General features: G+C 45.2%; 45 protein-coding genes and 1 other annotated feature (1 of these 46 only partly in view). Of the genes, 28 read left to right on the top strand and 17 right to left on the bottom strand.

The window, feature by feature from the left end:
• From murD to lpxC, 8 genes are all read left to right on the top strand, one after another.
• On the top strand, positions 1 to 651 hold the 3' portion of the coding sequence (murD, locus tag R7070_RS12845; RefSeq protein WP_053306876.1) for a UDP-N-acetylmuramoyl-L-alanine--D-glutamate ligase. Its footprint begins 663 nt before the window's first position; the window shows 651 of its 1,314 coding nt (coding positions 664-1,314); its start codon lies beyond the left edge, outside the window; its stop codon occupies positions 649 to 651.
• A gap of 18 nt (positions 652 to 669) precedes the next feature.
• The gene (gene ftsW, locus R7070_RS12850; RefSeq protein ID WP_005372933.1) at positions 670 to 1,866 is read left to right on the top strand and encodes a cell division protein FtsW; all 1,197 of its coding nucleotides are present in this window, start codon (positions 670 to 672) and stop codon (positions 1,864 to 1,866) included.
• A complete protein-coding gene (gene murG, locus R7070_RS12855) occupies positions 1,853 to 2,920 on the top strand; it encodes an undecaprenyldiphospho-muramoylpentapeptide beta-N-acetylglucosaminyltransferase (protein WP_047102003.1) in 1,068 nt (355 codons plus the stop codon). The genes ftsW and murG overlap by 14 nt, the downstream gene beginning before the upstream one ends.
• Positions 2,921 to 2,943: 23 nt before the next feature.
• Positions 2,944 to 4,401, top strand: a complete 1,458-nt coding sequence (gene murC / locus R7070_RS12860) for a UDP-N-acetylmuramate--L-alanine ligase (RefSeq protein WP_064353623.1) — start codon at positions 2,944 to 2,946, stop codon at positions 4,399 to 4,401.
• 192 nt (positions 4,402 to 4,593) lie between these two features.
• The gene (locus tag R7070_RS12865; protein WP_005387393.1) at positions 4,594 to 5,376 is read left to right on the top strand and encodes a cell division protein FtsQ/DivIB; all 783 of its coding nucleotides are present in this window, start codon (positions 4,594 to 4,596) and stop codon (positions 5,374 to 5,376) included.
• Entirely contained in the window at positions 5,369 to 6,631 is a 1,263-nt protein-coding gene (ftsA, locus tag R7070_RS12870) for a cell division protein FtsA (protein ID WP_005372946.1), read from the top strand. The genes R7070_RS12865 and ftsA overlap by 8 nt, the downstream gene beginning before the upstream one ends.
• Positions 6,632 to 6,661: 30 nt before the next feature.
• On the top strand, positions 6,662 to 7,900 hold the full coding sequence (gene ftsZ / locus R7070_RS12875; protein ID WP_005387391.1) for a cell division protein FtsZ: 1,239 nt from the start codon (positions 6,662 to 6,664) through the stop codon (positions 7,898 to 7,900).
• Positions 7,901 to 8,001: 101 nt separating this feature from the next.
• The gene (gene lpxC / locus R7070_RS12880; protein WP_047102006.1) at positions 8,002 to 8,919 is read left to right on the top strand and encodes a UDP-3-O-acyl-N-acetylglucosamine deacetylase; all 918 of its coding nucleotides are present in this window, start codon (positions 8,002 to 8,004) and stop codon (positions 8,917 to 8,919) included.
• A gap of 113 nt (positions 8,920 to 9,032) precedes the next feature.
• Here the strand turns inward: lpxC and R7070_RS12885 are convergent, their stop codons facing one another.
• Complete coding sequence (locus R7070_RS12885; RefSeq protein WP_005381869.1) at positions 9,033 to 9,491, bottom strand: DUF721 domain-containing protein; 459 nt, start codon at positions 9,489 to 9,491, stop codon at positions 9,033 to 9,035.
• 407 nt (positions 9,492 to 9,898) lie between these two features.
• Here R7070_RS12885 and secA point away from each other — a divergent pair, with 407 nt between their 5' ends.
• From secA to carB, 5 genes are all read left to right on the top strand, one after another.
• A complete protein-coding gene (gene secA, locus R7070_RS12890; protein WP_256900289.1) occupies positions 9,899 to 12,628 on the top strand; it encodes a preprotein translocase subunit SecA in 2,730 nt (909 codons plus the stop codon).
• 155 nt (positions 12,629 to 12,783) lie between these two features.
• Positions 12,784 to 13,182: an 8-oxo-dGTP diphosphatase MutT gene (gene mutT, locus R7070_RS12895; RefSeq protein WP_005381867.1), complete on the top strand. Its 399-nt coding sequence runs from the start codon at positions 12,784 to 12,786 to the stop codon at positions 13,180 to 13,182.
• A 110-nt stretch (positions 13,183 to 13,292) separates the two neighbouring features.
• Complete coding sequence (gene dapB, locus R7070_RS12900; RefSeq protein WP_318141227.1) at positions 13,293 to 14,102, top strand: 4-hydroxy-tetrahydrodipicolinate reductase; 810 nt, start codon at positions 13,293 to 13,295, stop codon at positions 14,100 to 14,102.
• Positions 14,103 to 14,583: 481 nt separating this feature from the next.
• Positions 14,584 to 15,723 carry a glutamine-hydrolyzing carbamoyl-phosphate synthase small subunit gene (gene carA / locus R7070_RS12905; protein ID WP_017821483.1) on the top strand — a complete coding sequence of 380 codons (1,140 nt, stop codon included), beginning with the start codon at positions 14,584 to 14,586 and terminating at the stop codon, positions 15,721 to 15,723.
• Between the two features lie 16 nt (positions 15,724 to 15,739).
• A complete protein-coding gene (gene carB, locus R7070_RS12910; protein WP_005381854.1) occupies positions 15,740 to 18,973 on the top strand; it encodes a carbamoyl-phosphate synthase large subunit in 3,234 nt (1,077 codons plus the stop codon).
• A 75-nt stretch (positions 18,974 to 19,048) separates the two neighbouring features.
• On the opposite strand, the gene R7070_RS12915 is transcribed toward carB, so the two are convergent.
• Both R7070_RS12915 and R7070_RS12920 read right to left on the bottom strand, forming a co-directional pair.
• Positions 19,049 to 19,468, bottom strand: a complete 420-nt coding sequence (locus R7070_RS12915; protein ID WP_169644219.1) for a hypothetical protein — start codon at positions 19,466 to 19,468, stop codon at positions 19,049 to 19,051.
• Positions 19,458 to 20,372 carry a hypothetical protein gene (locus R7070_RS12920; protein WP_053306879.1) on the bottom strand — a complete coding sequence of 305 codons (915 nt, stop codon included), beginning with the start codon at positions 20,370 to 20,372 and terminating at the stop codon, positions 19,458 to 19,460. The genes R7070_RS12915 and R7070_RS12920 overlap by 11 nt, the downstream gene beginning before the upstream one ends.
• A 249-nt stretch (positions 20,373 to 20,621) precedes the next feature.
• On the opposite strand from R7070_RS12920, the gene R7070_RS12925 reads away from it, so the two are divergent.
• Entirely contained in the window at positions 20,622 to 21,401 is a 780-nt protein-coding gene (locus R7070_RS12925; protein WP_005381847.1) for a TSUP family transporter, read from the top strand.
• Here R7070_RS12925 and R7070_RS12930 read toward each other — a convergent pair.
• The 10 genes from R7070_RS12930 to gltB (R7070_RS12975) all read right to left on the bottom strand — a co-directional run bounded on the left by R7070_RS12930 (position 21,343) and on the right by gltB (R7070_RS12975) (position 38,445).
• Positions 21,343 to 22,197: a LysR family transcriptional regulator gene (locus R7070_RS12930; protein ID WP_005381845.1), complete on the bottom strand. Its 855-nt coding sequence runs from the start codon at positions 22,195 to 22,197 to the stop codon at positions 21,343 to 21,345. The genes R7070_RS12925 and R7070_RS12930 overlap by 59 nt on opposite strands.
• A gap of 128 nt (positions 22,198 to 22,325) precedes the next feature.
• The gene (locus R7070_RS12935; protein ID WP_256900288.1) at positions 22,326 to 22,946 is read right to left on the bottom strand and encodes a TRIC cation channel family protein; all 621 of its coding nucleotides are present in this window, start codon (positions 22,944 to 22,946) and stop codon (positions 22,326 to 22,328) included.
• A gap of 69 nt (positions 22,947 to 23,015) precedes the next feature.
• On the bottom strand, positions 23,016 to 23,837 hold the full coding sequence (gene btuF / locus R7070_RS12940; protein WP_005381841.1) for a vitamin B12 ABC transporter substrate-binding protein BtuF: 822 nt from the start codon (positions 23,835 to 23,837) through the stop codon (positions 23,016 to 23,018).
• Entirely contained in the window at positions 23,837 to 24,790 is a 954-nt protein-coding gene (locus tag R7070_RS12945; protein ID WP_005381839.1) for a cobalamin biosynthesis family protein, read from the bottom strand. The genes btuF and R7070_RS12945 overlap by 1 nt, the downstream gene beginning before the upstream one ends.
• 11 nt (positions 24,791 to 24,801) lie before the next feature.
• Positions 24,802 to 25,497, bottom strand: coding sequence for a 5'-methylthioadenosine/S-adenosylhomocysteine nucleosidase (mtnN, locus tag R7070_RS12950; protein WP_005381837.1), 696 nt, complete (start codon positions 25,495 to 25,497; stop codon positions 24,802 to 24,804).
• 63 nt (positions 25,498 to 25,560) lie between these two features.
• Positions 25,561 to 25,989 carry a DUF1499 domain-containing protein gene (locus tag R7070_RS12955; protein WP_025768418.1) on the bottom strand — a complete coding sequence of 143 codons (429 nt, stop codon included), beginning with the start codon at positions 25,987 to 25,989 and terminating at the stop codon, positions 25,561 to 25,563.
• 91 nt (positions 25,990 to 26,080) lie between these two features.
• Positions 26,081 to 27,493, bottom strand: coding sequence for an FAD-dependent oxidoreductase (locus R7070_RS12960; RefSeq protein ID WP_005381833.1), 1,413 nt, complete (start codon positions 27,491 to 27,493; stop codon positions 26,081 to 26,083).
• A 20-nt stretch (positions 27,494 to 27,513) separates the two neighbouring features.
• Positions 27,514 to 31,977, bottom strand: coding sequence for a glutamate synthase large subunit (gene gltB / locus R7070_RS12965; RefSeq protein ID WP_053306880.1), 4,464 nt, complete (start codon positions 31,975 to 31,977; stop codon positions 27,514 to 27,516).
• 448 nt (positions 31,978 to 32,425) lie between these two features.
• Positions 32,426 to 33,895: a glutamate synthase subunit beta gene (locus tag R7070_RS12970; protein ID WP_104975856.1), complete on the bottom strand. Its 1,470-nt coding sequence runs from the start codon at positions 33,893 to 33,895 to the stop codon at positions 32,426 to 32,428.
• The gene (gene gltB / locus R7070_RS12975; RefSeq protein WP_256900286.1) at positions 33,895 to 38,445 is read right to left on the bottom strand and encodes a glutamate synthase large subunit; all 4,551 of its coding nucleotides are present in this window, start codon (positions 38,443 to 38,445) and stop codon (positions 33,895 to 33,897) included. The genes R7070_RS12970 and gltB (R7070_RS12975) overlap by 1 nt, the downstream gene beginning before the upstream one ends.
• Before the next feature lie 551 nt (positions 38,446 to 38,996).
• Here gltB (R7070_RS12975) and R7070_RS12980 point away from each other — a divergent pair.
• From R7070_RS12980 to R7070_RS12995, 4 genes are all read left to right on the top strand, one after another.
• Positions 38,997 to 39,956 carry a TIGR01212 family radical SAM protein gene (locus R7070_RS12980; protein WP_256900285.1) on the top strand — a complete coding sequence of 320 codons (960 nt, stop codon included), beginning with the start codon at positions 38,997 to 38,999 and terminating at the stop codon, positions 39,954 to 39,956.
• A 35-nt stretch (positions 39,957 to 39,991) separates the two neighbouring features.
• Positions 39,992 to 41,737 carry a GGDEF domain-containing protein gene (locus R7070_RS12985; protein WP_025768422.1) on the top strand — a complete coding sequence of 582 codons (1,746 nt, stop codon included), beginning with the start codon at positions 39,992 to 39,994 and terminating at the stop codon, positions 41,735 to 41,737.
• Between the two features lie 237 nt (positions 41,738 to 41,974).
• Entirely contained in the window at positions 41,975 to 44,329 is a 2,355-nt protein-coding gene (arcB, locus tag R7070_RS12990) for an aerobic respiration two-component sensor histidine kinase ArcB (protein WP_005381826.1), read from the top strand.
• 1 nt (position 44,330) lies between these two features.
• Positions 44,331 to 44,780, top strand: coding sequence for a hypothetical protein (locus R7070_RS12995; RefSeq protein WP_005381825.1), 450 nt, complete (start codon positions 44,331 to 44,333; stop codon positions 44,778 to 44,780).
• An 85-nt stretch (positions 44,781 to 44,865) separates the two neighbouring features.
• Here R7070_RS12995 and arcA read toward each other — a convergent pair whose 3' ends face one another.
• Positions 44,866 to 45,582, bottom strand: coding sequence for a two-component system response regulator ArcA (arcA, locus tag R7070_RS13000; RefSeq protein WP_005381824.1), 717 nt, complete (start codon positions 45,580 to 45,582; stop codon positions 44,866 to 44,868).
• Between the two features lie 361 nt (positions 45,583 to 45,943).
• Here arcA and R7070_RS13005 point away from each other — a divergent pair, with 361 nt between their 5' ends.
• Together R7070_RS13005 and R7070_RS13010 are read left to right on the top strand one after the other, a co-directional pair.
• On the top strand, positions 45,944 to 46,351 hold the full coding sequence (locus R7070_RS13005) for a DUF3293 domain-containing protein (RefSeq protein ID WP_005381823.1): 408 nt from the start codon (positions 45,944 to 45,946) through the stop codon (positions 46,349 to 46,351).
• Positions 46,352 to 46,415: 64 nt separating this feature from the next.
• Entirely contained in the window at positions 46,416 to 46,898 is a 483-nt protein-coding gene (locus R7070_RS13010; RefSeq protein WP_005381822.1) for a putative 4-hydroxy-4-methyl-2-oxoglutarate aldolase, read from the top strand.
• Here the strand turns inward: R7070_RS13010 and R7070_RS13015 are convergent.
• On the bottom strand, positions 46,895 to 47,365 hold the full coding sequence (locus R7070_RS13015; RefSeq protein WP_017821468.1) for a hypothetical protein: 471 nt from the start codon (positions 47,363 to 47,365) through the stop codon (positions 46,895 to 46,897). The genes R7070_RS13010 and R7070_RS13015 overlap by 4 nt on opposite strands.
• A gap of 423 nt (positions 47,366 to 47,788) precedes the next feature.
• Here R7070_RS13015 and thrL point away from each other — a divergent pair, with 423 nt between their 5' ends.
• From thrL to R7070_RS13040, 5 genes are all read left to right on the top strand, one after another.
• Positions 47,789 to 47,866 carry a thr operon leader peptide gene (gene thrL / locus R7070_RS13020; RefSeq protein WP_074192076.1) on the top strand — a complete coding sequence of 26 codons (78 nt, stop codon included), beginning with the start codon at positions 47,789 to 47,791 and terminating at the stop codon, positions 47,864 to 47,866.
• Positions 47,802 to 47,921 (top strand) — a sequence feature (Thr leader region). (Overlaps the previous gene by 65 nt.)
• Positions 47,922 to 47,974: 53 nt before the next feature.
• Entirely contained in the window at positions 47,975 to 50,434 is a 2,460-nt protein-coding gene (thrA, locus tag R7070_RS13025; RefSeq protein WP_017821509.1) for a bifunctional aspartate kinase/homoserine dehydrogenase I, read from the top strand.
• Between the two features lie 20 nt (positions 50,435 to 50,454).
• On the top strand, positions 50,455 to 51,411 hold the full coding sequence (gene thrB, locus R7070_RS13030) for a homoserine kinase (protein ID WP_017635074.1): 957 nt from the start codon (positions 50,455 to 50,457) through the stop codon (positions 51,409 to 51,411).
• On the top strand, positions 51,408 to 52,688 hold the full coding sequence (thrC, locus tag R7070_RS13035) for a threonine synthase (RefSeq protein ID WP_005381818.1): 1,281 nt from the start codon (positions 51,408 to 51,410) through the stop codon (positions 52,686 to 52,688). The genes thrB and thrC overlap by 4 nt, the downstream gene beginning before the upstream one ends.
• Positions 52,689 to 52,827: 139 nt before the next feature.
• The gene (locus R7070_RS13040) at positions 52,828 to 53,487 is read left to right on the top strand and encodes an NADPH-dependent FMN reductase (protein WP_213904804.1); all 660 of its coding nucleotides are present in this window, start codon (positions 52,828 to 52,830) and stop codon (positions 53,485 to 53,487) included.
• A 111-nt stretch (positions 53,488 to 53,598) separates the two neighbouring features.
• On the opposite strand, the gene grcA is transcribed toward R7070_RS13040, so the two are convergent.
• Positions 53,599 to 53,976 (bottom strand): autonomous glycyl radical cofactor GrcA, encoded by a 378-nt coding sequence (gene grcA, locus R7070_RS13045; RefSeq protein ID WP_005381814.1) that lies wholly within the window; start codon positions 53,974 to 53,976, stop codon positions 53,599 to 53,601.
• A gap of 326 nt (positions 53,977 to 54,302) precedes the next feature.
• On the opposite strand from grcA, the gene nfo reads away from it, so the two are divergent.
• From nfo to R7070_RS13060, 3 genes are all read left to right on the top strand, one after another.
• Positions 54,303 to 55,187 carry a deoxyribonuclease IV gene (nfo, locus tag R7070_RS13050; RefSeq protein WP_017821508.1) on the top strand — a complete coding sequence of 295 codons (885 nt, stop codon included), beginning with the start codon at positions 54,303 to 54,305 and terminating at the stop codon, positions 55,185 to 55,187.
• 289 nt (positions 55,188 to 55,476) lie between these two features.
• Positions 55,477 to 56,157: a uracil-DNA glycosylase gene (ung, locus tag R7070_RS13055; protein ID WP_042521850.1), complete on the top strand. Its 681-nt coding sequence runs from the start codon at positions 55,477 to 55,479 to the stop codon at positions 56,155 to 56,157.
• 113 nt (positions 56,158 to 56,270) lie between these two features.
• Entirely contained in the window at positions 56,271 to 56,822 is a 552-nt protein-coding gene (locus R7070_RS13060) for a hemerythrin domain-containing protein (RefSeq protein WP_005381807.1), read from the top strand.
• Positions 56,823 to 57,058: 236 nt separating this feature from the next.
• Here R7070_RS13060 and R7070_RS13065 read toward each other — a convergent pair whose 3' ends face one another.
• On the bottom strand, positions 57,059 to 57,244 hold the full coding sequence (locus tag R7070_RS13065; RefSeq protein ID WP_005381805.1) for a DUF3545 family protein: 186 nt from the start codon (positions 57,242 to 57,244) through the stop codon (positions 57,059 to 57,061).
• Positions 57,245 to 57,671 lie beyond the last annotated feature (427 nt).

Genomic DNA, 57,671 nt, shown 5'->3' on the forward strand with positions numbered 1-57,671 from the left:
CCTGACGCAGAGATGCCATTGGTGACATTTGGCAGCGACAATCAGGACTTTGGTCTCGAGGTGGATGGCAACCGTACTTGGCTGCTCGATCACGGTCAACGAGTTGTCGCAAGTGATGAGCTTAAGTTGGTTGGTAAGCACAACTTATCTAACGCTCTGGTTGCTTTAGCGCTATTAAAAGCTGCGGACGTAAACTATCACAAAGCATTGAATGCACTTAAAAATTACACAGGACTGACACACCGATGCCAGGTGGTTGCGGATAATCAAGGCGTCAAATGGGTGAATGACTCTAAAGCAACTAATATTGCCAGCACTATGGCTGCGCTATCTGGTTTGGAATCGACAGGCAAGCTCTACTTACTCGTTGGTGGTGTTGGCAAAGGTGCTGACTTCTCGCCATTAAAACCGATCTTCGCGACGCTTAACTTGCAACTGTGTTGCTTTGGCGCTGATGGCGATGAATTTATGCCACTGCATGAATCTGCAATACGTTTCGACACTATGGAAGATGTGATTCAACAAGTATCTTCGCAGTTAAAACCAGGTGATATGGTGATGCTGTCTCCTGCATGTGCTAGCTTTGATCAATTCGACAACTTTATGGCAAGAGGTGATGCTTTCGCTGCTCTTGCTCAGAAATATGCATAATTAAAGGTTACACACTTCGTGGGTTTAGGTAACGTTAAACGCAGTATTGGCAATTGGCTCAAGCATCCAGCCCCAGAGGCGATGTTTGATCGTCAGTTAGTGTGGATTGCACTGGGTTTGATGTTGACTGGTTTGGTCATGGTAACCTCTGCATCATTTCCAATCAGCTCTCGATTAACGGAACAGCCGTTCCACTTTATGTTTCGTCATGCGACGTTTCTCGTGCTGGCGTTAGGGACCTCCGCTGTTATTTTGCAAGTGCCTTTGCAAGAGTGGTTTAAGAAGAGCCATTACTTACTTTGGGCTTCTTTCGCACTGTTGATCATCGTGCTTTTGGCGGGTAAGTCGGTTAATGGTGCGTCTCGTTGGATTCCCCTCGGGCTGTTTAACCTTCAGCCAGCGGAGGTCGCGAAGCTATCGCTGTTTATCTTCATGTCTGGTTACTTAGTTCGAAAGCAAGACGAAGTACGACAAACGTTCTTTGGTGGCTTTATGAAGCCAATCATGGTGTTTGCCTTCTTCGCAGTATTACTACTTGGTCAGCCAGACTTGGGGACGGTGGTCGTGATGCTGGTCACGCTGTTTGGCATGCTTTTTATCGCAGGTGCAAAACTAACCCAGTTTCTCGCCTTGATGGTGGCAGGTATCGGTGCTGTCGTTGGTTTGATTCTCGTCGAGCCATACCGTATGCGACGTGTAACCTCCTTCCTTGACCCGTGGGAAGACCCGTTTGGTAGTGGCTATCAGTTGACTCAGTCTTTGATGGCGTTTGGTCGTGGTGAATGGTTCGGACAAGGTCTCGGTAATTCAATTCAAAAACTGGAATATCTACCGGAAGCGCATACCGACTTTGTGTTTGCCGTACTTGCTGAAGAGCTTGGTTTCGTAGGCGTAGTGCTGGTCTTAATGCTGATTTTTAGCTTGGTGCTAAAAGCGGTTTACATCGGCAAGCGTGCATTTGAAGAAGGCGAAATGTTCGGAGGTTATCTGGCTTTCGGAATTGGTATTTGGTTTGCGTTTCAAACCTTGGTTAATGTTGGAGCTGCCGCCGGTATTGTTCCAACTAAAGGTTTAACACTTCCACTCATCAGTTATGGTGGTTCTAGTCTAATAATTATGTCCGTCGCAGTGTCCATACTACTGCGTATCGATTACGAATGCCGCTTGAAACGCGAGCAACAACAATCAGAACAACAAGCTAATGAAACAAAATAAACGTTTGATGGTGATGGCTGGTGGTACTGGCGGTCACGTATTCCCAGGTTTGGCGGTAGCAAAACAGCTTCAAGAGCAAGGTTGGGAGATCCGTTGGTTAGGTACGGCGGATCGAATGGAAGCGGATTTGGTGCCAAAACATGGCATTGAAATCGACTTTATCAAAGTGAAAGGGTTACGAGGTCAAGGCGTTAAACGTCTTCTTGCAGCACCATTTCAAATTATCAATGCCATTATGCAGGCTCGTGCTCACATGAAACGCTGGCAGCCAGACGCAGTGCTTGGTATGGGCGGTTATGTTAGCGGCCCGGGCGGTATTGCCGCTTGGATGAGTGGCATTCCTGTTGTTCTGCATGAACAAAATGCAGTAGCAGGTTTAACGAACCAATGGTTATCGAAAATCGCTAAGAAGGTTTTTCAGGCTTTCCCAGGCGCTTTTCCAAATGCCGAAGTGGTTGGGAACCCAGTTCGTGAAGATGTGACTCAATTAGCAGCGCCAATTGAGCGCATGCAAGAGCGCCAAGGTCCAATTCGCATTTTGGTGATGGGTGGCAGCCAAGGCGCACGTATTCTTAACCAAACTCTGCCAGAAGTGATGTCGAAATTGGGCGAAGATTACTATGTTCGTCATCAAGCGGGCAAAGGTGCCGCCGAAGAAGTGAATGCAGCATACCAAGCTAATGGTGTGGTAAATGCAGAAGTAATGGAATTCATTGATGACGTTGCAGAAGCTTACGCATGGGCTGACCTTTTAGTTTGTCGCTCTGGAGCGTTAACCGTTTCTGAAGTCTCGGCGGCAGGTGTAGGCGCTATTTTTGTTCCATTCATGCACAAAGACCGCCAGCAAGCACTTAATGCAGACCACTTGGTGGATTGCGGCGCGGCGAAAATGATTGAACAACCAGATTTAACCGTTGAGTCTCTGACTCAGCAGATCCAACAATTGGATCGCCAAGCTTTACTTACAATGGCTGAGCAAGCGCGTGGCGCTGCAAAATTGAATGCTGACCGAGTTGTCGCACAAGCCATTGTCGCTTTGACCGAAAAGCGTTAACCGAATTATTGAGAATAGAATTGATGACAATCCAACATACACAAGACTTAGCTCAGATTCGCGCAATGGTGCCAGAGATGCGCCGCGTGAAATCCATCCACTTCATCGGTATTGGTGGTGCGGGCATGAGCGGCATTGCAGAAGTGCTGTTGAACGAAGGCTACCAAATCACAGGTTCTGATCTATCAGAGAACGCTGTGACAGAGCGTTTGGTATCAAAAGGTGCGACGGTATTTATTGGTCATCAAGCCAGTAATGTAGAAAAAGCAAGTGTGGTTGTTGTGTCAACGGCGATCAACGAAGAAAACCCAGAAGTGATGGCGGCACGTGAATTACGCATCCCTATTGTACGCCGCGCAGAGATGTTGGCTGAATTGATGCGATTCCGTCACGGTATTGCCGTTGCGGGTACACACGGTAAAACCACGACGACCGCTCTTGTCACTCAAATCTATTCTGAAGCCGGTCTTGATCCAACGTTTGTGAATGGCGGTTTGGTGAAAAGCGCAGGTACAAATGCGCGTCTAGGCTCGAGTCGTATTCTAATTGCAGAGGCAGATGAAAGTGACGCGTCATTCCTGCACTTGCAACCAATGGTGAGCATTGTTACCAATATCGAAGCCGATCATATGGATACCTATGGTGGTGACTTTGAAACCTTAAAGCAAACCTTCATCGATTTCCTTCATAATCTACCGTTTTACGGCCAAGCAATTGTTTGCATTGATGATCCTGTGGTTCGAGAGTTAATCCCACGTATTAGTCGTCAAGTGATCACTTACGGTTTTTCTGAAGATGCCGACGTACGTATTGAAGATTATCGTCAAGAGGGGCAGCAAGGCAAATTTACGGTAGTACGTAAAGGGCGAGCTAACTTAGATATCACGCTGAATATTCCAGGTCGTCACAATGCATTGAATGCGTCTGCTGCGATTGCGGTTGCTACTGAAGATGACATTGAAGACGATGCGATCCTAAAGGCAATGGCTGGTACGCAAGGTACGGGAAGACGTTTTGATCACCTTGGCGAGTTTGATACTGGCAACGGCCATGCAATGCTTGTTGATGATTACGGCCATCATCCAACAGAAGTGGATGTAACCATTAATGCAGCACGCAGTGGTTGGCAAGACAAGCGTTTGGTGATGATTTTCCAACCGCACCGTTATAGCCGTACTCGTGATTTATACGATGATTTCGCGAATGTGCTTGAACAGGTGGATGTATTGATCATGCTGGATGTTTACGCAGCGGGTGAAAAGCAGATTGCAGGTGCTGATGGGCGCGCTTTATGTCGCACAATTCGCAGCCGAGGCAAGGTAGATCCGATTTTTGTTCCAGAAATCGAGCAATTACCTTCAGTTTTAGCTAACGTTATACAAGACGGCGACCTAATCTTAACGCAAGGTGCGGGTGATATTGGTAAAGTGGCGAAACAGCTGGCAGGTCTTAAATTGAATATAAACAAGATGCTTGGCTGACACATATTGTTGATGCGAAGGACAGATAAAGACTCAGATCTCGATTTTGCGTCAATATCATTGTGATTTATTGCTATCAGTGTTTGATAGTTTACAAGAGCTCAGTATAATCCCAAGGTTAAAGTCAAGACTTTTACCTCTGCGTAATTATATGGGTAAAAAGTACACGACAAAAGTCAGGAAACGAAGACGTTGTTGAATATTGCACTGAATGACGAGCGACCAAACACGGGTAACAACCGTGGTCGCCAAGAAAAAATCTTGGGTGCGTTATTTTTCGTTGTGGTTGTGACTTTAATTAGTTCTGTTTTGTACGCGGCGATCAGTTGGATGTGGGATGACCAAAGGTTACCTCTCTCCAAAATAGTACTTCAGGGGAAACTGGAGTATGTCCAAGCTGACGATGTGCAGGCTGCATTTAGTCGAATTGATCACATCGGTACATTTATGTCTCAGGATATTGATGTATTACAGCAAAGTGTCGAAGCTCTGCCATGGGTAGCGCATGCCGCAATCCGAAAGCAGTGGCCGGATACAGTAAAAGTTTTTTTGACGGAGCATCAACCAGAAGCCATTTGGAATGGCAACGAACTGTTAGATAAAAACGGGTTCGTTTTTGATGGAGATGTTGCTCTGTTGCAAGAAGAAAAAGTGAAGCTGTACGGACCCAAAGATAGCGGACCGGAAGTCTTACAGACTTACCGTGATTTGAGTCCTAAGTTTCAGCAATTGGGTTTAGCGATATCGTCTCTGGTATTAAACGAGCGACGAGCTTGGCAAATCATCCTTGATAACGGTATTCGATTAGAGCTCGGAAAAGAGTCTCTTCTTGAGCGTATAGAGCGCTTTTTTAAGCTCTATAACAAGCTTGGCAGTGACACGCAAAGAATCAGTTATATCGATCTTAGGTACGATACAGGAGCCGCAGTTGGTTGGTTTCCTGAACAAGAGTTAGAAGAGAGTACAGATGACTAAGGCCGCTGATGACAACATTATTGTTGGTCTTGATATAGGCACTGCAACCGTATCGGCTCTAGTGGGTGAGGTTTTACCAGACGGTCAAATTAATATTATTGGCGCAGGTAGTAGCCCCTCACGCGGCATGGATAAAGGTGGCGTGAATGATTTGGAGTCGGTTGTAAAATCAGTACAACGTGCAATTGATCAAGCTGAATTAATGGCAGAGTGCCAGATCAGCCGAGTCTTCATTTCGTTGTCTGGTAAGCATATCGCAAGCCGAATTGAAAAAGGTATGGGCACGATTTCTGATGAAGAGGTGTCTCAAGAAGACATGGATCGCGCTATCCATACCGCAAAATCGATTAAAATCGGTGATGAACAGCGAATTCTTCATGTGATCCCGCAGGAGTTCACCATTGATTACCAAGAAGGAATCAAAAATCCGCTTGGTTTATCTGGGGTAAGAATGGAAGTGAGTGTCCACCTTATCTCATGCCATAATGACATGGCACGCAATATTATTAAGGCGGTAGAACGCTGCGGCCTTAAAGTAGAACAACTCGTATTTTCTGGGCTTGCTGCTAGTAATGCAGTAATCACCGAGGATGAAAGAGAGCTTGGAGTTTGTGTGGTTGATATTGGCGCCGGCACGATGGATGTGGCCATCTGGACTGGCGGTGCGTTACGTCACACAGAAGTATTTTCGTACGCAGGAAATGCTGTAACCAGTGATATTGCTTTTGCTTTTGGTACGCCAGTGAGCGATGCTGAAGAAATAAAAGTCAAATATGGCTGTGCTTTGAGTGAACTGGTCAGTAAGGATGACACGGTTAATGTACCAAGCGTAGGTGGACGACCATCACGTAGCCTGCAACGTCAAACGTTGTCAGAAGTGATTGAGCCACGCTACTCTGAGCTTATGGGACTGGTTAACCAAACTATCGACTCTGTACAAGCAAAATTGCGCGAAGAGGGTATCAAGCACCATCTGGCTGCGGGAGTTGTACTCACCGGCGGTGCTGCGCAAATGGACGGAGTGGTAGAATGTGCGGAACGCGTATTCCGCAATCAAGTAAGGGTCGGCAAACCGCTCGAAGTCAGCGGATTAACTGACTATGTAAAAGAGCCGTACCATTCTACGGCAGTTGGATTACTTCATTACGCAAGAGACATGCAGTCTAGCGACGATAGCGATTATAATGAACCTAAACGCTCATCTGTAACTGGCTTTTTCGATAAATTGCGTAACTGGATACAAAAAGAGTTTTAACCTGAGTTGCAGGATAAACGGAGACAACACATGTTTGAACCGATGATGGAAATGTCTGACGATGCAGTAATCAAGGTCGTTGGGGTTGGTGGCGGCGGTGGTAACGCCGTTGAACACATGGTGCGTGAATCCATCGAAGGTGTGGAATTCATCAGCGTCAACACTGATGCGCAAGCACTTCGTAAGACAAGCGTTGGCAATGTTATTCAGATCGGTGGTGATATCACTAAAGGTCTGGGTGCAGGTGCTAATCCACAGGTTGGCCGTGACGCAGCTCTCGAAGACAGAGATCGAATTAAAGATTCCCTGACTGGCGCCGATATGGTGTTTATCGCAGCTGGTATGGGTGGCGGTACCGGTACTGGTGCAGCGCCTGTTATTGCTGAAGTGGCTAAAGAGCTTGGCATTCTAACAGTAGCGGTAGTAACTAAACCGTTTAGTTTTGAAGGTAAAAAGCGTTTGGCATTTGCTGAGCAAGGTATCGATGAGCTCTCTAAGCATGTTGACTCTTTGATCACGATTCCAAACGAAAAGCTACTTAAAGTACTTGGTCGTGGTGTAACACTACTAGAAGCTTTTGCAAGCGCTAACGATGTTCTTAAGAATGCCGTTCAAGGTATTGCTGAGCTAATTACTCGCCCTGGCATGATCAACGTCGACTTTGCGGACGTAAGAACTGTAATGTCTGAAATGGGTCACGCAATGATGGGTAGCGGCATCGCCAAAGGTGAAGACCGAGCTGAAGAAGCGGCTGAAATGGCAATTTCTAGCCCACTTCTGGAAGACATCGATCTAGCGGGCGCTCGTGGTGTTCTTGTCAATATTACTGCTGGTCTGGATATGCGTCTTGACGAGTTTGAGACGGTTGGTAATACAGTGAAGGCATTCGCTTCTGACAATGCGACTGTTGTTATCGGTACTTCTCTAGACCCTGATATGACTGACGAAATCCGCGTAACAGTTGTAGCGACAGGTATTGGTAATGAGAAAAAGCCAGATATCACGCTAGTTGCGGGTGGTAAAGCGAAAGTGGCACCGACGCCGCAAGCTCAACCACAGCAACAAGCAGCGGCAACGCAAGCTGAAGAAAAACCGGCACAGACCTTGCAAAATAATCAAGTGCAAGAGAAGCCACAGGTAACTCCTCAGCCGACAAACACTGCTTCTTCTTCTCCAGCTTCGTCGAGTCAAAGTTCTGCGGCTCCAAAGCAAGAAAAGGAAAGTGGTTATTTAGATATACCGGCATTTTTGCGTCGTCAGGCTGATTAATCTTTAACCCATAAATTTGACATGGCTCAAAATTATGGTAGCATTCACGGTCGACGTTACAGACGGCCGTGTTTTGTAGCAAATTTTTGAGAGGCAAGCAGATGATCAGACAACGTACTCTGAAAGAAATAGTGAAAACAACTGGTGTGGGTCTCCACTCTGGTCGTAAAGTCACACTTACTCTGCGCCCGGCTGCTGCAAATACAGGTATCATTTACCGTCGTACAGATGTAAATCCACCTGTAGATTTTCCAGCTGATCCAGCTTCGGTTCGTGACACCATGCTTTGTACTGCATTGGTAAACGATGAAGGTGTGCGTATTTCAACTGTTGAGCACTTGAATGCGGCACTTGCTGGTATGGGCATCGATAACATTGTTGTCGAAGTAGACGCACCTGAAATTCCGATCATGGATGGTAGTGCAAGCCCATTTGTATACTTGCTACAACAAGCAGGTATCGAAACGCAAAATGCGCCAAAACGCTTCATCCGTATCAAAAAGCCAGTTCGTTTTGACGATGGTGATAAATGGGCAGAATTTGTACCATTTAACGGCTTCCGTATGGACTTCGAAATTGAGTTTAATCACCCAGCGATTGAATCAGACGAGCAACGTTTGCTGTTTGATTTCTCGTCAAAAGGCTTTGTTCGTGAGATTTCTCGAGCACGTACGTTTGGCTTTATGCGTGATATCGAATATCTACAATCTCAAAACCTAGTTTTGGGTGGTAGTTTTGACAATGCTATCGTTTTGGATGATTACCGTATTCTTAATGAAGAAGGTCTACGCTTTGAAAATGAGTTTGTGACTCACAAAGTGTTGGATGCGATTGGTGACCTTTACATGTGTGGCCACCCAATCATTGGTGAATTCCGTGCCTTTAAATCTGGCCACGGTTTAAATAACCAACTGTTACGTGCTGTTCTTGCAGATCAGGAAGCGTGGGAGTGGACTACATTCGAAGAAGAAGTCGGCTCACCAGTAGCATTCGCAGAACCAAATATGGTGCTTGCGTAAATACTTGGCATTAGAATTAATAAAAAACCAGGCTTATGCCTGGTTTTTTGCTATTTGGCTTTAATCTTCGACTTATCAATAACATTCAAGCTTTCAGCATATTGAAATAACGTTCACTTACGATCTTCCTTTTCTGCCATATCGGCTAATCGTTTTAAACGCTCTTGAATTTTAGGTGGCGCCATGTCGGCAATCGTCATTAATGACTTTGCTGCAGATTCTGTTAGTGGTGGACGCTTAGGTCTGTCGTCTTGTTGAAAGCGGTTTCTATATAGTGAAGGATTGATCCTCACTTCAACGCTCATCAGCTTGGCAAAGCCTTGAGTACGAAGTTTATTTAGGATCATGAGGCGATCGTAATCGATCTTCATTTTGATCGCGGCACTAGAGACATCGATCAATAGATGGCCGTTACGAACATTCGCTACTCGGCAATGATCGGCCGTCCCCATGGGTAAGACCTCTTGCAAAGCTTGGTTAAGCTGTAAGATTTCTCCAGCATGTTCTTGAATCTGCTTGAACTGTGACTCAGCAATAACATCTTCAGTCGAGGTTGGACGGTGATCACGCATAGGTAAAATCTAATTTTGTTGAGATATAGCTATTCTAGAGCAGCTTTCTATCAAGGTATAGTTTACATTAACGTCTTTAGCTTCAGTTTTACAATGTAGCAAGGTAAAAAGCAAAGTTTGCTCTGGATGGATTACACATATTGCGGTATGCAATATCGGCTAATCAGTCACCACTTTAAGTAAAAACTTCAGAGTGCTTCAAACAAATACGTCTATTTATGGTTGTATCGATTAAAAATCCTTACACTAAGCCACATTGTTTCAAAACTTAGCCTTGAAATATGGATGTTTGAACTCAATATCTTTGATAAATGATTTATCTCAGTATTCTTAGTTCCAAACTGGCAGAGACTGAAGGCATTATGAGTAGATCGGGAACGGTCTGAATAAAGAGAGATTCACGAAAAATGATAACTAAGCTACTGACAAAAGTGATTGGCAGTCGCAACGACCGAACACTGCGCCGCCTTAGAAAAATTGTAAAAGAAATTAATAACTTTGAGCCAACATTCGAAGCTCTAAGTGACGAAGAGTTAAAAGCAAAGACGGTTGAATTCCGTGAGCGCCTAGAGAAGGGTGAAACTCTTGATAAACTACTTCCAGAAGCTTTTGCTACGGTTCGTGAAGCATCTAAGCGTGTCTACGGTATGCGCCACTTCGACGTCCAGCTTATCGGTGGTATGGTTCTAAATGCGGGTCAAATCGCTGAAATGCGTACGGGTGAAGGTAAAACGCTGACGGCAACGCTTCCTGCTTACCTAAATGCCCTGGCTGGTAAAGGCGTTCACATTGTAACAGTGAACGATTATCTAGCTAAACGTGATGCAGAGACAAACCGCCCTCTATTTGAATTTTTAGGTATGACTGTTGGCGTAAACGTGCCAAACATGCCTCCTCAAGAGAAAAAAGAAGCGTACCAAGCTGACATCTTGTACGGAACGAACAATGAATTTGGTTTTGACTACCTTCGTGACAATATGGCTTTCCGTAGCGAAGATCGCGTACAACGTGAACGCTTCTTTGCAGTTGTCGATGAGGTGGACTCAATCCTAATTGATGAAGCTCGTACCCCTTTAATCATTTCTGGTCCTGCTGAAGATAGCTCTGAGCTATACACCCGAATCAACCTTTTGATCCCGCATCTTAAAAAGCAAGACAAAGAAGACTCTGAAGAATATCGTGGTGATGGTCACTACACTGTTGATGAGAAATCAAAGCAAGTATACCTCACAGAAACGGGCCAAGAGTACGTTGAAGAACTGTTGGTGAAAAATGGTCTTATGGAAGAGGGTGACACACTTTACTCACCGACTAACATCAGCATGTTGCATCACGTGAATGCCGCTTTGCGTGCTCATGTGTTGTTTGAGCGCAACGTTGATTACATCGTTACTGACGAAGGTGAAGTAGTAATTGTTGATGAACATACTGGTCGTACAATGCCAGGTCGTCGTTGGTCTGAAGGTCTTCACCAAGCAGTAGAAGCGAAAGAAGGCGTTAAGATTCAAAACGAAAACCAAACTTTGGCTTCGATTACCTTCCAGAACTACTTCCGCTTATACGAAAAACTGTCTGGTATGACAGGTACTGCGGATACTGAAGCGTTTGAGTTCCAATCTATTTATGGCTTGGAAACGGTGGTTATCCCAACCAACAAACCAATGATTCGTAACGATATGCCGGATGTGGTGTACCGTACCGAAGCTGAGAAGTTTGCTGCAATCATTGAAGATATCAAAGAGCGCGTTGCGAAAGGTCAGCCAACATTGGTTGGTACCGTATCGATTGAAAAATCAGAACTACTCTCCAACGCCTTGAAGAAAGCGAAGATCAAACACAACGTATTGAATGCGAAATTCCATGAGAAGGAAGCGGAAATTATTGCTGAAGCGGGTATGCCGGGTGCGGTAACTATCGCGACCAACATGGCCGGTCGTGGTACGGATATTGTGCTTGGCGGTAGTTGGCAATCAAAAGTGGAAGCTTTGGAGAACCCAACTCAAGAACAAATCGATGCGATTAAAGCAGAGTGGAAAGTGGTACATGATCAAGTACTAGATGCTGGTGGTCTACACATCATTGGTACTGAGCGCCACGAATCTCGCCGTATTGATAACCAGCTACGTGGTCGTTCTGGTCGTCAAGGTGATGCGGGTTCATCGCGCTTCTACCTATCTATGGAAGACTCTTTGTTACGTATTTTCACTTCTGATCGTATGGCGAGCCTTATTCAAAGTGGTATGGAAGAAGGTGAAGCTATTGAATCGAAAATGCTTTCTCGCTCAATTGAAAAAGCACAGCGCAAAGTGGAAGGTCGTAACTTTGATATCCGTAAGCAGCTACTAGAATACGATGATGTGGCGAACGATCAGCGTAAGGTTGTCTACGAGCTGCGCGACGAATTGATGAACGTTGAAGACATCAGCGGTATGATCGAGCAAAACCGTGAAGATGTGCTAACCGCGGTTATTGATGAGTACATCCCGCCACAATCACTAGAAGATATGTGGGACGTTGAAGGTCTGCAAGAGCGCTTGAAAGCAGACTTCGATCTTGATGCGCCAGTGAAGCAATGGCTTGAAGAAGACGATAAGCTTTACGAAGAGGCGCTACGCGAGAAGATCATCAATCTAGCCGTTGAAGTGTACAAAGAGAAAGAGGAAGTGGTGGGTGCGCAAGTGCTTCGTAACTTCGAGAAATCGGTTATGCTTCAAACTCTGGATACGCTTTGGAAAGAGCACTTGGCAGCAATGGATCACTTGCGTCAGGGTATTCACTTACGCGGCTATGCGCAGAAGAACCCGAAACAGGAATACAAGCGTGAATCGTTTGAACTGTTTGAAGGTCTACTAGAAGCGCTGAAAACTGATGTGATTACTGTTCTATCTCGCGTTCGAGTTCAGCAACAAGAAGAAGTTGAACGTATGGAAGAGCAACGTCGTGCGCAAGCTGAAGAGGCCGCTCGTCGTGCTCAAGCGCAACACGCAGCAGCACAAAACCCTCTTTCTGAAGGTGAAGAATCTGAAGAAGGTTCAAGTCAGCCAATGGTACGTGATGAACGCAAAGTAGGTCGCAATGAGCCTTGCCCTTGTGGTAGTGGTAAGAAGTATAAACAGTGCCACGGCAAAATCGACTAACGTATTAGTCAGATAATTTTTTAAAGAGTCGCCTAGGCGGCTCTTTTTTTAAGCAAATTCTGTGGCTGTCGAATTTCATAAGTTTTGATAGCATCGGATAGTTTTAGAGATTCAAAGACCGTTGAAGTGTAACGGCTTGAGAGTTAGGAACCCCTATGAAAAGAATTCACATAGTCGCGGCTATTATTTTTAACCAAGACAAATCAAAAATTTTTATTACAAAGCGTCCAGACGACAAGCATAAAGGCGGGTTTTGGGAGTTTCCCGGCGGGAAAGTCGAGTCAGGAGAAAGTATTGAACATGCTCTAGCAAGAGAACTTGAAGAAGAGGTAGGAATTGAAGTTACTGAGCAAGCCCTTTTCGAGCATTTGGAATATGACTATCCAGACAAATCACTTAAGTTTGATTTTATTACGGTATCTAAGTTCAGTAATGAGCCTTACGGCCGAGAAGGTCAAGAAGGTCGCTGGGTTGAGATAAGAGAATTGGGTAACTATGCCTTTCCTGAAGCGAACGTGCCTATCTTGGTGCGTGTCGTAAAAGAGTTCGCTTAAGCCTGATGAACTTGCTTGTGGTAACCACGGTATGTTGTTAGTTTAAACAGATTAAGCGAAACGAGAGAACGAGAGCAAACCTCGTTATCCAGAGAAGGAGAGAAAGCGCAATGGTTCGTATTGCAATCGCAGGAGCAGCAGGCCGAATGGGCCGTAATTTGGTTAAAGCTTCACACCTTAACCCAGAGGCGACAGTGAGCGCGGGATCAGAACGACCTGAGTCCTCACTTGTCGGTGTCGATATCGGTGAACTTTGTGGTGAAGGCAAATTCGATGTGTTCTTAACGGATGATCTTGCTAAAGACGTCGATAATTTTGATGTAATCATCGATTTTACTGCCCCAGTAAGTACGTTGGCGAATCTTGAACTGTGTAAGAAGCATGGAAAGAGTATTGTGATTGGGACGACTGGTTTCAGTGATGCAGAGCGTGAACTGATTGACGAAGCCGCTAAGCAAGTGCCTGTTGTCATTGCTCCTAACTACTCTGTTGGTGTGAACCTAGTATTTAAGCTTCTTGAGAAAGCAGCCAAAGTGATGGGCGACTACTGTGATGTTGAGATTGTCGAAGCACATCATCGTCATAAAGTTGATGCTCCTTCTGGTACCGCTATCGGGATGGGCGAAGCCATTGCTGGTGCGATGGGCAACAAGCTGAATGATGTAGCTGTCTATGCGCGAGAAGGTATCACAGGTGAACGTACTAAAGATGAGATCGGCTTTGCTACAATTCGCGCTGGCGATATTGTCGGTGAGCACACAGCCATGTTTGCTGATATCGGGGAACGAGTGGAGATAACGCACAAAGCGACCGATCGTATGACGTTTGCTAATGGCGCCGTCAAGGCCGCTGTTTGGTTGAGTGCCAAACCAGCGGGCTTTTATACCATGACAGATGTTTTGGGATTGAATGAACTCTAAATACATAATTATTCGCCGGCGGTAGCCGGCTTTTTTATATCTATAGAATTAGTTGTAAATGAAATGATTCTAACAGAAAGTATTTTGGTGCTTACTTTTGTTGTTGTTTTGGTTGTTTTGTGGGTGTTTTGGGTTTTGATGTCTAAAAACTAATGTCTTTTTTGTTGGGTGAACGTTTGCGTGAAAAACTCATACTTTTTTGTGATCTCTAAAAAGTTCAAATTTGTAAAATTCATTAAACCTCTATGCCTCTCTATGTAATAGCATGTAAAAGTTATCTTTTTGGGCCTTACTGATTCAAAATGACCTTACTCGCTAGAAATTAATCATTTATTTTTGATTGTAGGTTGACAGGTTTCGAGTCCAACTTTAGAATACCGCCAATTTGTCTGAAATACCTATTTATGTAGATTTTATAGGTAAAGGAAGGCATGTTTGCAGTTTGATTTATTTTTTTTGCATTTTTATTCTGGAGGTTGTCTTGGGTAAATTAGCACTGTTGGTCCTAGAAGATGGGACAGTGTTCCGCGGAGTGTCCATAGGGGCAGATGGTCTTTCCGTTGGTGAAGTCGTTTTTAATACCTCGATGACGGGGTATCAAGAAATCCTCACTGATCCTTCCTATTCTCAGCAAATCGTCACTCTCACTTATCCTCATATTGGCAATACCGGAACCACTTCCGAAGATGAAGAATCCTCTTCCATTCATGCACAAGGCCTTGTGATTCGCGATCTTCCTCTAATCGCTTCTAACTTCCGTAACGAACAATCCCTCTCTGATTATCTTAAGTCTCAAAATATCGTTGGCATCGCTGATATCGATACTCGTAAGCTCACTCGTATCCTGCGTGAAAAAGGTGCTCAAAACGGCTGTATTGTTGCGGGCAACAACCTAGACGAAGCTTTGGCACTAGCGAAAGCAAAAGAATTCCCAGGCTTAAAAGGAATGGACCTTGCGAAAGAAGTTACAACAAAAGAAGCGTATCAATGGAAGCAAGGTTCGTGGACGCTTGAAGGTGGACTTCCAGAGGCGAAAGATGACAGCGAGCTGCCATACCACGTTGTCGCTTACGACTTTGGCGCAAAACGCAACATCTTACGAATGTTGGTTGACCGCGGCTGCCGCTTAACGGTTGTACCTGCAGAAACGTCAGCGGAAGAAGTTCTGGCACTAAATCCAGATGGCGTATTCTTATCGAACGGCCCTGGTGACCCAGAACCATGTACTTACGCGATTGAAGCAACCAAAGTGTTCCTAGAAAAAGGCCTGCCAATTTTTGGTATTTGTCTAGGTCACCAAATTCTGGCGCTAGCATCAGGTGCTCAAACGGTGAAAATGAAGTTTGGTCACCACGGTGCAAACCACCCAGTAAAAGATTTAGAGCGTAACGTTGTGATGATCACTTCGCAAAACCACGGCTTTGCGGCAGATGAAGCAACATTACCGGAAAACTTACGTGCTACTCACGTATCGCTATTTGATGGCTCTTTGCAAGGTATCCACCGCACAGACAAGCCAGCATTTAGCTTCCAAGGTCACCCAGAAGCGAGCCCTGGTCCACATGACGCGGCACCGCTATTTGACCACTTTATCGAACTAATCAAAAAACACAGCGCTTAATTCGGAGTAGTAGATAATGCCAAAACGTACTGACATTCAAAGTATTCTAATTCTTGGTGCTGGTCCGATTGTTATCGGTCAGGCATGTGAGTTTGACTACTCTGGCGCACAAGCGTGTAAAGCTCTTCGCGAAGAAGGTTACCGAGTTATCCTGGTTAACTCTAACCCAGCAACCATCATGACTGACCCAGAGATGGCAGATGCGACTTACATCGAGCCGATTCAGTGGGAAGTTGTACGCAAGATCATCGAGAAAGAACGTCCTGATGCAGTTCTGCCAACTATGGGTGGTCAGACAGCACTTAACTGTGCGTTAGATTTAGAGAAGCACGGCGTTCTCGCAGAGTTTGGCGTAGAGATGATTGGTGCAACGGCTGATGCAATCGACAAAGCGGAAGACCGTTCTCGTTTTGATAAAGCGATGAAGTCTATCGGCCTTGAGTGTCCTCGCGCAGATACAGCGAAGAGCATGGAAGAAGCTTACAAAGTTTTAGATATGGTTGGCTTCCCTTGTATCATCCGTCCATCGTTCACCATGGGTGGCACTGGTGGTGGTATCGCGTACAACAAAGAAGAGTTCGAAGAAATCTGTCGTCGTGGTCTGGACTTATCTCCGACCAACGAACTTCTTATCGATGAGTCGCTAATCGGTTGGAAAGAGTACGAAATGGAAGTCGTTCGTGACAAAGCGGACAACTGTATCATCGTATGTTCAATCGAGAACTTTGACCCAATGGGCATCCATACGGGTGACTCAATCACGGTTGCTCCAGCACAAACACTGACTGACAAAGAATACCAGCTTATGCGTAATGCATCGCTAGCTGTTCTGCGTGAAATCGGTGTTGAAACAGGTGGTTCAAACGTACAGTTTGGTATCAACCCGAAAGATGGTCGTATGGTCATCATCGAGATGAACCCGCGTGTATCTCGCTCTTCTGCGCTAGCATCAAAAGCAACAGGCTTCCCAATTGCGAAAATTGCCGCGAAACTGGCTGTTGGCTTTACGCTAGACGAACTACAAAACGACATCACAGGTGGTGCAACACCTGCGTCATTTGAACCAACTATCGACTACGTCGTAACTAAGATCCCTCGCTTTAACTTCGAGAAATTTGCTGGTGCAAACGATCGTCTGACAACTCAGATGAAATCGGTTGGTGAGGTAATGGCGATTGGTCGTAACCAACAAGAATCTCTTCACAAAGCACTGCGTGGCCTAGAAGTTGGCGCAACTGGTTTTGATGAGATGGTCGATCTGGAAGCGCCAGATGCACTGACTAAGATTCGTCACGAACTTAAAGAAGCAGGTGCAGAGCGTATCTGGTACATCGCCGATGCATTCCGAGCGGGTATGTCAGTCGACGGTGTGTTCAACTTGACTCAAATCGACCGCTGGTTCCTGGTTCAAATCGAAGAAATTGTAAAACTCGAAGAACAAGTCAAGGCGGGCGGCTACGCAGGTTTGACCAAAGAAGTGCTTCGTCAGATGAAACGCAAAGGCTTCTCTGATGCTCGCTTGTCTAAATTGCTTGGTGTCGCTGAAAGTGAAATTCGCCGTGCTCGTGAGCAGTTTGATATTCATCCGGTTTACAAACGTGTGGATACATGTGCAGCAGAGTTTTCTTCTGACACGGCTTACATGTACTCATCTTACGATGAAGAATGTGAAGCAAACCCAACAGACAAAGATAAGATCATGGTTCTTGGTGGCGGTCCAAACCGTATCGGCCAAGGTATCGAATTCGATTACTGTTGTGTTCATGCATCACTTGCGCTGCGTGAAGACGGTTACGAAACCATTATGGTTAACTGTAACCCAGAAACGGTATCTACTGACTACGATACGTCTGATCGTCTGTACTTCGAGCCAGTAACTCTGGAAGATGTACTGTCTATCGCTCGCGTTGAAAAACCAAAAGGTGTGATTGTTCAGTACGGTGGTCAAACGCCACTTAAACTGGCTCGTGCTCTAGAAGCGGCTGGTGTGCCAATCATTGGTACTAGCCCAGATGCTATCGACCGTGCGGAAGACCGCGAACGCTTCCAAGCCGCTGTTGACCGTTTAGGTCTACTTCAGCCAGAAAACGCGACAGTAACAACGATGGAGCAAGCGGTTGAGAAATCGAAAGAAATTGGCTTCCCATTAGTTGTTCGTCCATCTTATGTACTCGGTGGTCGTGCGATGGAAATCGTATACGACGAGCAAGACCTGCGTCGCTACTTCAACGAAGCAGTAAGCGTATCGAACGAGTCTCCAGTTCTGCTAGACCGTTTCTTGGATGATGCAACCGAAGTTGATATTGATGCTATCTGTGACGGTGAACGCGTCGTTATCGGCGGTATCATGGAGCACATCGAACAAGCGGGTGTTCACTCTGGTGACTCTGCATGTTCACTGCCTGCATACACGCTAAGTCAGGAAATTCAAGACAAGATGCGTGAGCAAGTTGAGAAGTTAGCATTCGAACTCGGTGTACGCGGTTTGATGAACACGCAGTTTGCTGTGAAAGATAACGACGTTTATCTAATTGAAGTGAACCCTCGTGCTGCTCGTACGGTACCATTCGTATCGAAAGCGACAGGCGCTCCTCTAGCGAAAATCGCTGCACGTGTAATGGCGGGTCAATCTCTAGAGTCACAAGGCTTTACTAAAGAGATTATCCCTCCTTACTACTCAGTGAAAGAAGTGGTTCTGCCGTTCAACAAATTCCCTGGGGTTGACCCTCTATTGGGCCCTGAAATGCGCTCAACAGGTGAAGTAATGGGTGTGGGTGCAACGTTCGCAGAAGCTTACGCGAAAGCAGAGCTAGGTTGTGGTGCGGTTTATCCTGAAGGTGGTCGTGCGCTACTGTCTGTACGTGAAGGTGATAAAGAGCGTGTTGTTGACCTAGCTTCTAAGTTAGTGAAACTGGGTTACCAGTTGGATGCGACACACGGTACTGCTGTAATTCTGGGCGAAGCGGGTATTAACCCACGTTTGGTAAACAAAGTACACGAAGGTCGTCCACACATTCTTGACCGCATCAAGAACAACGAATACACCTACATCGTAAACACGGCTGCTGGTCGTCAAGCGATTGAAGATTCGAAAGTTCTACGACGTGGTGCACTGGCAGAAAAAGTGAACTACACAACGACACTGAATGCAGCGTTCGCAACATGTATGTCTCATACTGCAGACGCAAAAGCGTCAGTAACTTCGGTTCAAGAGTTACACGCTAAAGTGAAAGCGAGTCTAGACGCGTAACAGATAAAAATCAGTAAGCTCATTAATCAGGGCTTACATGACAACCTCATTGCCCGCTCATTTGAGCGGGCTTTTTTATATCGAGGTTTTTCTAAAATGAAGAGCATTAAAGTGTGCTAGGAACGATTGGTATGCTTCGCTTTTGAAGATCATTAAGCTAATGATGGCAAGCAATGTACCCAAAGATGAAGAAATAGTACTACCACTTGCTGCAACAAAATTAATGCTGCAAGTGAGAATGATAAAAGAGATAGTAAGTAAGTTTATTTTTGCAGCAATACTTAATCCTTTGCTTATTGTCAGAATGTTTGGAATGCATACAACAACAACCGTAATAGCTCCCAATGTAAGAAGGTAAGTATCTAGAGCAATGTGTTGAGTGAAAGAAAACCAGTCATTCCAAATGCTCAAGCTAATAGCCAGACCAATAGTCAATGCCAAGTATAAACATATACTTAGTGAGATGTTTGCTATGCTAATTGATTTAGTATTCAACTTTCAATTCCTCATAGATTCCAATTGCAAGATTTCTTAACTCTCCCGAATAACCACTTCCTACTATGCTAATTGAGCCTCCAATTGCATCTAGAAGCTGATGAGAAATGGATGCGGATATTGTTGCTTGCGAATACCTCTTAGGAACTTCTCCTGACAACATTAGCTGTTTACGAGCTTTATTCGAAATACTCGGAAGGTTTTTACGGATGATTTCTTTAGTTAATCTTGTTCTCTCTTGTCTGTTTAAGCCTTTTAGAATCTCGGGAACGCCTTTCTTAGTGGTTTGCTTAAGAGATTGAACCATTTTTATCGTTTGATATCCGCTAGCACCCGCTCCAGCTAAGGATATGTAATCTAAAGCTTTAGTTGTATTTTGATACCACTCATTACTGTCTATATCCGATAATTTATCTGGTGATTTAGATACCATACGGGTTCTTGCTACTCCAATAGCACATTGGGCTGTGGCAGCAACAGTAGCGGCGTGTGAGATATAGGACATAGTTACGCCCACAGGACCACTTACTGGTATTGTTAGCCCCGAACCAACTACTCCAATCCAGCCAATTGCTGCACCAATACAGCTAATGCTCGCTGATAGAAGCTCTTGATTGAATCTTGATTTTGATTCTTCCTGTTTTATTTTTTTTGCAAATTCTTGAGATGATTGTAATTTTATCGGTTCTCGTAGAATGATAAAGGTAGGATTGATATGGCATGTGGATTTAAAGTCTCTTAAGCGTACAACGGTGAATTTGTTATCAATATAAATTACACCCGCACCGCTAGTCTCTGGTTTAGCGTCAATAACGTTGAATAGCTGATTAACATTCACTATCTGTTCGATTTTTAAGCGTAATTGCTGTTCTTTTATTGATGGTCGAGTCAGTAAGGCTTCCATTATTTTCGTTTTTTATCAGATTAAATATTTCCTATTAAGACAGCATTTTCTTTTTCTATCAAAATATTAAGAGGCTCTTGAGGTGAGGCTCTATATTTGGATGTAATTGATATTTTTAATGTATCATTCTCTAGATTTATTGACTGATGAAAATTAGGAATAGATTGGTGTCTTGACTTTCCATTGGTAGTTTTGTGAATAAGTGCTACCGTTTCTTCCTCTTTGATACCTCTTCAAAAAGGAAGTGTAGTGGAAATCACGGTTGAGATTTTGTTGGCCTTATTTTTGGTTGCGACTGCCGCAGGCTTTATTGATGCGATGGCTGGTGGGGGGGGGCTCATTACGCTCCCTGCGCTTTTGGCTGCGGGGTTGAGTCCGACTCAAGCTCTAGCAACCAATAAGTTACAAAGTTCGTTTGGCAGTTTCTCTGCTAGCTGGTATTTCGTGCGTAACGGTATTGTCAGCTTAAAGGAAATGCGTTTTGCGATACTCTGCACTTTTATAGGCGCTGCAATCGGTGCCGAGGCTGTGCAGTTTATTGATGCTAGCGTACTCACCAGTTTGATCCCTGTTCTTTTGATAGCCATTTCCCTCTATTTTTTACTCGCGCCAAGTACGCGAAAAATCGATGGAGAACCAAAGTTATCTGAAGCGATGTTTGCGCTATGCATTGGTGGCGGAATCGGTTTCTATGATGGCTTTTTTGGCCCTGGGACTGGATCTATTTTTACTGTTTGTTTTGTTGCACTAGGTCACTTTTCTTTGGTCGAAGCCACTGCTAGAACCAAAATTCTCAATTTCACGTCAAACATTGCGGCACTACTCTTTTTTATCTTCGCTGGGTTGCCCGTGTGGAAGCTTGGCTTAACCATGGCTGTTGGCGGTTTTCTTGGTGCTCAGTTAGGAGCGAAGGTCGTGGTAAGTAAAGGACAAAAATGGATTCGTCCTCTAGTTATAGTGATGTCGATGCTTATGGCAACGAAACTTCTTTGGCAACAACATCAGCAATGGATTCTGTCAGTGCTTTAACTCGTTCGCTACGATATGTGCTGTGACGTAAGCAGATATGTATTGGTCGAACTAACTGATCTAGCTCTTCAAAGTCATAGCAGAACTTAGATGTGATATTAAGTGTCGTTAGGATAGATTTAGGGATTAAAGCGGGAGCCACACCTCCCAAAGCCAGTTGTGCTGCCGCAGTATACGAATCCATTTCCATCAAAGGTTCGATTCCGTGTTTGGATAAAATAGCTTGTTGATATGTGTTGGCAGGGTTAGTTAAGTCATTGGTCAAAATAGCTTTAGGTAGTTGTGAAAGTGAATGTCGACTGACAATTGAGAAAGGTTCATCGGCGAGGTGAAGGCTCATTAATCCATGATGAGGTGGTAGATAGCCAGCGCAAAATCCCAATGTTGCTTTGCCTGATTTCACATTCTCAATAATGCGTGGCGTATGATTGGTCGATATTCGTATGTACTGATCATGGGCAAAGTGTTCTGCCATGATCATGCTGAGGTATCCCGCCACTAAGGTTTCAGAGCAGTCCATTTTGATTAAAGAAGTATCTTCTATTTGTTGTTGATCGTGGATTTTTCCTCTTAACTCATTGAACGTGGGTTCTATTGTGTTTATGAGGGCAAGGCCATCGGAGGTCAGCTTTATGTGCCGACCATTCGGCTCTATCAATTTTTTTCCTAACTTCTTCTCTAGATTTGAAATACGTTTACTCACGGCAGATTGACTAATATAGAGTTGACTGCCTGTGCGGCTCATGGTTTTTTCTTTACTGAGGACAAGTAACGTTTCAATACCTTCAAGCAACATAATGATTAATGAAAGTTAGGAATGGTTGAGATAATTTAGCGAATTGCCCAAGAATTGGCGAATCAAATGAGCATAAATGAGAGGAGCCGACACTTGGTCGACTCCATGGTGAGTGATGTTGTTGGTGTTTAACGGTTAATGGCGAAAGTTGGCAGGGATAGATGCCAACGAATCGCACCGAGACGTATAATGAGCGTTGAGATTACACCAGCGAGTAAAGCCGTTGAGTGGTCATAACCCATGTTTACCGCCATCGTATGGAAGACGCCGCCAATAATACATGCCGTAGCATAGACTTCACTTCTTAATACCATAGGAACTTCGCGAGCCAGCACGTCTCGTATAATGCCACCGCCACAGCCAGTAATAACCCCCATTATCACCGCGACCATCCCAGATGCATTGTAGGCGAGTGCCTTTTCTACTCCTATTCCCACAAACACAGCGAGACCGATGGCATCACAAACGGGTAATACCCACCATGAGAGTCGCTTGGGTCTTCGAATAACAAGCATGGTTAGTAGACACGTAACAAATATCACCCATAAGTAAGTCGTATCTGTTATCCAAAATACGGGAGTGGCACCAAGCGCCATGTCTCGGATTGTTCCGCCACCTATAGCAGTCACACTGCCGAGCACGATAACGCCGAATGGATCCATTTTTAAACGGCCCGCCAGTAATACGCCAGAGATAGCGAAAACAGCGGTACCGAACAAATCGATCATATAAAGCAGCATGGAGTCCATGTTACTTAGTACCTTTAAATAGTGTGAGAAAAAATGGGCGGAAATTGTACGGTATTTGCCACGAAATCGTTAGCGTTTTTGACGAACGCTTTTAAAGTGCTCACACACTTCCTTGATCGCGTTCAATGTGCGTGGTGTCGGACGGTTAATCCAATCAGAGTTTAGGGACCAGATGTGTTTGTTTTTAAGAGCAAGAAGCTCATTACTCCACTCAGCCCACATACCATCGTTACTCATTGCGTGACGAGAAGTAAAAATAACCTCTGGCTGGCGAGTAATGACTTGCTCGATGCTAACTTGAGGATAAGGCGCGCTAGATGCGGCGAAAATGTTCTCACCACCGCAAAAAGTAAAGACTTCACTTGGCCAGTTCTTTCCGGCGACAGTGATGATAGGCTTTTCACTCAACTGATAAAAGTAACTAACTTTCTCGTTCGAGTTGTACTGTTCTTTTAGTGTACTCAGCTGCGTTCTAAAATCTTCAGCGGCTTTTTTTCCTACTTGTGGAGTTTCGCTGTATTGGCTGAGTTGCTCGATATTATTGGCGATATCTTCTAATGAACCTGTAGTGGAGTAATAGATAGGAATACCGAACTGTTTAATTTTCTCCAACTCTTTAGCGGGGTTTCCGGCTGGCCAAGCAATCACTAAGTCCGGCTGAAGAGCAATAATGCGCTCTAATTTAATTCCTTGATAATTTGAGACTCTTTCTAGCTGCTTTGCCTGTTCTGGATAATCGCTCATTTCGCTGACAGCAACAAGCTGCTCTCCTAGCCCTGCTGCAAAGGCAATTTCGGTGGCATGTGGAGCTAAACTTATAATGCGTTGAGCGGGTTGAGCGAAGGTCGCTGTCGAAACAAACAGCGTTAATGCGAAGCATAATTTATTCATCATAATCCTTGATAAATTATTCCTAAAAGCAAACTTTGGATTGCGATCCAAGCCAGGACGCGCCAAACGAGCAGCGTATGTATTTGTGAAAGGTGAATAGCCGATGGCGCAATGCGCCCACCGATTTTTGCGCGCTCTGCACGCACACCTTGATAGATAGCAGGGCCGCATAAAGACAGTTGTAGTTTGTGTCCGATAGTACATAACACCCAGCTAGGTCCTGGTAAGGGCCAAGACTTCGCTTGCTGTTGTATTCCAGAGAGCACATTACTTGTATTCTTTCCGGCAGCTAAAAGTATGGCAAAGAGACGAAGTGGAATAATATCCAGAGTAGCAACCAGTTGAATCACAGGTTTACCAAAGGGCAAATATTGGCGTCGGCTAGGGGACCACACTCGCGCTAATTCTGTTGTGAGTCGATACATTAACGCACCAATACCACCTGTTAGTGCGTACCAAAATAGCACGCCGATCACGTTGCGGCTGTATCCCATAATCAGGGTTTCTGAGCCAGCTTTACCTATGCCAACGATCGAGAGGCTACCAGTATCGCGATTAAGATATGGTCTCAGTAATGCTCGACACTGAGCTTTGTCTTCCGAAGAGATACTTGTGACGAGCTGTTTCGTTAACGTTTCGCTGTTGCGCCAGTCTAGCGCAATGATCAATAGAACCAGTTCATATAAAGGGATTTGCCAAACAAATGGCTTTACTGCAATCAGTAATATCAAGCAAGGAAACAGCATCAAGCCTAGTGCAAGACTGCCTGAGATTACACTCTGTGAGTAATTGTGATTATTGTTCACTTTGTTAGCTAGCTGCTCTGCTAGCTTTCGCCATAAAGTGATGGGGTGCGCTGAATGGGGGATTGGCACTAAAAGGTGCAAGATCAGTGCACCCCACATAATGAGGAGCGCACCGTTGGCATAAAATGACTGAAAAACTTCTTCCATGAATGAGTCGTTTACTTAATGAGTTCCAGCATTTTGAATACCATTTCGGAAGAGCTTTTTGCTGCTAGAGGCAGGAACTCATCAAAGCTCATTGGTGATTCTTTATCAGCGACATCAGAGATTGCACGCACAACAACAAACGGTGTGTTGAATTGGTGACAAGTTTGAGCGATAGCAGATGCTTCCATTTCTACAGCGATAACAGACGGAAAGTGTTTACGAATAAACTCTTGACGCTCAGCAGTACAAACAAACGCATCGCCAGTACAAATTAGGCCGCGAACCGCATGAGTGTTTTCCATTTGTGCTAGGGCTTTTTCTGCTAAGTCCATTAGCTTGTCATCCGCTTTGAATGCAGCTGGTTGACCGGCCATTTGGCCAATTTCATAACCAAAAGCGGTTACGTCTGCATCGTGATGACGAACTTCTGTAGAGATAACTACATCGCCAAGGTTTAAGCTTGAATCGAAACCGCCAGCAGAGCCTGTGTTAATCACAACGTCTGGTTGGTATTCATCAAGAAGGATTGTCGTGCCCACTGCCGCTGCAACTTTACCGATGCCCGATTGTAGTACGACGACTTCGACATCGTTAATTTGACCAGAGAAAAACGTACAACCTGCTTTATTTACAGTTTTGCAGTTTGTAATTGCTTGCTTCAGGATGGTCACTTCTTGTTCCATCGCACCGATGATACCAACTTTCATAACACTCTCTTTAGGTAAATATTTTAGTTGGCCGAGAGTATAGCACTCCCCGTTGGCAGTTTTCTATTTGATGAGCTTAGCTTGAGTGAGCTTTTCTCGTAATTGATCGGCGCGCTTTCTGTTTACGCCAAAGTCAGAGTAGCCCACACGAGATTCCGAGCGCACAATCAGTTGGTCTCCTGCTATTTTTAGTTCGAGGTCATCCACGAAGCGCATGATTTTAGATGTGCACTCGATACGAAGGTAGTTGCTTTCTTTCACCGCGGTTTTCGCGCCTGGCAGTTCAAGCGCAACTTGCTCAATAGCGTCGATGTTCGCTGAATCAACTAAGATAAATGGCGTTAGGTTGTATTTTTCTCGCGTGTCTTGGGTGGAGACGCAGTTTGGTTTGTCACCACAAGGTGATTGAGAACGATCCGTCATGGTTGTGACTCCTTGGCTACAAGCGGTTAAGCCGAGCAAAGTAATGGAAAGGAGAGCGGCTTTTTTCATTATATTTACTCTTATAATTTTGTTTCTAATTATATGGATACAAAAGAAAAAGGATCCAATAACAGGACCCTTTTTGTGAGGTTAGCTGAGATTAAACTTCGAGGTAATCGAGAATGCCTTCTGCCGCTTTTCGTCCTTCATCAATTGCGGTTACGACAAGATCAGAACCTCGTACCGCATCGCCGCCCGCGAAGATCTTTTCATTGCTGGTCTGGAATTGGAACTCTTGCTTCGCAGGGGCTTTGATACGACCCCATTGATCCAAATCGACATCAAACGGTGCTAACCAGTCCATTTTGTGCGGCTGGAAACCAAACGCCATGATAACAACGTCTGCTGGTAGAACGTGCTCGCTGCCTTCAACGGGCTCTGGGCGTCGGCGACCCGCTTCATCAGGTTCACCAAGTGCGGTTTTCACCACTTTGACCCCCGAGACTTTGCCTGACGCATCCACTTCAACTCCCAAAGGCTGAAGGTTGAACATGAACTTCACGCCTTCTTCCTTTGCGTTTTTTACCTCGCGACGAGAGCCCGGCATGTTGGCCTCATCACGACGATAAGCACAAACTACATTGGAGGCACCTTGGCGAATTGAGGTACGAACGCAGTCCATTGCTGTATCACCACCACCCAGTACGACGACTTTCTTTCCTGCCATATCGATAAAGGGTTGGTTACTCTCAAGATCCATGACTTTGTAGGTGTTCGAAACTAAAAATGGCAGCGCGTCATACACACCCGGCGCATCTTCATTATCTAGACCTGCACGCATGTATTTATAGGTGCCAACGCCCAAGAAAACAGCATCGTATTCATCAAGCAGTTCTTGCATTTGGACATCTTTGCCTACTTCCATGTTCATGCGGAACTCGACGCCCATTTCAGTGAACACACGGCGGCGGTTTTCCATCACGCCTTTTTCAAGCTTGAAGGAAGGAATACCGAAGGTCAGAAGGCCTCCAATTTCAGGGTAGCGGTCAAACACGACTGGCTTAACGCCATTGCGCACTAGGATATCCGCGGCAGCCAAGCCAGCTGGGCCTGCTCCAATGATTGCGACCTTTTTATCGGTCCACTCCACCTTGGACATATCTGGCTTCCAGCCCATTTCAAACGCTTTGTCGGTAATGTACTTTTCTATGTTACCGATGGTGACGGCACCAAAGTCATCATTAAGCGTGCATGAACCTTCACATAGGCGGTCTTGAGGACAAACGCGCCCACATACTTCCGGTAGGCTGTTGGTTTGATGCGATAGTTCAACCGCTTCAAGAATACGACCTTCATTGGCAAGTTTTAACCATTGAGGGATGTAGTTGTGGACTGGGCATTTCCATTCACAATATGGGTTGCCACAATCTAAGCAGCGATCCGCTTGTGCAGTCGCCTGTTGTTTAGTGAACGGTTCATAGATTTCAACGAACTCGATCTTACGAACTTTGATAGGCTTTTTCGCAGGATCTACACGCTGCACATCGATAAATTGATAAACGTTCTGGCTCATGATTCAAACATCCTCCATGATTACTGTGCTTGAACACGCAGCTCTGCGGCACTGCGGCTCTGGTGACCAAGTAGCGTGCGAAGATCTGCCGCTTGTGGTTTCACCAAATAGAACTTTGGAATCCATTCATCAAAGTTCGCCAAAATATTTTCAGCATGACTCGACCCTGTTTCTTCAAGGTGTTCCGCAATTAGGCCACGCAAATGTTCTTGGTGGATGTAAAGATCGGACAATGAGATGGCTTCGACAGACTCAGTATTAACTCGACCTTCAAAGCTTTGGTTCTCATCCAGAACATAGGCAAAGCCTCCAGTCATACCCGCGCCAAAGTTCACACCTGTCGCACCAAGAATGGCAACAATACCGCCAGTCATGTACTCACAAGCGTTATCGCCAGCACCTTCAATGACGGCTATCGTACCTGAGTTTCGTACGCCGAAACGCTCACCTGCTTTACCGGCTGCAAATAGTTTACCGCCGGTCGCGCCGTACAGACAGGTGTTACCAATGATGGTTGCTTCATTACACTTAAATGCAGTGCCAAGGTGAGGTTTGATAACCACTTTACCACCCGCCATGCCTTTGCCCACGTAGTCGTTCGCATCGCCCGTGAGGTAAAGCTCTACACCACCTGCGTTCCAAACACCAAAGGACTGGCCTGCGGTGCCGTCAAGATAGATTTTGATAGGGGAAGCCGCCAACCCTTGGTTGCCATAGCGTTTTGCTATTTCGCCAGATAAGCGTGCACCAACAGAACGATCAGTGTTGATGACATTGTAGAAGAAACTTGCCGATTGACTGTTTTCGACCGCATGCATGGCATCATCAACGATCTTTTGGTTGAGCTCAGCTTTATCAAACGGTTTGTTTGGCTCTGTCCAAAATAGCGGATGGCCCTCAGGTGATACTGGAGCTTCTAGAATATTGGATAGATCCAGCTTGGTCTGTTTCGCTGTAAATCCCTCTACTGCCTCAAGTAAATCGGTACGACCAATCAAGTCCGTCAGCTTTTCAACGCCAAGTTCGGCGAGTAATCCGCGCACTTCGTCTGCCAGGCCGATGAAGTAATTCATCACCATTTCTGGTAGACCTTTGAAGTATTCTTTACGCAGTGTCTCGTCTTGAGTCGCAACCCCAGTTGCACAGTTGTTGAGGTGACAAATTCGTAGGAACTTACAACCCATAGCGACCATTGGCGCAGTACCAAAACCGAAGCTTTCTGCACCTAAAATTGCGGCTTTAACTACGTCTAAACCAGTCTTTAGACCACCGTCTACCTGTAGGCGGATCTTATGACGCAGACCATTAGCAACCAGAGCTTGTTGTGTCTCTGCCAACCCCAACTCCCAAGGGCTACCAGCGTATTTTACCGAAGTTAATGGGCTTGCTGCGGTACCACCGTCGTAACCCGAAATGGTAATAAGATCAGCGTAAGCCTTGGCTACACCCGTTGCGATGGTGCCGACACCTGGCTCGGAGACGAGTTTTACCGAAACCAGCGCATTCGGGTTGACTTGTTTAAGGTCGAAGATCAGCTGGGCCAAATCTTCAATCGAATAGATATCGTGATGCGGAGGAGGGGAGATCAGAGTCACGCCTTGTACCGAATAACGCAGTTTTGCGATTTCTGCGGTGACTTTGTGTCCTGGTAGCTGTCCACCTTCACCCGGTTTCGCACCTTGTGCCACCTTGATTTGCAGTACATCCGCATTAGTCAGGTAATGCGGCGTTACACCAAATCGGCCAGAAGCAATCTGTTTGATACGTGAGTTACGCTCAGTACCGAAACGGCGAGGATCTTCACCGCCTTCACCCGAGTTAGAGTAACCACCAAGACGGTTCATCGCCGTTGCAAGTGCTTCATGCGCTTCTGGGCTAAGTGCGCCAATGGACATTGCCGCTGAGTCAAAGCGTTTGAACAGTTCAGTGCGTGGTTCTATTTGCTCAAGTGGCAGCGGTGAGTCTGATTTTTTCAGCGACATTAAGTCACGCAGCATGGCAACAGGGCGTTGGTTTACCTGCTTAGCAAAGCTCTGATAGTCGTTACTTTCGCCAGATTTAACGGCCTGTTGCAGCGTGCCGACGACATCCGGGTTGTAAGCATGATACTCACCTCCATGGACGTACTTTAACAAGCCGCCATGATCAATCGATTTGCGTTTCGCCCATGCTTTACGAGATAAGTTTGTAAGATCTTGCTGGAAGTCGTCAAAATTCGCGCCTTCAATTCGAGTTGTGACGCCTTTAAAACACAGATCGACCACATTTTGGCTCAAGCCAACTGCTTCAAACAGTTGTGAGCAGCGGTAAGAGGCGATGGTTGAGATCCCCATTTTCGACATGATCTTGTACAGGCCTTTGTTGATGCCGTATTGGTAGTTTTGCATCACATCGCGGTAGTCTTTCTCTAGTGCTTTATCATCAATCAGTTTACCTAACGCTTCATAAGCAAGGTATGGGTAAACCGCAGTGGCACCAAAACCAAGTAAGACGGCAAATTGGTGTGGATCACGGGCTGTTGCGGTTTCGACAACAATGTTGGCATCGCAACGTAAGTTCGCGTCAATCAGACGAGTTTGAACGGCGCCGACTGCCATTGCTGCCGGAATTGGTAACTTACCTTTGACCAAGGCTCTGTCCGAAAGAACCACTAAAACCGTGCCTTCACGAACGACTTGCTCTGCTTGCTCACACAGATCATTAATGGCTTGTTTAAGATCTTTTTGTTGTGGGTCGTAGTTGATATCGAGAATGGTATTACGGTAATGATCGTCACTCAGCTCTAGTAGTTGCTGCATGTCAGAATAGAGCAGTACTGGAGAATCAAAGGTTACACGATGCGCGTGGCCATCGGTTTCACAGAAGACATTCATTTCCTGACCGATGCTGGTCGCCAGCGACATGACGTGTTTCTCACGCAGTGGATCGATTGGTGGGTTGGTGACCTGCGCGAACTTCTGACGGAAGTAATCAGTCACCAAGCGCTCTTTCGAAGAAAGAACCGCCATCGGGGTGTCATCACCCATCGAACCGACGGCTTCTTGCCCCATATCACCGAGGACACGCAATACTTGATCGACTTCTTCATTGCTCATAGCAAACTGCTTTTGATAAGTCTTAAGCAAGTCTTCATCAAAGCTGCGCTCACCTACTTGATCTTCAGGCAGCTGAGAGAACGGTGTTAGTTTGCGAACGTTGTTCTCCATCCATTCGCGATAAGGGTGACGAGATTTCAGGTCATTATCGATCTCGCTAGATTGCCAAAGCTTACCTTTACGAGTGTCGATGACGAGCAATTCCCCCGGACCTACACGACCTTTTTTGGCAACTTCATCTGGGGCGTAATTCCAAATCCCTACCTCAGACGCCAGAGTGATCAACTTGTCTTTGGTAATTACATAACGCGCAGGACGTAGACCGTTTCGGTCTAGGTTACAAGCAGCATAACGACCATCGGACAGTACGATACCTGCTGGGCCATCCCATGGTTCCATGTGTTTGGAGTTGAAATCGTAAAACGCACGCAAATCCGGATCCATGTCAGGGTGGTTTTGCCATGCTGGCGGCACAAGCATACGCATGGCACGGAAGATATCCATGCCGCCAGCTAAAAAGAGATCTAGCATATTATCTAGGCTAGACGAGTCTGAGCCTGTCTCGTTCACAAACGGTGCTGCAGTTTGTAGGTCAGGCAGCAGTGGTGACGAGAACTTGTAAGCACGAGCGCGTGCCCATTGTCGGTTACCTTCAATGGTATTGATCTCACCATTATGAGCAAGGTAGCGGAACGGTTGAGCTAATGGCCAACGCGGTTGAGTGTTGGTAGAAAAACGCTGGTGGAACAGACAGATAGCAGATTCCATACGTAGATCGGCAAGATCAAGATAAAAGCGCGGTAAGTCCGCAGGCATGCATAGGCCTTTGTACACCAAAACTTGAGTCGATAAGCTACAGATGTAGAAATCCGGATCTTCGGTGATTTGTTTCTCGATGCGACGGCGTGCGATGTAGAGACGACGTTCAATGTCGCGTTCGCGCCAACCTGCCGGTGCAGAGACAAAGACTTGCTGAATATTTGGAAGCGAGTTGGCCGCAATTGGACCGAGTACTTCTGAATTAGTTGGTACTTCACGCCAACCAGCCACAGTTAGCGTCTCTTGCGCCAGTTCTTTGTTGACGATGTCTTTAGCGAGTTGAGCTTTGACTGGATCTTGGTTGAAGAAAATCATCCCTACGGCGTATTGCTTGCCAAGGTTGAAACCATTTTCTTCGGCAATAAGACGTAAATAGGAATCGGGCTTTTGTAATAGAAGACCACAACCATCACCAGTTTTACCATCGGCGGCGATACCACCACGGTGAGTCATGCGGTCAAGTGCAGAAATTGCTGTACGTACCAGCTTGTGGCTTTGTTCGCCTTCCATATGCGCGATCAAGCCAAATCCACAGTTGTCTTTCTCAAGACTTGGATCATAAAGAGCCATTGCAATTCTCCCTTTGCTTATCCGTCATCCCGACAGATATATCAACACTGCTTACGTTGATATCGATGACTAACTATGCGTCATCTTTATAGCTTTATGTATAATTATTCAGTAAAAGTTGTGAAATATTTAACATTTTTTGAGTGTTTTATTTTCATCAACTTCACAAGCTATAGCTTATTGTAAAAAAGGTCAAGTTATTAGTGGATCATCACGTGAATATACGATTTACCATTTAATAAGCTAAAATAGTTTAATAATTTCAAATAGATAGAAAATTGATTGTTACAAAAAAGTAACATTTGATTCTGTGGGAGATAAAAAAGACCAGCATAAAATGCTGGTCAAAATAGAAAGATTGGAAGGAATTGTTTTCTTTCTTCACCGATAGCCATCGATATTGCTGATGGCTATTAGGCAATTGAAAGAGAGAAGCATGACTGCTTCGTTAAGCAGAAAGCATCAGTGAATCTGCTTTTGCTTCTAGGTTTGTGCCACCCATTAGGTAATCATCGATAGCACGGGCACATTCGCGGCCTTCATTGATACAACGAACCACCAAAGATTGGCCTGTTCGCATATCACCAGCAGCAAATACGCCTTCTTGGTTAGTAGCAAAATCTTGAGTTGCTACGTTACCGCGATCGTCTAGTGCGATATCCAGTTGAGCAAGTACGCCTGTTGGTTCAGGGTGTAGGAATCCCATCGCTAGAAATGCCATATCACATGGAATCACACGCTCGCTGCCTTCTACTTCTTTGAAGCTTGGACGCTCGCCTGGTTTCGCATCTTGCCAAACGATATCAGCTAAACGAAGACCGGTAACTTCACCTTTGTCATTGCCGATGAACTCTTTGGTTAGGATATTCCAGTGACGATCAACGCCTTCTTCATGAGACGTCGAAGTACGTAGGATCATCGGGTACTGTGGCCATGGCATATTGGCAGGACGTTTCTCTGGTGGAATCGGCATGATTTCAACCTGAGTGATGCTTGCTGCACCGTGGCGGTTTGATGTACCTACACAGTCAGAACCCGTATCACCACCACCGATAACGACAACGTGTTTACCCGCGGCGTGAAGTTCTTCACCCTTAAGATCCATGTCGTTGGCACGGCGGTTATTTTGACCTAGGAATTCCATCGCGAAGTGAACGCCTTTTAGTTCACGACCCGGAACGGGCAAATCACGTGGAACCGTTGAGCCACCGGTTAGTAGAACCACATCGAACTCTTGACGCAATTGTTGAGCATTTACATCAACACCGACGTGTTGGTTTACTTTAAACTCAATGCCAGCTTCTGCCATTAGATTGATCTTGCGATCAATGACTTCCATGCTCAGTTTAAAGTCTGGGATACCAAAACGTAGCAGACCGCCCACTTTCTCGTCTCGCTCGAATACCGTCACAGTATGACCAGCGCTGTTTAGCTGCTCTGCTGCCGCAAGGCCAGCAGGACCTGAACCAATGATCGCAACGGTTTTGCCAGTGCGAGAGCGTGGTGTTTTTGGTTTGGCGTACCCTTCACGATACGCCGTTTCTACGATGGTTTTCTCGATATTACAGATAGTGATTGGATCTTGGTTGATGCCAAGTACACAAGCACTTTCACACGGAGCAGGGCAAACACGACCAGTGAACTCTGGGAAGTTATTGGTTGAGCTTAGAATGTTCCAAGCTTCTTCCCAGCTATCACGATAAACCGCATCGTTAAACTCTGGGATGATGTTACCGATAGGGCAGCCGTTATGACAAAACGGCACACCACAATCCATACAACGAGAAGCCTGAGTATTGATCTTGTCACCAAACTCCTCGTTCAGAACGAACTCTTTGTTGTTCTTGATGCGTTCAGCTGGGTCGATCTTCTGTGGTAGTTCACGACCATGCTCTAAAAATCCAGTAGGCTTACCCATTATACGGCCTCCACTTGAGTTTCGTTTCCTTGAGACTGTGCTTCAGCTTTACGCTTTTGAAGAACCGCTTTGTAGTCACGCGGCATTACCTTAACCATAGAGGCTAGGCTTGCTTCAAAGTTGTCTAGGAAAGACTGAGCGACTTCACTTCCTGTGAATTGAACATGCTTAGTTAGCATGTCGAGTAATAGATCTCTGTCTTCTTGCTCGATTGGATCTAGGTCTACTAACTCTGGGTTCAGTTTTGACTCAAAGTCACCTGATTTATCCCATATGTAAGCCACGCCACCACTCATACCTGCGGCAAAGTTACGACCTGTTGACCCAAGGATGATGGCTGCACCGCCAGTCATGTATTCACAACCGTGGTCACCGACGCCTTCTACTACTACTTTCGCGCCTGAGTTACGAACACAGAAACGTTCACCAGCCATACCACGAATGAAAGACTCACCCGAAGTTGCACCGTAGAAGCACACGTTACCAACCACGATGTTGTCTTCCGCGACAATGCTTGATTTCGCATCTGGATAAAGTACTAAAGTACCGCCGGATAAGCCTTTACCCCAGTAGTCGTTCGCGTCGCCTTCCACTTCGAACTTCACGCCCTTAGCTAGGAATGCGCCGAATGACTGACCTGCAGAACCTTTGAACTTCACGTTCATTGGCTGAGGTAGACCTGCATCTTTGTACACTTTCGAGATTTCGTTCGACAACATGGTACCTGCAGAGCGGTCCGTGTTGACGATAGGGAACTCGGCATTCACCGCTTCGCCTTTCTCTAGTGCAGGAATCGCTGCTTGAATCAGCTTACGGTCTAGCACTTCTTCTAGGTTGTGGTTCTGTTGAGCTTGGTTGAATACACCATCAGCTTCACGTGGTTGCTCAACGTGAAGAACAGGAGACAGATCTAGGTTCTTGTATTTCCAGTGAGAAACGTCTTGGCGAATCTTCAGTTTCTGACCTTGACCGACCATCTCATCGATAGTGCGGAAGCCAAGTTCAGCCATGATTTCACGCAGACCTTGTGCCATGTATTGGAAGAAGGTTACGACGTCTTCTACGCGGCCATCAAAGCGCTCGCGAAGTGTCTTGTTTTGAGTCGCGATACCAACAGGACAGGTGTTCTTATGACACTTACGCATCATGATACAACCTTCAACCACCAAGGCTGCGGTTGCCACGCCCCATTCTTCTGCGCCTAGTAGTGTTGCGACTGCAAGGTCACGAGGTGTCTTCATCTGACCATCTGCTTGAACAACGATACGATTACGTAGGCCGTTCTTCAGTAGCGTTTGGTGGGTTTCTGCCAAGCCCAGTTCCCAAGGAAGACCAGTATGACGGATTGAAGACATTGGTGACGCACCCGTACCGCCATCGAAACCTGCGATAAGCACAACGTCCGCTTTCGCTTTCGCAACACCAGAAGCGATCGTACCTACGCCCGCTTCCGATACCAGTTTCACGTTTACACGACCAGCGCGGTTGGCGTTTTTCAAATCGTAGATCAGCTGAGCCAAATCTTCGATTGAGTAGATATCGTGGTGTGGCGGTGGAGAAATCAGGCCTACACCTGGAGTCGAGTGACGAGTTGCACCGATCCAGTCATCCACTTTATCACCTGGTAGCTGACCACCTTCACCCGGTTTCGCACCTTGAGCCATCTTGATTTGAAGTTCTTCAGCGTTAGTCAGGTAGTAAGACGTCACACCGAAACGGCCAGAAGCCACCTGTTTGATTGCAGAGCGTTCCCAATCACCATTTTCTTTGCGCTCAAAGCGCATTGGGTCTTCACCACCTTCACCTGAGTTGGACTTCGCGCCTAAGCGGTTCATCGCAACAGCCAGTGTTGAGTGCGCTTCATAAGAGATCGAACCAAACGACATTGCGCCTGTTGCAAAGCGTTTTACGATGCTTTCGATTGGTTCTACTTCATCGATAGAGATAGAGCCCGCAGGGTTCTTGATGAATTCCAGTTGGCTACGTAGCGTTACCGCGTTATCACCTTGTTTATCGACGACACTCGCATACTGCTTGAACTGCTCGTAATCTTTGTTGCGAGTTGATTGTTGAAGTAGAGAGATGGTTTCTGGGTTAAATAGGTGTTTCTCACCACGTTGTTTCCACTGGTAAACACCGCCCACATCCAGCATTTGAATTGGGATTTCGCGTTGTGGGTAACCGATGCGGTGGCGGATCAACACTTCTTTCGCGATGTCATCCAGAGTCAAACCTTGGATGCGAGAAACCGTACCAGTGAAGTATTTGTCTACCACTGACTTGTGGATACCCAATGCTTCGAAGATTTGCGCACCATGGTACGACTGCAGGGTTGAGATACCCATCTTCGAGAAGATCTTCAGAAGACCGCCATTGATCGCTTTACGGTAGTTGTTGAACAGATCGCGAGGGTTCGCTTCTGGATCCAACTTCTTAGTGCGTTGAAGTTCAATGATGGTTTCAATCACTAGGTAAGGGTTAACCGCATTTGCACCGTAACCAAGTAGCGTTGCAAAGTGGTGCGTTTCACGCGCGTCACCGGTTTCAACCACGATGTCACACTTCGCTCGTAGACCTTTACGGATCAAATGGTGATGTACTGCACCAACTGCCAGCATTGCTGGGATCGCTGCGTGGTTTGAGTTCACTGCACGGTCAGTTAGAAGGATGATTGAGTAACCATCGATAACCGCATCTTCGGCGTATTGGCAGATACGTTTTAGTGCGCGCTCCAGCTTGCCTTGGTCTTCACTGGCTTGAAATACGATATCCAGCGTTTTGGCTTGCAGGTGCTCATTGTCGATTGCACGCAGTTTCTCAAGCTCAGAGTTAGCCAGAACTGGCGATTCCAATTCCACTTTCTGACAGTGAAGTGGCGTTTCAGTCAGAAGGTTTTGGTCTTTACCCAAGTAAGTATTCAGCGACATAACCATACGCTCACGGATCGGGTCGATCGGTGGGTTGGTTACCTGCGCAAACAACTGCTTGAAGTAGTTTGAAAGATGTTGCGACTGGTGTGACAGCACGGCCAGCGGCCAGTCAGCACCCATTGCAGATAGCGGTTCTTTACCTTCATTTGCCATTGGAACGATGATTTCGTTCACTTCTTCAGTACTTACGCCAAACGCTTGTTGACGGTGTAGAAGATGTTCTGGCTTAGGTTGGCTGAACTGGTTGCTCGCATCAGGCAGCTTCTTCAAGCTCAGTAGGTTTTCTTCTACCCACTTCTCGTAAGGTTGTGCCGTTGCGATGGTGTCTTTCACTTCTTCATCAGAAATGATGCGACCTTGCTCTAGATCCGCAACGAAGATACGACCTGGTTGCAGGCGACCACGGAACTCTACGTTCTCTGGTGCAATATCCACTACGCCAGATTCTGAGGCCATGACTAGGAAGTTATCTTTGGTCACTGTGTAGCGAGAAGGACGTAGACCGTTGCGGTCGAGCGTAGCACCTACTTGAACACCATCGGTAAAACAGACAGATGCCGGGCCATCCCACGGCTCCATAATGTTCGCGTGGTACTGGTAAAACGCGCGACGCTTAGGATCCATGTTTTTATTTTCTTGCCATGCTTCAGGGATCATCATCATTAAGGCATGTGGCAGGCTACGACCAGAAAGAACTAGGAGCTCAAGTGCCATATCAAAGTTTGATGAATCCGAGCTGCCTTCCTGACAGATAGGAAGAAGCATGTCGATTTCAGCCTGAGTAAACAGGTCTGATTCTAGGATCGCTTCACGGGCTTTCATCCAGTTCAAGTTACCGCGAACTGTGTTGATTTCACCGTTGTGAGCGATGTAACGGAAAGGCTGTGCAAGACGCCATTTCGGGAAGGTATTGGTAGAGAAACGAGAGTGTACCAGTGCCAGAGCGGTCACCATGGTCGGGTTTTGCAGGTCGAGGAAGTACTGAGGCACTTGCTCGGTCGTTAACTGACCTTTGTACACCAATGTCTTGTAAGACATTGAGTTAATGTAGAAGTCGTCACCAATGTTCGAAACGCTTTCTAGGCAAACGCGTACGGTGTAATTACGAAGTACGTAAAGTTTGCGTTCTAGCTCTTCAGGTGTGATGCCAGGACCGCCGGAGATAAACACGTGCTCAAATTGAGGCTCTGTGCTTAGAGGGTCGGCACCAATCATGGAGTTGTCGGTTGGTAATACGCGGTAGCCGATGACTTCGAGATCTAAGCGTTTGGCATTACGCTCTAAAATGTCACGGCATTGTTCGCGTTTGTATTCGTCTTTCGGGAAAAGAACGACACCAACGCCATACTTTTCAAACGAAGGCAGTTTAATGCCTAGTTTAACGGTCTCTTCTAATAGGAATTCATGAGGTTTTTGCAACAAAATACCCGCACCGTCACCGCTGCATGGGTCACAACCTTGACCGCCACGGTGTTCCATGCGAGCCAGCATATCCAATGCTTGAGTCACAACTTCATGAGATTTACGGTTTTTAAGGTGAGCAACAAAACCGATACCACAAGCGTCATGCTCCAATTCCGGAGTGTATAGACCCTGTGAATTTTGCTCTCTATCTACCATAGATACATCCTTCCAGTTCAATGCGACGCAAAGGTACGAGGCAGACCGAAGTTGCCTTGTGACACATGATGCGTCTTGTCCTTTATATTTATTATCGCCACCAGTCGAGGTTGACTGGTCTTGATTCCTTTCCGTATCTCGCAGGAAAAGTATTGCGAGAAAAACAATCCTTGGTGATATCCCTTTATTTATTCTCACTATTTAGTGATTTATATAGGTGGGAGTGGGATAACACCGACAATTCCCGCTGTGCGTGCTGTAATAAAAGTCACAAAAAATGCGGGGTTGTGTAAGTATCCTACAATTTTGTTACTTCGGATTGCAATGAAAAGTCGCCTCTGTGACCCAATTTTTTCGTTTAAATATGCATTTTTAGTTTAACATTTACGCAACATGACGCTTTTTTGTCTGTATTTATGCAAGTTTATTGATTTCACACCGATTGGGCGTTGTTTGAATTGAGTAATATTGTTTGTTTTTTCTTGCAGGGATGTAATTTAGTTACATAAATCGTAGTGAGATTTATTACGGTTTACTATTGGTGAGAATCTATGCAGTTACATGAGTTGGTCAATACACTAGGCCAAGATCTTCAGCGTCGTTACGGCGAAAAAGTCCATAAGCTGACTTTACATGGTGGCTTTAGTTGCCCAAACCGCGACGGCACGATTGGCCGAGGTGGTTGTACATTTTGTAATGTGGCTTCGTTTGCTGACGAAGAAGTACAAATCAAAAGTATTCATGAACAGTTGAAAGATCGTGCTGGGGAAATCCATCGAGCGAAGAAATATCTGGCGTATTTTCAGGCTTACACCAGTACTTATGCAGAAGTACAAGTACTGAAAAATATGTATGAAGAAGCGCTCAAAGCTGCTGATATTGTGGGTTTGTGTGTGGGAACTCGCCCAGACTGTGTGCCTGACTCGGTATTGGATTTGCTGTCAGATTATGTAAACCAAGGTTATGAAATTTGGCTCGAGCTAGGTCTTCAAACTGAAAATAACGATACGCTCAAACGCATCAACCGCGGACATGATTTTGAATGTTATGCGGAGATCACTCAGCGAGCTCGAGCCTTAGGGATCAAAGTTTGTACTCATTTGATTGTTGGATTACCGAAAGAAACCCGCGACGATAATATTGAAACGCTGCAAAAAGTGTTGGCCGTGGGCACTGATGGCATCAAGTTACATGGCCTGCATATTGTGGAAGGCAGTACGATGGCGAAAGCTTGGAGAGCTGGTAGATTAGAAGCTCCTGAATTGGAAGAATATGTTGCGATTGCCAGTGAAATGATTCGTATGACACCACCAGATGTGATTTATCATCGCGTTTCATCAGCAGCCAGGAGGCCCACGTTATTATCGCCTCTGTGGTGTGAAAACCGTTGGCTAGCGATGACGGAAATTGGTCGAGATCTCAGTGCTCATGGTGCTCAAGGGAGTCTTACGGGGAATACCTTTATCTATACTAAACCGGAATTAATAGCAGATCGCTCAATAAATAACTGATATATTTTAACCAGTGTTCTTTGAAGGTTTAAACGATGGATCAGTTACTCAATTGGCTTTGGGGTGGTCAAGGCGGTTATGGCTATGTCGTCTTGTTGTTAATCGCAGGCGTGTGCGCGTTAGCACTGATCTATTTGCACTTTCAGACATCACTTAAGCAACTAGTAACGGATTCTCCCTATCCAGTCATAGTGGTGGACACTAGCCATGCTCAGCTCTTGCTATCTAACCAGGCTGCGATGCAGTTATTAGGCATTCGCTCTTTGGGAACGGGGTATTTGTATCCTGCTTTATTCGATATTCATGAGCTTGAGCAGTTTCTCGAGCGCTTCTCTAGTCGTCATTTTCGTCAGCAGGCTTTTGACTGGCGACTATCTGATAGTGAATCTATTAAAGTGGAGCTGTCAGGCAGAAAGAGTTTATTGCGCAATCATCGAGTTTGGATTCTTTATGCTCAGCCATATCAAGCCACTCACCAAGAGCAGCAACAAGAACTTGCCCAATTAATCATCGCACGTTCGGCATTAGACTCACTTTCAGAGCTGATTTGTACCCAAGACCGCCAAGGCAATCTATTAACGACCAATCGAGCATTTGATCAATTCTGGCAAGGGCGAAGGGAAGAAGCTTGCGCATCCAAGGCCTTGGGTGAGATGACCAGAAAAAGCGAACGTAAATGGACAACGGATCCACAAGGTCGAAGTTGCTTATTGGAAGTCAATCAAAACTCTCTTGTTTCGCCGAGTGGTGAGCTTATCGGTACGCTGTCTATTAGTCATGACGTGACTGAATGGCACAAGATGCAACAGAATCTGCGAGATGAAATGGAGCGTCGCAAAGATACAGAGGTGGCGCTAGCGCAAAGAGATACTATCTTACAAACGATTCTGGATGCCAGTCCGGACTCTATTGGTATTTTCAATGAGAACATGGTCTATCAAGCGTGTAATCAGCCTTTTGTTAAGGCGTTAGGCATTTCAAAAATTTCTGATTTGATAGGTAAGCGCCTCCAAGACGTGATTCCTAAAGAGATGTACGCGCGCTTAGCAGACAGTGACTTAGAAGCATTACGCCAGTTAGAGCCAGTTCGATACATAGATAAAGTCGTGAGTAGTGATGGTAAAAGTACGTGGTTTGATGTGGTGAAATCGCCTTTTAAAGATAAAGCATCAGGAACGAATGGTGTGCTGATCATGGCGCGTGATATTTCTGAGCGTTATCTTGCAGAACAAAAGTTGGAAAAAGCCAACCTAGAGTTAGAAAAATTGAGCTTTATGGATAGCTTAACTCAAGTATCGAACCGACGCCGTTTTGACGAACAGCTGCAGGTATTGTGGTACCACCACGCTCGAGAAAAGCTGCCGCTCACCATCATGTTATGTGACATCGACTTTTTCAAAGATTACAACGACTGTTACGGTCACCAACAAGGTGATGAAGCGTTAGTCAGTGTCGCTACCGTGTTTACACAAGTCATCAATCGTTCTTCGGATTGTGTTGCGCGTTATGGTGGCGAGGAGTTTGGTTTTATATTGCCGAATACCACCACGGAAGGTGCGCGCAACGTAGCGCAGCGTATTCATGAGAAAATTCTACAGCTTGATATGGAACACGACAGTTCAGAAGCATCTGAACGCCTTACCGTCAGTATCGGTCTGGTCTCTTACATTCCTCAGCATGGTGATGAACCCGAAATGGGCATCGCTATGGCTGACAGTGCGTTATACCAAGCTAAAGCTGATGGACGTAATCGCACCTGTATCCACCCCAGTTCTTGCTAACGCTTTGTGACCGCTTGCTCTAAGTTGATAGCTGATTGTTTAAATCACCGTATTAAACACGTTAAACTTACAGAAGCCTGTGCGCTCGTTGGTTTATCTTTCTATCTCGTGTCACAAGCGCAGATCGCACCGTGTGTTTTTCACTAATCAAACAGACCTAAATTGCGTTAGGTCGAGTGCATTTACCTGTTTTTCATCATCGAATGGCGCTATCTAGCCACCACCATGGAGTAGTTAATGAAACCCATGAAAAATCTCGCCCAGTATTATGTCGACTTGCTAGTCAAACTGGGGATTGTTCGCTTCTCTATTTTGCTAGCCCTTGCGCTGGTGGCATTAGCTGTTGTGGTGCAGGTAGGGATTACTTTAGCTCTCAAAGGGCGAGTAGATGATATCGACATTGTCCGTTCGGTGTTTTTTGGTCTATTGATCACCCCTTGGGCGGTTTACTTCCTCTCTGTGGTTGTCGATCAACTAGAAGAGTCTCGCCAGCGTTTAACTAAGCTGGTGTCCAAACTGAAGGACATGCGTTCGCGAGATCAAGAGCTGAATTACCAACTTCAACAAAACATTGAAAAGCTTAACCAAGAAATTGAAGAGCGTATTAAAGCGGAAGAAGCACGTGAAGAGGCGATGCAAGACCTCGAAAATGAGGTGTTCCAACGCGAACGTACTCAATTAGAGTTGGCAGAACGTACCGCATTACTGCGTTCATTTATTGATGCCTCACCAGACTTAATTTACTACCGCAATGCGGATGGTGTTTTCTCTGGCTGTAACCGCGCGATGGAAGAGCTAACGGGCAAGAAAGAGCACCAGTTAGTCGGATTAAGCCCTTGGGATGTGTATAGCAAAGAAATCGCCGAGCATATCGTTGATACTGACCAAAAGGTTTTTGCCGATAATCAAGCAATTACTTACGAGCAATGGCTCGAATACCCAGATGGTCGCAAGCATTACTTTGAGCTGCGTAAAGTGCCATTTTACAGCAAAGATGGCCGCCACCTTGGTCTCGTTGGGTTCGGTCGTGATATCACTGAACGTAAGCGCCATGAAGAGTCGTTAGAGAAAGCAAGCCGCGACAAAACTACCTTCATCTCAACCATCAGTCATGAGCTGCGAACGCCGCTGAATGGCATTGTAGGCTTAAGTCGTATGCTTCTAGATAGTCCGTTGACAGAAGAGCAGCGTAAACACATGCAGACCATCAATGTGAGTGCGATTACTCTAGGTAACATCTTCAACGATATTATCGATATGGATAAATTTGATCGCCGTAAGTTAGAACTATTACCTGCGCCACTTAACTTCGAAGACTTCGTCGCAGAGATTGAGAGTATCTCAGCTCTGATGGCGGAACAAAAAGGGTTACGCTTTGACTTAGAACGTTTAAGCGACTTGCCAAAAGCAATTGAAGTGGATGCAACCCGTCTACGTCAGGTGATTTGGAACTTGGTCAGCAACGCAATGAAGTTCACCAAGGAAGGTGGCGTTGTGATGACAGTGAGCGCGGATGTCGAAGACGATTTTGCGACCATTATTATGGAAGTGGAAGACACAGGTATTGGTATCCCAGACGAAGAGCTAGATAAGATCTTTGCGATGTACTACCAAGTGAAATCAGGCAAGGACAACCTGCATGCGGTCGGTACAGGTATTGGTTTGGCGGTATCTAAGCAACTGATCAATATGATGGATGGTGACATTACGGTTACCAGTGAGGAAGGCTTTGGTAGCACTTTTACTGTATCGATCCACGTTCCGATTGTTGAACTAGCTGAGCCAGTCATTGATGCGAAACGCGACAATGTGCGCCTCAACATATTTATGGTCGAAGACATCGAGCTTAACGTCACTGTGGCTAAATCGTTACTAGAGAGCCTAGGGCACTCTGTCACCGTGGCAATGACGGGCCAAGAAGCGTTAGTGAACTTTGTGCCAGAAAAATACGACTTAGCGTTGTTGGATATCCAACTGCCTGATATGACGGGCTTTGATGTCGCCAATTATTACCGCAAGCATTATAACAATCTTCCTCCATTGGTCGCCTTAACTGCTAATGTAATGAAAGATCGTCGTGAATACTTAGATAACGGCATGGATGATGCGATCAGTAAGCCGCTGGCAGTGAATGCTATTCAGTCAGTGATTGATAAATTCTTCGCTCACCAGTTAGAACAACCTAAGGAAGTGGTGAGCGGTCCCGAAACAGTGGAAGAGCCAGTGCCTTCTCCTGTGATTGAGACACATTTGCTCGATATGGATATGTTAGAGTCTTACGTCGACATTGTTGGTGCAAAACCTGTCTACGACAGCATAAAAATGTTTGAAGATATGATGCCAGACTATATCGATGTCTTAGATTCGAACATGACAGCGAAAGATCAAGATGGGATTGTTTCTGAAGCGCATAAAATCAAAGGTGCTGCAGGTTCAATTGGCCTGAAACGTATCCAAAGTGTGGCGCAAAAAGCGCAATCGCCCGATATGCCAGCATGGTGGGAAAACATTTCAGACTGGGTTGAAGAGATCAAAAATGAATACCAAAACGATATTCAAGTCCTCAAAAGTTGGTTGGAACAAAGGAAATAACATGAAAAGAATCGCACCATTGGCATTAGCCATGGCATTGATGGCAGGCTGTAGTTCCGTTCCAAATGTGAATTGGCAACAAAACAGTCAGATTACGATTAATGAGGTTAATGTTGAGCTCAAAAGTAATTTATGGGTGAACCTCATGCCGAATATTGGGGACGTGGAAGAGCAAAGTATTCAAGGTGCACTTTACCTCGAAGGAGATCAGTTACTTCCTGCAAATCTAACGGCAGAAGCTCTTATTATTAAACAGGGGCAAAAAGAGTGGTTGGTGGACAGTGCGTCTTTAGATACTCGAACGCACAGTGAAAGCCGATGGGAGGTGGCGTTCTCGTCTCACATTGATGTGAACACAGAAAAATCGGTTGATATCGCAGTGCTTCTAGACGATGCGGGTAAACAGCGTTGGTTAGTCGAAAAGTACGTGAAGATTAACAAGGTTTATTAACCGCAATGATGTTGCATTAGTCGTTAGACCTAAAACAAAAAGGGCTTGCTCAATGAGCAAGCCCTTTGCATATTAGCGGTTAAATCTAGTCTTCTAGATCGCCACAGAAGCGGTAACCTTCGCCGTGGATAGTGGCGATGATTTCTGGCGTACCTGAAACAGACTCAAAGTGCTTACGGATACGACGAATCGTTACGTCTACAGTACGGTCGTGTGGCTTAAGTTCACGACCAGTCATCTTCTTAAGAAGATCTGCACGAGTTTGAATCTTACCCGGGTTCTCACAGAAGTGCAGTAATGCGCGGAACTCAGAGCGAGGTAGCTTGTAGCTATCACCAGCAGGGCTTACTAGAGAGCGGCTGTTGATGTCTAGTACCCAACCGTTGAATTCATACTTTTCTACCGAGCGCTTCTCTTCTTGCACCGCGTTAGAGCTCATTGAGCGACTAAGTAGGTTACGTGCACGAATAGTTAGTTCACGTGGGTTGAATGGTTTAGTGATGTAGTCATCTGCACCAATCTCAAGACCTAGGATCTTGTCTACTTCATTGTCACGGCCTGTCAGGAACATTAAAGCAATGTTCGCTTGCTCGCGTAATTCACGCGCTAGTAGAAGGCCATTCTTGCCTGGAAGATTAATGTCCATAATAACCAAGTTGACTGAGTTATCAGACAACACTTGGTGCATCTCTTCACCGTCACTGGCTTCAAAAACAGCGTATCCCTCTGCTTCAAAAATACTCTTAAGAGTGTTACGAGTTACTTGCTCATCTTCAACGATAAGAATCTGCGGGGTTTGCATTGGCGGTACCTAAATTTGTGACAAAATTGTGCTAATAGAATAAATTCTAGGCAAAAATATAACATACAGGTAATGTGATTTTGATAATAAATCAAGTTGATCAAAAAAACACTTCTTTCAGTTATCCGCCCTCCATGGAATTTTGCCAACTCACCAGTATCCAATGGCGACGTTTATTCTAAAGGGCTTGTTTACCTTTCATTTCCTGCTTTCAGTGGGGCCTGAAACGTAAACACCCTAAGATATTGAGCGGATTTTATATTGTTAACAGCATGCTAACAATGCTCAAATGTTAATTCCATTCAGTTTGTTGATTTATATCAATTGATGAAATGTAACTGTTATTAATCGTTTAAGACTTATGATAGAAAAAAGTAATAAGAACATAGACGCATCGTTATGGAATGCTTATTCAGAATCTTTTTTCAGATTCGAAGCCGAGTGGCGTGTTTCAAACTATGCTGTGATAACCGCTTGGAACCCATACAGTAACTTGAGGTCCAAAGAAGAGAACAGCATAAACAATCACGCGTTAGAAAAACAGCTACAGCACGTTAATTACGCGCCTGTCACGGTAGGTGATAGCGCTTTTACATGGTATGAGGAAAGCTTTGCCGTCGAGTTGTCGCCAGAGGTAGCCGTTGAATTGGCGAGTGACTTTCAACAAAACGCGATTTATTACGTCATTAATGACCAACTTTATCTTATTGCGTGCTCGCAGCCGAAAGTTTTTCATACGTTAGGCTCCATTAAACCTCGGCTCGTATAGAAGGTATAGAAAAGGATACTGCTCACTGAAGCACCGCTTGGGTGAGAAAATTCACGGAGGAAATATGAGAGACATTACACCCGATATTTGTGACCAATTTGAAGACCAAGTGAGCTTGCTTACTTTACCATTGCAGAACTTTGGTCAACGTAGCGCTTTTTACGGTGAAATCGTTACGGTGCGCTGCTATCACGATAACTCGAAAGTGCGTGAAGTACTGGGCGAAGATGGAACGGGTAAAGTATTGATTGTTGACGGACATGGATCGTGTCAGAGAGCATTACTCGGCGATCAATTAGCGATACTCGGAATAGAAAATGGGTGGGAAGGTATCATTGTCTATGGTGCAATACGCGACGTAGCACAAATATCTCAAATGGACATTGGCGTTCAAGCTCTTGGAACTAACCCGTTTAAAACAGAGAAACGCGGGATAGGAGAGGTAAACGTAACCTTAACGATGCAAAACCAAATCGTTCAACCTAAGCACTACGTTTACGCGGACTGGAACGGTGTGTTGATTTCTAAGCAAAAGCTGGACTTCTAAAAACGAAAGCCTAAACCAACCTCAAAGCCTTGTTGCCAATCTTGGTAATCAAGAGTCGCGTGAAGATCCAGTTTATCGGTAATTTTTACGCGACTTGATACTTCAGCCGCGAGGCTACTGTCGTCTTGGCGAATACCTTCCGCTGTTTCATTCTTGTAAGAGCGAACTGTACTTTTCAGCGTGACACGATCATTAAAGTGATAGCTGATCCCACTCAAAAAACCACTTTGATTTTTGGTAGGAGAGTTATTGACTCGCGCACCGACATAAACGTCTACCGAATCAAAAAGTTCGTAAGCGTAACCCGTATCGATATTCCAAACATCAAAACTGTCAGACTGATAACTGTCGCTGGAAATGAATAGTTTATGAGGAGAAGGGGATATTTTACCTGGAAGCGGCGGAAGCTCGTTTGCTAGACAAACACCAGGCACAAAAAACAGCAACAGAAAAAGCCCTCTTTTCATGTTCACCACTCCTTGTGTCAACTTTTTTATTAGTATGCGCCCAAAGCTTCTCACTATTAAAGCATAGAATATGAAAGCTAGCTCACCTATTTTCTAAATAATTCGATCCTATGAACATAAGTCACAGTTAAGTTGTTGTTATGTGTCACAACCCTCTCGAATTATTTGATCGTACGTTTTATGGCAAAGATCAGACTAGTTATTAGATAAAAAACCGAACTGGTGATGATGGTTAAGTCCTTTACAAAAACTAACTGTAGATTTTTAAATGATCAATAATGTGTAATTAACTATAAATATCAATGACATTGCTTAGCAGAATTCTCTGAAAGATGGAAAAACAAACAATTTTTTGTTGACTATGTATCAGAAACTCGGTAAACGTAGAGTTAAGCAAACACAATTAACGTTGAATATTTATTTATGCCATCTAACAGCCTAGTAGTAATGACCACGACCATTATTATTACCGACACGACACATGTTGGGGCAGGCTGCTGAGCGAAAGAAATTCACAAAAAAGGCCTGTATCCAACAAGATACAGGCCTTTTTTTATGCTTTTTTATCCAGAATTTAGACAAATTTAAGAAGATATACCGGAGGAAGGGATGCGAGTATTGAAGTTTGGCGGATCATCACTAGCTGATGCAGATCGCTTTTTGAGAGCGGCAGACATTATTGCCAATAACGCTCAACAAGAAGAAGTGGCGGTTGTTCTTTCCGCTCCTGGTAAAACAACAAACAAATTGGTTGCGGTCATTGAAGGCGCATTGCGCAATGGTGAAGCAGAACTACAAATCAAAGAGTTGGAGGAGTCGTTTAAAACGCTCTTCACTCAAGTCCAAGCAGTACTACCCAATATCGATGGTTCAGCTTTCGATAACCAAGTGAAAACTTCTCTCTCTCAATTACGCCAATTCGTTCATGGCATCAATCTTCTTGGCATGTGCCCAAACAATGTTAATGCACGTATTATTAGCAAAGGCGAACGCGTTTCGATTCAATTGATGAAAGCGGTGTTAGAAGCCAAAGGCCAGCCTGCACATCTTATCGACCCAGTTGAATACCTATACGCAAAAGGTGATCACCTTGAAGCCATGGTCGATGTTGAAGTTTCGACTCAGAACTTCCGCCAGAATCCTCTTCCTCAAGGTCATGTGAACATCATGCCTGGCTTTACCGCAGGTAACGAGAAAGGTGAATTGGTAACACTTGGTCGCAATGGCTCTGATTATTCGGCGGCGGTTCTTGCGGCGTGTCTGCGCGCAGATTGCTGTGAGATCTGGACAGACGTAGATGGTGTGTACAACTGTGACCCTCGCTTAGTCGAAGATGCTCGCCTACTTAAATCTCTTAGCTATCAAGAAGCGATGGAGCTTTCTTACTTCGGTGCTTCCGTTCTGCACCCGAAAACCATCGCCCCAATCGCACAGTTCCACATCCCATGTCTGATCAAAAACAGCTTTAACCCACAAGGTGCAGGAACTTTGATTGGGCAAGACACTGGTGAAGACAATCTGGCGATCAAAGGTATCACGACGCTAAACGACCTAACTATGGTTAACGTCTCCGGCCCAGGTATGAAGGGTATGGTTGGCATGGCAAGCCGCGTATTTGGCGCAATGTCTTCCGCTGGTGTGTCTATTGTTCTTATTACTCAGTCTTCTTCTGAGTACAGCATTAGCTTCTGTATTGAGGCAGAAGATAAAGCAAAAGCGCAACAAGTACTGGCCGATGCGTTTGAGTTGGAACTGAAAGATAGCTTATTAGAGCCGGTCGAGTTTATTGATAATGTTTCAATCATAACGTTGGTTGGTGACGGCATGCGTACATCGCGCGGTGTTGCATCTCGCTTCTTCTCATCTCTTGCTGAAGTGAACGTAAACATTGTAGCCATCGCACAGGGCTCATCTGAGCGTGCTATCTCAGCCGTGATTCCTGAAGATAAAATCTCTGAAGCGATCAAAGCGTGTCACGAAAACCTATTCAACTCTAAGCACTTCTTAGACGTATTCGTGGTTGGTATTGGTGGCGTTGGTGGTGAGCTGGTGGATCAGATCGAGCGTCAACAGGCGAAGCTTGCGGAAAAAGGCATCGTTATTCGCGTGTGTGGCTTGGCAAACAGCAAAGGTCTTCTGCTTGATAGTGAAGGTCTGCCACTCGATCATTGGCGTGATCGTATGTCGGCAGCGACAGAAGAGTTCAGCCTAGCGCGTTTGATTTCTTTGGTTCAACGTAACCACATCATCAACCCAGTATTGGTTGACTGTACATCAAGTGAAGATATTGCGAATCAATACGCTGATTTCCTAGCTGCTGGTTTCCATGTCGTTACACCAAACAAAAAAGCAAATACAGCAAGCATGGCTTACTACCATCAGCTTCGCGATGTTGCGCGCAGCTCTCGTCGCAAGCTGATGTACGAAACAACTGTGGGGGCGGGTCTACCGGTAATCGAAAACCTGCAAAACCTAATCTCAGCGGGTGATGAGCTAGAGCGCTTCAGCGGTATTCTTTCTGGCTCTCTGTCATACATCTTCGGTAAGTTAGATGAAGGTATGAGCCTAAGTGAAGCAACTAATATCGCAAAAGAAAATGGTTTTACTGAACCGGATCCTCGTGATGACCTTTCTGGTATGGATGTCGCGCGTAAGCTTCTGATCCTAGCTCGTGAAGCAGGCATGTCTCTAGAACTAGAAGACGTTGTGGTTGATCAAGCACTGCCACCAGGTTTTGATGATTCTGGTAGCGTTGATGAATTTATGGCGCGTTTACCTGAAGCAGACGCCTACTTTAAAGAATTATCTGCAAAGGCAGCGGAAGAAGGCAAAGTACTGCGCTACGTTGGTGAGATTAATGAGGGCAAGTGCACAGTAAGCATCGCTGCGGTGGATGAAAACGATCCAATGTATAAAATCAAGGACGGTGAAAACGCACTGGCATTTTACAGCCGTTACTATCAGCCAATCCCACTAGTGTTACGTGGCTATGGTGCAGGCACCGAAGTAACGGCTGCGGGTGTATTTTCTGACGTGATGCGTACTTTAGGTTGGAAACTAGGGGTATAACAATAATGAGTTCAAGTGATATGGATGTAGTGGTTTATGCCCCAGCATCAATTGGTAATGTAAGCGTTGGCTTTGATGTGCTGGGGGCTGCCGTGTCTCCAGTGGATGGCACACTATTGGGTGACCGTGTATTGGTGAAATCTGGGGCTGACCCGTTCAGCCTTAAAACGGCGGGTGATTTTGTTGAGAAATTGCCAACTGAACCAAAAGAGAACATCGTCTACGACTGTTGGCTTGTGTTTGCTCGTGAGTTAGACAAAAAAGGCGTTGAGCTAAAACCACTTGAGATGACGCTAGAAAAGAACATGCCAATTGGCTCTGGTTTAGGCTCAAGTGCATGTTCTATCGTTGCTGCATTAGATGCATTGAACCGATTCCATGGACAGCCACTTAACGAGACAGAATTACTAGCGCTGATGGGAGAGATGGAAGGCAAGATCTCTGGTGGTATTCACTACGACAACGTTGCGCCATGTTACCTTGGTGGTGTGCAACTGATGCTTGAAGAGTTGGGTATCATCAGTCAAGAAGTACCTTGCTTTGATGATTGGTACTGGGTGATGGCGTATCCGGGTATCAAGGTATCAACGGCGGAAGCGCGTGAGATCCTACCATCTCAATACCGCCGACAAGATATCATTGCTCATGGTCGCCACCTTGCGGGCTTTATTCATGCGTGTCATTCTGGTCAGCCAGAACTTGCTGCAAAAATGATCAAAGACGTGATCGCAGAACCGTATCGTGAGAAACTGCTTCCAGGTTTTGCGAATGCACGTCAATACGCAGCGTCTGCGGGTGCATTGGCAACCGGTATTTCTGGCAGTGGTCCGACACTGTTCAGTATTTGCAAAGAGAAAGATGTCGCTGAGCGAGTTGCTCGCTGGTTAGAACAAAACTACGTACAAAACGAAGAAGGATTCGTCCACGTTTGTCGTCTAGATAAGCAGGGTTCGAAAGTAACAGGAAGTGAGCTATGAAGCTTTACAATATAAAAGAAAATGATGAACAAGTTTCCTTTGGCCAAGCCGTTCGCCAAGGGTTAGGCCGTAACCAAGGTCTATTTTTTCCATCGGAATTACCAAAATTTGAAGATATCGATGCGCTGCTTGCAGAAGACTTTGTCTCTCGTAGCACTAAGATTCTATCGGCGTTAATTGGAGATGAACTTACAGAGGAGCAAGTGAATGCCCTTGTTGATGCTGCGTTTCAATTCCCTGCGCCTATCAACCAAGTAAAAGACGGTGTTTATGCACTGGAACTGTTCCATGGTCCAACGCTTGCGTTTAAAGACTTTGGTGGTCGCTTTATGGCGCAATCTCTTGCTGCGGTTTCGGACGGCGGCAAGATCACCATTCTGACGGCAACGTCTGGCGATACTGGCGCAGCCGTTGCGCATGCTTTCTACGGTATGGAAGACATCAATGTTGTGATTCTTTACCCGAAAGGAAAAATCAGCCCACTGCAAGAGAAGTTATTCTGTACGCTTGGTAAAAACATTCACACTGTCGCGATCGATGGCGACTTCGATGCGTGTCAGGCACTGGTTAAGCAAGCTTTTGATGATTCTGCACTGCGTGAAGAGATCGGTCTGAACTCTGCAAACTCAATCAACATCAGCCGTTTGATGGCGCAAATCTGTTACTACTTTGAAGCAGCTGCGCAAATGAGCAAGCAAGAGCGTGAAAACCTAGTGGTATCAGTACCAAGCGGTAACTTCGGTAACCTAACTGCTGGTCTATTGGCAAAAGCGTTGGGCTTGCCTATCAAACGCTTTATCGCTGCAACTAATGCCAATGACACGGTTCCTCGCTACCTAGAAACAGGTAAGTGGGAGCCAAAACCAACAGTCGCAACAACATCGAACGCGATGGACGTGAGCCAACCAAACAACTGGCCTCGTATCGAAGAGCTGTGCCGTGTGAAAGAGTGGGGCTTGGAGACGTTAGGTAAAGGTGCAGTATCTGATGAGCAAAGCGCACAGTCAGTGAAAGACTTACATGCTCTAGGCTATCTATGCGAACCGCACGGTGCGATTGCTTACCGCGTTCTTGAAGAACAATTGCAAGACGGTGAAACCGGTCTGTTCCTATGTACTGCTCACCCTGCGAAGTTCAAAGAAGTCGTGGATGATATTCTAGAATCCGATATCGAGCTTCCTGCGCCACTAGCGAAGCACGCTGCGATGGAGCTGCTATCGGAAGAGCTCGACGCAGACTTTGACGCATTGAAACAAGTACTGCGCCGCGTGCAGTAAGCTTCAAAGTATAGTAAGTATCAAAAACAGAAATAACGAGAGGTGAATGAGTAATCATTCACCTTTTTTATTGTCGGTAAGTTTTGACTCTCTTTATTATTGAGAAACGAACTTAACTAAATGAGATGAAAAGAGAAGCATGCATTTTTTGATTTTTCTTGGCTCAGTGAGAAACAGCACGCCACCACGACCAGCCCGTTTAGGAATGCGAGTCAGTAAAGCGTGTGAAAAACTCATCGCGAGTCAACATTCGCAACATACGGTCGAAATCATCGACCCTTTGAATTACGACTTTGGCGATGTGTTTAAGCCCGAGTTTGCTTATCGCCGCTCTAAAGTTCCGCAGCACCTAAGTGAGCTGGCAGACAAAATCAAACAGGCCGATGGGTATGTGATGGTTAGCCCGGAATATAACCATTCGATGAGTCCTGCTTTGGCGAACATGCTTAACCATTTCGGCAGTTCGCTGTTTTCTTACAAGCCGAGTGCTATCGTGACCTATTCTGCCGGACAATGGGGTGGTGTTAGAGCTGCTGTTTCTATGCGTACCTTCTTATCTGAACTTGGATGTCTACCTGTCTCTGCGATGATCCACATTCCGAAAGCGCAAGAAGTCTTTGATGAACAGGGCGTTGCTGCGGATGAGTCGGAGCAGACGCAGTGGGACAACTATATGAATCGCACTATGCATCAAATGATTTGGTGGGCAGAAGGGGCGTCACTGCAAAGAGATAGGCTTGATCCAACCTCTTTAGCGCAAGCGTTTCAGAAAGATCCTTCGCAAAGAAATGCACCTTAGAGGCGAGTTGCTTTCCATTATAGAAAGGGTTTAGAAGGATTCTGAAACAAAAAAAGCTTGGTCATTGCAGACCAAGCTTTTTAAATTCTAGCGAGCTAGTTTACTGAGAGATTATAGAGTCTCAGTAAAAGTACGAGCGATTACATCACGTTGTTGCTCTGGAGTTAGCGAGTTAAAACGTACTGCGTAACCAGAAACACGAATAGTTAGTTGTGGGTATTTCTCTGGGTGTGCAACTGCATCTTCTAGTGTTTCGCGTTTAAGCACGTTCACGTTTAGGTGTTGGCCGCCTTCGATACGAGGAGCAGTTTCGATTGCAACTTCACGGCTTTCGTATTCACCTAGGTCGCTGATTGCGATAACTTGGTCTGCTTCGTAGCCAGCAGTTGCAGCAACACAACGAGCTTCATTTTTTTCGCTATCTAATAGCCAGATAGAGTTTAGTAGGTCGTCGTTTGCCGCTTTTGTAATTTGGATACCTTGGATCATCACTATCTCCTAGACCACTTACGTGGTGATTATTGGTGTTAATTTTCGAATTTTCGTTGAGCTGAGTATTATATAGCTAATATCCACTATTTTAATATTGATTTAAGTCAAAAAACAACCAAAAACATCATTTTTATTAAGGTAATTTTATTGAGTTAAATCAATAAAACCTTTGAAAACAAACTAATTACAATTTATTTGATAATATAAAAAATATTTAATAACTGGTTTTGTTGTAAATTTACTACAAATTGAGATTAAAGTTTAAACTGGTTAACGCAACTATCTGTATTTAGGTAGCAATACTGAAAGTCTAAAGTGATTAAATGACAAACATGAAAAACAAGCTTGGGAATAAACTCATTGGTGCACATGTCTCTGCTGCTGGTGGGGTCGATCAAGCTCCGTTGAGAGCTCGTGAAATTGGCGCGAATGCATTCGCACTATTTACAAAAAACCAACGCCAGTGGGTGGCGAAGCCTTTAGAAGCAAAAACCATCAGTGCGTTTAAAGCGAACTGTAAAATGCTGGGTTTCGGAGCAGAACATATTCTTCCCCATGATTCTTATCTGATTAACTTGGGTGCGCCGGAAGAAGAAAAGCTGAATAAATCCCGCGCGGCATTTATTGATGAAATGGAGCGTTGTAATCAGTTAGGGCTGACTTTGCTTAACTTCCACCCGGGTAGTCACCTAAAGAAAGTCTCTGAACAGGAGTGCCTCGCAACGATCGCCGAGTCGATCAATCTTGCGCATAAAGCGGTGCCGAATGTGATCGCTGTTATCGAGAATACGGCAGGTCAAGGCACTAACTTAGGCTGGAAGTTTGAGCACCTTGCTGAAATCATCGAGCAAGTGGAAGATAAAGATCGTGTCGGCGTTTGTATTGATACCTGCCATACCTTTACGGCTGGTTATGACTTACGTACAAAAGAAGATTGCGAGCGCACCTTTGCAGAGTTCGACCGTATCGTAGGTATGCACTATTTAAGAGCAATGCATCTAAATGATTCAAAAGTAGAGTTTGCCAGCAAAGTAGATCGCCACCATTCTCTTGGTAAAGGAGAGATCGGGTGGGATTGCTTTGAGTACATCGCGAAAGACCCTCGTTTTGATGGTATCCCTCTGATTTTAGAAACAATTGATCCAGATATTTGGCAGCAAGAGATCAACACGTTGCGTCAATTCCATTTAGCGGCCATTGACAGTTAATGGCGTAACCACAAAGTTGGCACCTTTCTTTCTTAGTCATTGAACATCAATCTCTGAATTAGCAAAGAAGGATGCCAACATGTCTCGACCACTCTCTTTTACTCCTTATGCTTACACTCGTCGCGTGCTTCGCTTACCGATGCCTAATCGTCACATTACCGGACAGGGGCACTTTCGAACGCCACAGAAGCATTAGTCTTTTATTACTTGTCTCAAGTTCGTGGTAAGTTTTTGTTTGTTTGAGTTTCGCTCGTTAGAATAGAAGCAAAATTTAGGACAGGAACTTTCCATGAATCAGTCACCCACTTGGCACGATGTGATCGGCGAAGAGAAAAAGCAGATCTACTTTGTAGACACCTTGAATTTTGTTGAAGCCGAACGCGCCGCAGGCAAAGCTATTTTTCCTCCCGCAAAAGATGTCTTTAACGCGTTTCGTTTTACCGAGTTCAAAGACGTTAAGGTCGTGATTCTAGGACAAGACCCATACCACGGCCCAAATCAGGCGCATGGCCTGTGTTTCTCTGTACTTCCTGGCATTAAAACGCCACCGTCACTGGTTAATATGTATAAAGAGCTGGCGCAAGATATTGAAGGTTTCCAAATCCCTCAGCATGGTTTTTTGCAAAGCTGGGCTGAACAAGGCGTATTGTTACTCAATACGGTATTAACGGTGGAGCAAGGTAAAGCGCATTCACATTCAAAGACAGGTTGGGAAACGTTTACTGATCGAGTGATTGAAGCCATTAATCAGCATCAAGAAGGTGTAGTGTTCTTGCTGTGGGGTTCACATGCACAGAAGAAAGGTCGTTTTATCGATCGCAATAAGCACCATGTGTTAGCTGCCCCACACCCATCGCCACTTTCTGCACATCGAGGCTTTTTCGGTTGTAAGCATTTCTCTCAAGCAAACCAGTTGCTTACATCACAAGAAAAAGCACCAATTAACTGGCATTTGCCATTAACGGTATAAATGAAGAGACAGCGATCATGGGTGGTATGATCGCTGTTTTTTTGAGCACGCTCGAGGCTGATAGTAAATTTCTCATGTACACTTACTAAAAGTAGGTGTTAAGGAGAGACGCTATGATGATCGAAAGAATTCGACGCGAACATGGTTATATGGTTCGTCTGTTGGCGATACTGCGCCATAAGCTTAATGAGATAAAAAAAGAACGTGTAATCAACTATGCGTTAGTAAGCGAGATTGTTGATTACCTCTCTAATCATTCGGAGAAAGTACACCACCCGAAAGAAGATATCCTCTATCACCACTTTCTTGAACACTATGGTAAGCAACAAACCATGGAAAATTTAGAGAAAGAACATCTAGAGTTAGCGAGTAAAACCAGAGAGTTTTCATCCGTGATAGAGATGATCCTTCAGGATGCTGTTGTGCCACAAGACATGTTTGTCGCTCACCTAGAAGATTTCATAGAATCGCAAAGGCACCACTTGGAGCTAGAAGAGCGAAAAATTTTGCCTCTCATTGAAGAGTTATTTACCACAGAAGATTGGCAGCACGTCGAGAGCTTATGGAGCGTCAGTGAGGATGATCCTGTGTTTGGTGACACGATTGCTGATCGTTATAAGCAGTTGGCCGAACGTGTTCGTCAAAGTGATACTGAGTATGTTTAAGCCTGAGTGATGAAACCTGAGCGAGCGAAAGCCGTCTCTCGGGTTTGTGAGATACATTTCTTATTTATTGGGAATCAACCGAAAATTTAGTGTGCATATTTCTCGGCAAAAAGTACGGAAGATTCTCATTGAGTAATAATGGTATTCATACTTAAACCTTGGTACATAAACTCACGGTGTTTACGGTCACTGTAAACAAAAAACAAAAGGCACCTGTAAGGTGCCTTTTGTTTGAATTAGAGTTTAATGTCTTCCAAGTTATAATCGGTACAGACATCAAGTTCGCGCAGCTCTTTAAGCAAATTGCGTCTGTCGTTCATCTCTTCTATTTCACGCCACTTTCGCTTTACTGGTTTGGCACGAGATTTGGTTGTTGAGGTAGTATCCAGATTAAAAATGTCATCTAGTTGAAAGCCTTCCATAAGCCACCTTTACCTTTCTTAAGCTAAACTGTTGTAACCAGTCCTTGTGGAGTTTTTTAAGTACCACAATAGCCGTGAGAATAACCATGATATATTTCGCATTTGTGTCGGTAGCATGACATTTTCGTGCAAAAATATTCTCAAAATCACACTTTTTATTGCAACGATGTGGATAAAAAATGCACAAACGATCTCAAGAAAACGATTAAATAGAGAGATTTTCTATGTTAATTCGATTTGATGAATGGGTGCACTGCGCAAAGGTTAAAGTTGCATAAAATCAGTTTGATGGAATAGTGTTCAATTAGATGGTAAGTCACTAGCGTAAATTTATGTAACACCTTGTGAATACTAGCTTGTTCTTGTTTATACGGTTTGCCATTCCATTTAATGAAGAATAATTATTTATGTTGGTGTTTGGTAATTG

The organism is Vibrio sp. 1557, from assembly GCF_033340175.1.
Lineage (GTDB): Bacteria > Pseudomonadota > Gammaproteobacteria > Enterobacterales > Vibrionaceae > Vibrio > Vibrio alginolyticus.

Coding starts and splice junctions, on each gene's coding strand:
- nfo (WP_017821508.1), top strand. CDS start 54,303: ATGACAAACATGAAAAACAAGCTTGGGAATAAACTCATTGGTGCACAT.
- R7070_RS12955 (WP_025768418.1), bottom strand. CDS start 25,989: ATGAAAAAAGCCGCTCTCCTTTCCATTACTTTGCTCGGCTTAACCGCT.
- R7070_RS12920 (WP_053306879.1), bottom strand. CDS start 20,372: ATGGAAGCCTTACTGACTCGACCATCAATAAAAGAACAGCAATTACGC.
- ung (WP_042521850.1), top strand. CDS start 55,477: ATGAATCAGTCACCCACTTGGCACGATGTGATCGGCGAAGAGAAAAAG.
- R7070_RS13060 (WP_005381807.1), top strand. CDS start 56,271: ATGATGATCGAAAGAATTCGACGCGAACATGGTTATATGGTTCGTCTG.
- gltB (WP_053306880.1), bottom strand. CDS start 31,977: ATGGCTCTTTATGATCCAAGTCTTGAGAAAGACAACTGTGGATTTGGC.
- R7070_RS13040 (WP_213904804.1), top strand. CDS start 52,828: ATGCATTTTTTGATTTTTCTTGGCTCAGTGAGAAACAGCACGCCACCA.
- thrL (WP_074192076.1), top strand. CDS start 47,789: ATGCCATCTAACAGCCTAGTAGTAATGACCACGACCATTATTATTACC.
- R7070_RS12980 (WP_256900285.1), top strand. CDS start 38,997: ATGCAGTTACATGAGTTGGTCAATACACTAGGCCAAGATCTTCAGCGT.
- R7070_RS12935 (WP_256900288.1), bottom strand. CDS start 22,946: ATGGACTCCATGCTGCTTTATATGATCGATTTGTTCGGTACCGCTGTT.
- R7070_RS12970 (WP_104975856.1), bottom strand. CDS start 33,895: ATGGGTAAGCCTACTGGATTTTTAGAGCATGGTCGTGAACTACCACAG.
- thrB (WP_017635074.1), top strand. CDS start 50,455: ATGGATGTAGTGGTTTATGCCCCAGCATCAATTGGTAATGTAAGCGTT.
- secA (WP_256900289.1), top strand. CDS start 9,899: ATGATAACTAAGCTACTGACAAAAGTGATTGGCAGTCGCAACGACCGA.
- mutT (WP_005381867.1), top strand. CDS start 12,784: ATGAAAAGAATTCACATAGTCGCGGCTATTATTTTTAACCAAGACAAA.
- dapB (WP_318141227.1), top strand. CDS start 13,293: ATGGTTCGTATTGCAATCGCAGGAGCAGCAGGCCGAATGGGCCGTAAT.
- thrA (WP_017821509.1), top strand. CDS start 47,975: ATGCGAGTATTGAAGTTTGGCGGATCATCACTAGCTGATGCAGATCGC.
- gltB (WP_256900286.1), bottom strand. CDS start 38,445: ATGGTAGATAGAGAGCAAAATTCACAGGGTCTATACACTCCGGAATTG.
- btuF (WP_005381841.1), bottom strand. CDS start 23,837: ATGAATAAATTATGCTTCGCATTAACGCTGTTTGTTTCGACAGCGACC.
- R7070_RS12960 (WP_005381833.1), bottom strand. CDS start 27,493: ATGAGCCAGAACGTTTATCAATTTATCGATGTGCAGCGTGTAGATCCT.
- ftsZ (WP_005387391.1), top strand. CDS start 6,662: ATGTTTGAACCGATGATGGAAATGTCTGACGATGCAGTAATCAAGGTC.
- R7070_RS12995 (WP_005381825.1), top strand. CDS start 44,331: ATGAAAAGAATCGCACCATTGGCATTAGCCATGGCATTGATGGCAGGC.
- arcB (WP_005381826.1), top strand. CDS start 41,975: ATGAAACCCATGAAAAATCTCGCCCAGTATTATGTCGACTTGCTAGTC.
- R7070_RS13005 (WP_005381823.1), top strand. CDS start 45,944: ATGATAGAAAAAAGTAATAAGAACATAGACGCATCGTTATGGAATGCT.
- lpxC (WP_047102006.1), top strand. CDS start 8,002: ATGATCAGACAACGTACTCTGAAAGAAATAGTGAAAACAACTGGTGTG.
- R7070_RS13015 (WP_017821468.1), bottom strand. CDS start 47,365: ATGAAAAGAGGGCTTTTTCTGTTGCTGTTTTTTGTGCCTGGTGTTTGT.
- grcA (WP_005381814.1), bottom strand. CDS start 53,976: ATGATCCAAGGTATCCAAATTACAAAAGCGGCAAACGACGACCTACTA.
- arcA (WP_005381824.1), bottom strand. CDS start 45,582: ATGCAAACCCCGCAGATTCTTATCGTTGAAGATGAGCAAGTAACTCGT.
- ftsA (WP_005372946.1), top strand. CDS start 5,369: ATGACTAAGGCCGCTGATGACAACATTATTGTTGGTCTTGATATAGGC.
- mtnN (WP_005381837.1), bottom strand. CDS start 25,497: ATGAAAGTTGGTATCATCGGTGCGATGGAACAAGAAGTGACCATCCTG.
- carB (WP_005381854.1), top strand. CDS start 15,740: ATGCCAAAACGTACTGACATTCAAAGTATTCTAATTCTTGGTGCTGGT.
- murC (WP_064353623.1), top strand. CDS start 2,944: ATGACAATCCAACATACACAAGACTTAGCTCAGATTCGCGCAATGGTG.
- R7070_RS12885 (WP_005381869.1), bottom strand. CDS start 9,491: ATGCGTGATCACCGTCCAACCTCGACTGAAGATGTTATTGCTGAGTCA.
- R7070_RS12930 (WP_005381845.1), bottom strand. CDS start 22,197: ATGTTGCTTGAAGGTATTGAAACGTTACTTGTCCTCAGTAAAGAAAAA.
- R7070_RS12945 (WP_005381839.1), bottom strand. CDS start 24,790: ATGGAAGAAGTTTTTCAGTCATTTTATGCCAACGGTGCGCTCCTCATT.
- R7070_RS13065 (WP_005381805.1), bottom strand. CDS start 57,244: ATGGAAGGCTTTCAACTAGATGACATTTTTAATCTGGATACTACCTCA.
- R7070_RS13010 (WP_005381822.1), top strand. CDS start 46,416: ATGAGAGACATTACACCCGATATTTGTGACCAATTTGAAGACCAAGTG.
- R7070_RS12985 (WP_025768422.1), top strand. CDS start 39,992: ATGGATCAGTTACTCAATTGGCTTTGGGGTGGTCAAGGCGGTTATGGC.
- murG (WP_047102003.1), top strand. CDS start 1,853: ATGAAACAAAATAAACGTTTGATGGTGATGGCTGGTGGTACTGGCGGT.
- thrC (WP_005381818.1), top strand. CDS start 51,408: ATGAAGCTTTACAATATAAAAGAAAATGATGAACAAGTTTCCTTTGGC.